At 72.2% G+C, this 54,486-nt stretch carries 57 protein-coding genes, 1 tRNA gene and 1 riboswitch (2 of these 59 running past the window's edge); of the genes, 26 read left to right on the top strand and 32 right to left on the bottom strand.

The window, feature by feature from the left end; genetic code table 11:
- The 3 genes from lanKC to ABZY33_RS07640 form a co-directional block, all read right to left on the bottom strand.
- Positions 1–205, bottom strand: partial view of a class III lanthionine synthetase LanKC gene (lanKC, locus tag ABZY33_RS07650; protein ID WP_356490572.1) — the 5' end (the start) only. The gene continues 2,420 nt to the left of window position 1, outside the view; 205 of the gene's 2,625 nt are visible here — the first part of the coding sequence; the start codon lies at positions 203–205; its stop codon lies beyond the left edge, outside the window.
- 179 nt (positions 206–384) lie between these two features.
- Complete coding sequence (locus ABZY33_RS07645; RefSeq protein WP_356490571.1) at positions 385–618, bottom strand: ferredoxin; 234 nt, start codon at positions 616–618, stop codon at positions 385–387.
- A gap of 2 nt (positions 619–620) precedes the next feature.
- Positions 621–2,093, bottom strand: a complete 1,473-nt coding sequence (locus tag ABZY33_RS07640) for an aldehyde dehydrogenase (protein ID WP_356490570.1) — start codon at positions 2,091–2,093, stop codon at positions 621–623.
- Between the two features lie 210 nt (positions 2,094–2,303).
- On the opposite strand from ABZY33_RS07640, the gene ABZY33_RS07635 reads away from it, so the two are divergent.
- The 8 genes from ABZY33_RS07635 to ABZY33_RS07600 all read left to right on the top strand — a co-directional run bounded on the left by ABZY33_RS07635 (position 2,304) and on the right by ABZY33_RS07600 (position 10,937).
- Positions 2,304–3,401, top strand: a complete 1,098-nt coding sequence (locus ABZY33_RS07635) for an MBL fold metallo-hydrolase (RefSeq protein ID WP_356490569.1) — start codon at positions 2,304–2,306, stop codon at positions 3,399–3,401.
- 106 nt (positions 3,402–3,507) lie between these two features.
- Positions 3,508–3,756, top strand: coding sequence for a hypothetical protein (locus ABZY33_RS07630; RefSeq protein WP_356490568.1), 249 nt, complete (start codon positions 3,508–3,510; stop codon positions 3,754–3,756).
- 13 nt (positions 3,757–3,769) lie between these two features.
- Positions 3,770–4,936, top strand: coding sequence for an SPFH domain-containing protein (locus ABZY33_RS07625; RefSeq protein WP_356490567.1), 1,167 nt, complete (start codon positions 3,770–3,772; stop codon positions 4,934–4,936).
- Between the two features lie 303 nt (positions 4,937–5,239).
- Positions 5,240–5,349: riboswitch (cobalamin riboswitch) on the top strand.
- Between the two features lie 91 nt (positions 5,350–5,440).
- The gene (locus ABZY33_RS07620) at positions 5,441–6,679 is read left to right on the top strand and encodes a prenyltransferase/squalene oxidase repeat-containing protein (RefSeq protein WP_356490566.1); all 1,239 of its coding nucleotides are present in this window, start codon (positions 5,441–5,443) and stop codon (positions 6,677–6,679) included.
- Positions 6,676–7,347, top strand: coding sequence for an SCO2322 family protein (locus ABZY33_RS07615; protein WP_356490565.1), 672 nt, complete (start codon positions 6,676–6,678; stop codon positions 7,345–7,347). Before ABZY33_RS07620 ends, ABZY33_RS07615 begins: the two co-directional genes overlap by 4 nt.
- A 4-nt stretch (positions 7,348–7,351) precedes the next feature.
- Positions 7,352–8,479 carry an energy-coupling factor transporter transmembrane component T gene (locus ABZY33_RS07610; RefSeq protein WP_356490564.1) on the top strand — a complete coding sequence of 376 codons (1,128 nt, stop codon included), beginning with the start codon at positions 7,352–7,354 and terminating at the stop codon, positions 8,477–8,479.
- Positions 8,476–10,089 (top strand): ATP-binding cassette domain-containing protein, encoded by a 1,614-nt coding sequence (locus ABZY33_RS07605; protein WP_356490563.1) that lies wholly within the window; start codon positions 8,476–8,478, stop codon positions 10,087–10,089. The genes ABZY33_RS07610 and ABZY33_RS07605 overlap by 4 nt, the downstream gene beginning before the upstream one ends.
- The gene (locus ABZY33_RS07600) at positions 10,086–10,937 is read left to right on the top strand and encodes an ECF transporter S component (RefSeq protein WP_356490562.1); all 852 of its coding nucleotides are present in this window, start codon (positions 10,086–10,088) and stop codon (positions 10,935–10,937) included. The genes ABZY33_RS07605 and ABZY33_RS07600 overlap by 4 nt, the downstream gene beginning before the upstream one ends.
- 12 nt (positions 10,938–10,949) lie before the next feature.
- On the opposite strand, the gene ABZY33_RS07595 is transcribed toward ABZY33_RS07600, so the two are convergent.
- Positions 10,950–12,119, bottom strand: coding sequence for a steroid 3-ketoacyl-CoA thiolase (locus ABZY33_RS07595; protein WP_356490561.1), 1,170 nt, complete (start codon positions 12,117–12,119; stop codon positions 10,950–10,952).
- Between the two features lie 238 nt (positions 12,120–12,357).
- On the opposite strand from ABZY33_RS07595, the gene ABZY33_RS07590 reads away from it, so the two are divergent.
- Complete coding sequence (locus ABZY33_RS07590; protein ID WP_356490560.1) at positions 12,358–13,623, top strand: cytochrome P450; 1,266 nt, start codon at positions 12,358–12,360, stop codon at positions 13,621–13,623.
- 31 nt (positions 13,624–13,654) lie between these two features.
- Here ABZY33_RS07590 and ABZY33_RS07585 read toward each other — a convergent pair whose 3' ends face one another.
- From ABZY33_RS07585 to ABZY33_RS07515, 15 genes are all read right to left on the bottom strand, one after another.
- Positions 13,655–14,866, bottom strand: coding sequence for a lytic transglycosylase domain-containing protein (locus tag ABZY33_RS07585; protein WP_356490559.1), 1,212 nt, complete (start codon positions 14,864–14,866; stop codon positions 13,655–13,657).
- A gap of 45 nt (positions 14,867–14,911) precedes the next feature.
- Positions 14,912–15,526 carry a hypothetical protein gene (locus ABZY33_RS07580; RefSeq protein ID WP_356490621.1) on the bottom strand — a complete coding sequence of 205 codons (615 nt, stop codon included), beginning with the start codon at positions 15,524–15,526 and terminating at the stop codon, positions 14,912–14,914.
- A gap of 347 nt (positions 15,527–15,873) precedes the next feature.
- Complete coding sequence (locus tag ABZY33_RS07575) at positions 15,874–16,401, bottom strand: nuclear transport factor 2 family protein (protein WP_356490558.1); 528 nt, start codon at positions 16,399–16,401, stop codon at positions 15,874–15,876.
- A gap of 11 nt (positions 16,402–16,412) precedes the next feature.
- Positions 16,413–17,300, bottom strand: a complete 888-nt coding sequence (locus ABZY33_RS07570) for a hypothetical protein (protein WP_356490557.1) — start codon at positions 17,298–17,300, stop codon at positions 16,413–16,415.
- A complete protein-coding gene (locus tag ABZY33_RS07565; protein WP_356490620.1) occupies positions 17,297–17,794 on the bottom strand; it encodes a hypothetical protein in 498 nt (165 codons plus the stop codon). Before ABZY33_RS07565 ends, ABZY33_RS07570 begins: the two co-directional genes overlap by 4 nt.
- A complete protein-coding gene (locus tag ABZY33_RS07560) occupies positions 17,794–19,032 on the bottom strand; it encodes an MlaD family protein (protein ID WP_356490556.1) in 1,239 nt (412 codons plus the stop codon). The genes ABZY33_RS07565 and ABZY33_RS07560 overlap by 1 nt, the downstream gene beginning before the upstream one ends.
- Positions 19,029–20,210 carry an MCE family protein gene (locus tag ABZY33_RS07555; RefSeq protein WP_356490555.1) on the bottom strand — a complete coding sequence of 394 codons (1,182 nt, stop codon included), beginning with the start codon at positions 20,208–20,210 and terminating at the stop codon, positions 19,029–19,031. Before ABZY33_RS07555 ends, ABZY33_RS07560 begins: the two co-directional genes overlap by 4 nt.
- Positions 20,210–21,211 (bottom strand): MCE family protein, encoded by a 1,002-nt coding sequence (locus tag ABZY33_RS07550; protein WP_356490554.1) that lies wholly within the window; start codon positions 21,209–21,211, stop codon positions 20,210–20,212. The genes ABZY33_RS07555 and ABZY33_RS07550 overlap by 1 nt, the downstream gene beginning before the upstream one ends.
- Positions 21,212–21,221: 10 nt before the next feature.
- Positions 21,222–22,286 carry an MCE family protein gene (locus ABZY33_RS07545; protein WP_356490553.1) on the bottom strand — a complete coding sequence of 355 codons (1,065 nt, stop codon included), beginning with the start codon at positions 22,284–22,286 and terminating at the stop codon, positions 21,222–21,224.
- Entirely contained in the window at positions 22,286–23,347 is a 1,062-nt protein-coding gene (locus ABZY33_RS07540; RefSeq protein ID WP_356490552.1) for an MCE family protein, read from the bottom strand. The genes ABZY33_RS07545 and ABZY33_RS07540 overlap by 1 nt, the downstream gene beginning before the upstream one ends.
- Positions 23,344–24,600 carry an MCE family protein gene (locus ABZY33_RS07535; RefSeq protein WP_356490551.1) on the bottom strand — a complete coding sequence of 419 codons (1,257 nt, stop codon included), beginning with the start codon at positions 24,598–24,600 and terminating at the stop codon, positions 23,344–23,346. Before ABZY33_RS07535 ends, ABZY33_RS07540 begins: the two co-directional genes overlap by 4 nt.
- Positions 24,597–25,403: an ABC transporter permease gene (locus ABZY33_RS07530; RefSeq protein WP_356490550.1), complete on the bottom strand. Its 807-nt coding sequence runs from the start codon at positions 25,401–25,403 to the stop codon at positions 24,597–24,599. The genes ABZY33_RS07535 and ABZY33_RS07530 overlap by 4 nt, the downstream gene beginning before the upstream one ends.
- Positions 25,404–25,410: 7 nt before the next feature.
- Positions 25,411–26,142: an ABC transporter permease gene (locus tag ABZY33_RS07525; RefSeq protein WP_356490619.1), complete on the bottom strand. Its 732-nt coding sequence runs from the start codon at positions 26,140–26,142 to the stop codon at positions 25,411–25,413.
- A gap of 232 nt (positions 26,143–26,374) precedes the next feature.
- Complete coding sequence (locus ABZY33_RS07520) at positions 26,375–27,382, bottom strand: ATP-binding cassette domain-containing protein (protein ID WP_356490549.1); 1,008 nt, start codon at positions 27,380–27,382, stop codon at positions 26,375–26,377.
- A gap of 431 nt (positions 27,383–27,813) precedes the next feature.
- Complete coding sequence (locus tag ABZY33_RS07515) at positions 27,814–28,749, bottom strand: hypothetical protein (RefSeq protein WP_356490548.1); 936 nt, start codon at positions 28,747–28,749, stop codon at positions 27,814–27,816.
- Positions 28,750–29,180: 431 nt separating this feature from the next.
- Here ABZY33_RS07515 and ABZY33_RS07510 point away from each other — a divergent pair, with 431 nt between their 5' ends.
- From ABZY33_RS07510 to ABZY33_RS07500, 3 genes are all read left to right on the top strand, one after another.
- Complete coding sequence (locus ABZY33_RS07510) at positions 29,181–29,783, top strand: hypothetical protein (RefSeq protein WP_356490547.1); 603 nt, start codon at positions 29,181–29,183, stop codon at positions 29,781–29,783.
- Positions 29,784–29,898: 115 nt separating this feature from the next.
- Positions 29,899–31,422, top strand: coding sequence for a DUF6801 domain-containing protein (locus ABZY33_RS07505; protein ID WP_356490546.1), 1,524 nt, complete (start codon positions 29,899–29,901; stop codon positions 31,420–31,422).
- A 199-nt stretch (positions 31,423–31,621) separates the two neighbouring features.
- Positions 31,622–32,830, top strand: a complete 1,209-nt coding sequence (locus ABZY33_RS07500) for a helix-turn-helix domain-containing protein (RefSeq protein ID WP_356490545.1) — start codon at positions 31,622–31,624, stop codon at positions 32,828–32,830.
- Here the strand turns inward: ABZY33_RS07500 and ABZY33_RS07495 are convergent.
- Genes ABZY33_RS07495 through ABZY33_RS07485 form a run of 3 tightly spaced genes read right to left on the bottom strand, consistent with a single transcriptional unit; the run spans position 32,818 to position 35,936 of the window.
- Positions 32,818–33,078, bottom strand: a complete 261-nt coding sequence (locus tag ABZY33_RS07495) for a DUF397 domain-containing protein (RefSeq protein ID WP_356490544.1) — start codon at positions 33,076–33,078, stop codon at positions 32,818–32,820. The genes ABZY33_RS07500 and ABZY33_RS07495 overlap by 13 nt on opposite strands.
- The gene (locus ABZY33_RS07490; protein ID WP_356490543.1) at positions 33,047–33,892 is read right to left on the bottom strand and encodes a helix-turn-helix transcriptional regulator; all 846 of its coding nucleotides are present in this window, start codon (positions 33,890–33,892) and stop codon (positions 33,047–33,049) included. Before ABZY33_RS07490 ends, ABZY33_RS07495 begins: the two co-directional genes overlap by 32 nt.
- 31 nt (positions 33,893–33,923) lie before the next feature.
- Positions 33,924–35,936: a bifunctional glycosyltransferase 87/phosphatase PAP2 family protein gene (locus ABZY33_RS07485; RefSeq protein WP_356490542.1), complete on the bottom strand. Its 2,013-nt coding sequence runs from the start codon at positions 35,934–35,936 to the stop codon at positions 33,924–33,926.
- Positions 35,937–36,380: 444 nt separating this feature from the next.
- On the opposite strand from ABZY33_RS07485, the gene ABZY33_RS07480 reads away from it, so the two are divergent.
- Positions 36,381–37,748 carry an MFS transporter gene (locus tag ABZY33_RS07480; protein ID WP_356490618.1) on the top strand — a complete coding sequence of 456 codons (1,368 nt, stop codon included), beginning with the start codon at positions 36,381–36,383 and terminating at the stop codon, positions 37,746–37,748.
- Between the two features lie 47 nt (positions 37,749–37,795).
- On the opposite strand, the gene ABZY33_RS07475 is transcribed toward ABZY33_RS07480, so the two are convergent.
- A complete protein-coding gene (locus ABZY33_RS07475) occupies positions 37,796–38,197 on the bottom strand; it encodes a hypothetical protein (protein ID WP_356490541.1) in 402 nt (133 codons plus the stop codon).
- Between the two features lie 94 nt (positions 38,198–38,291).
- Here ABZY33_RS07475 and ABZY33_RS07470 point away from each other — a divergent pair, with 94 nt between their 5' ends.
- The 4 genes from ABZY33_RS07470 to ABZY33_RS07455 all read left to right on the top strand — a co-directional run bounded on the left by ABZY33_RS07470 (position 38,292) and on the right by ABZY33_RS07455 (position 40,397).
- Positions 38,292–38,717: a DUF1992 domain-containing protein gene (locus ABZY33_RS07470; protein WP_356490540.1), complete on the top strand. Its 426-nt coding sequence runs from the start codon at positions 38,292–38,294 to the stop codon at positions 38,715–38,717.
- 4 nt (positions 38,718–38,721) lie between these two features.
- On the top strand, positions 38,722–39,039 hold the full coding sequence (locus ABZY33_RS07465) for an antibiotic biosynthesis monooxygenase (protein ID WP_356490539.1): 318 nt from the start codon (positions 38,722–38,724) through the stop codon (positions 39,037–39,039).
- A 204-nt stretch (positions 39,040–39,243) separates the two neighbouring features.
- A complete protein-coding gene (locus ABZY33_RS07460; protein WP_356490538.1) occupies positions 39,244–39,660 on the top strand; it encodes a hypothetical protein in 417 nt (138 codons plus the stop codon).
- 107 nt (positions 39,661–39,767) lie between these two features.
- Positions 39,768–40,397 (top strand): glyoxalase, encoded by a 630-nt coding sequence (locus tag ABZY33_RS07455; RefSeq protein ID WP_356490537.1) that lies wholly within the window; start codon positions 39,768–39,770, stop codon positions 40,395–40,397.
- Between the two features lie 9 nt (positions 40,398–40,406).
- Here ABZY33_RS07455 and ABZY33_RS07450 read toward each other — a convergent pair whose 3' ends face one another.
- Together ABZY33_RS07450 and ABZY33_RS07445 are read right to left on the bottom strand one after the other, a co-directional pair.
- Positions 40,407–41,072: a hypothetical protein gene (locus ABZY33_RS07450; RefSeq protein WP_356490617.1), complete on the bottom strand. Its 666-nt coding sequence runs from the start codon at positions 41,070–41,072 to the stop codon at positions 40,407–40,409.
- 171 nt (positions 41,073–41,243) lie between these two features.
- Positions 41,244–41,915 (bottom strand): hypothetical protein, encoded by a 672-nt coding sequence (locus ABZY33_RS07445; protein ID WP_356490536.1) that lies wholly within the window; start codon positions 41,913–41,915, stop codon positions 41,244–41,246.
- A 171-nt stretch (positions 41,916–42,086) separates the two neighbouring features.
- Here ABZY33_RS07445 and ABZY33_RS07440 point away from each other — a divergent pair, with 171 nt between their 5' ends.
- Positions 42,087–42,587 carry a GNAT family N-acetyltransferase gene (locus ABZY33_RS07440; RefSeq protein ID WP_356490535.1) on the top strand — a complete coding sequence of 167 codons (501 nt, stop codon included), beginning with the start codon at positions 42,087–42,089 and terminating at the stop codon, positions 42,585–42,587.
- A 22-nt stretch (positions 42,588–42,609) separates the two neighbouring features.
- Here ABZY33_RS07440 and ABZY33_RS07435 read toward each other — a convergent pair whose 3' ends face one another.
- On the bottom strand, positions 42,610–44,613 hold the full coding sequence (locus ABZY33_RS07435) for an MFS transporter (RefSeq protein ID WP_356490616.1): 2,004 nt from the start codon (positions 44,611–44,613) through the stop codon (positions 42,610–42,612).
- 314 nt (positions 44,614–44,927) lie between these two features.
- On the opposite strand from ABZY33_RS07435, the gene ABZY33_RS07430 reads away from it, so the two are divergent.
- Positions 44,928–45,677 carry a peptidoglycan-binding domain-containing protein gene (locus ABZY33_RS07430; RefSeq protein WP_356490534.1) on the top strand — a complete coding sequence of 250 codons (750 nt, stop codon included), beginning with the start codon at positions 44,928–44,930 and terminating at the stop codon, positions 45,675–45,677.
- Between the two features lie 49 nt (positions 45,678–45,726).
- On the opposite strand, the gene ABZY33_RS07425 is transcribed toward ABZY33_RS07430, so the two are convergent.
- On the bottom strand, positions 45,727–46,395 hold the full coding sequence (locus tag ABZY33_RS07425; protein WP_356490533.1) for an HAD-IA family hydrolase: 669 nt from the start codon (positions 46,393–46,395) through the stop codon (positions 45,727–45,729).
- A gap of 453 nt (positions 46,396–46,848) precedes the next feature.
- Between ABZY33_RS07425 and ABZY33_RS07420 the strand changes: the two genes are divergently transcribed.
- Entirely contained in the window at positions 46,849–47,502 is a 654-nt protein-coding gene (locus tag ABZY33_RS07420) for an HNH endonuclease family protein (protein WP_356490532.1), read from the top strand.
- 133 nt (positions 47,503–47,635) lie between these two features.
- Entirely contained in the window at positions 47,636–49,321 is a 1,686-nt protein-coding gene (locus tag ABZY33_RS07415) for an alkaline phosphatase D family protein (RefSeq protein ID WP_356490531.1), read from the top strand.
- A gap of 20 nt (positions 49,322–49,341) precedes the next feature.
- On the opposite strand, the gene ABZY33_RS07410 is transcribed toward ABZY33_RS07415, so the two are convergent.
- On the bottom strand, positions 49,342–49,947 hold the full coding sequence (locus ABZY33_RS07410) for a superoxide dismutase family protein (protein ID WP_356490530.1): 606 nt from the start codon (positions 49,945–49,947) through the stop codon (positions 49,342–49,344).
- Between the two features lie 231 nt (positions 49,948–50,178).
- Here ABZY33_RS07410 and ABZY33_RS07405 point away from each other — a divergent pair, with 231 nt between their 5' ends.
- Positions 50,179–50,808 (top strand): VTT domain-containing protein, encoded by a 630-nt coding sequence (locus tag ABZY33_RS07405; protein WP_356490529.1) that lies wholly within the window; start codon positions 50,179–50,181, stop codon positions 50,806–50,808.
- Here ABZY33_RS07405 and ABZY33_RS07400 read toward each other — a convergent pair.
- Complete coding sequence (locus ABZY33_RS07400) at positions 50,796–51,029, bottom strand: DUF2277 domain-containing protein (protein WP_356490528.1); 234 nt, start codon at positions 51,027–51,029, stop codon at positions 50,796–50,798. The genes ABZY33_RS07405 and ABZY33_RS07400 overlap by 13 nt on opposite strands.
- A 98-nt stretch (positions 51,030–51,127) precedes the next feature.
- Here ABZY33_RS07400 and ABZY33_RS07395 point away from each other — a divergent pair, with 98 nt between their 5' ends.
- A complete protein-coding gene (locus tag ABZY33_RS07395; protein WP_356490527.1) occupies positions 51,128–51,490 on the top strand; it encodes a hypothetical protein in 363 nt (120 codons plus the stop codon).
- 18 nt (positions 51,491–51,508) lie between these two features.
- On the opposite strand, the gene ABZY33_RS07390 is transcribed toward ABZY33_RS07395, so the two are convergent.
- Both ABZY33_RS07390 and ABZY33_RS07385 read right to left on the bottom strand, forming a co-directional pair.
- A complete protein-coding gene (locus tag ABZY33_RS07390; RefSeq protein WP_356490526.1) occupies positions 51,509–52,372 on the bottom strand; it encodes a helix-turn-helix transcriptional regulator in 864 nt (287 codons plus the stop codon).
- Between the two features lie 19 nt (positions 52,373–52,391).
- Positions 52,392–52,925: a DUF6879 family protein gene (locus tag ABZY33_RS07385; RefSeq protein WP_356490525.1), complete on the bottom strand. Its 534-nt coding sequence runs from the start codon at positions 52,923–52,925 to the stop codon at positions 52,392–52,394.
- A gap of 444 nt (positions 52,926–53,369) precedes the next feature.
- On the opposite strand from ABZY33_RS07385, the gene ABZY33_RS07380 reads away from it, so the two are divergent.
- Positions 53,370–53,714, top strand: coding sequence for a DUF6415 family natural product biosynthesis protein (locus ABZY33_RS07380; RefSeq protein WP_356490524.1), 345 nt, complete (start codon positions 53,370–53,372; stop codon positions 53,712–53,714).
- Complete coding sequence (locus ABZY33_RS07375) at positions 53,711–53,911, top strand: hypothetical protein (RefSeq protein WP_356490523.1); 201 nt, start codon at positions 53,711–53,713, stop codon at positions 53,909–53,911. Before ABZY33_RS07380 ends, ABZY33_RS07375 begins: the two co-directional genes overlap by 4 nt.
- 216 nt (positions 53,912–54,127) lie before the next feature.
- On the opposite strand, the gene ABZY33_RS07370 is transcribed toward ABZY33_RS07375, so the two are convergent.
- A tRNA-Val gene (locus ABZY33_RS07370) sits at positions 54,128–54,199 on the bottom strand.
- Positions 54,200–54,426: 227 nt separating this feature from the next.
- On the opposite strand from ABZY33_RS07370, the gene ABZY33_RS07365 reads away from it, so the two are divergent.
- Positions 54,427–54,486, top strand: the 5' end (the start) of a protein-coding gene (locus ABZY33_RS07365; RefSeq protein ID WP_356490522.1) for a DUF4097 family beta strand repeat-containing protein. The gene runs 738 nt beyond the window's last position; the window shows 60 of its 798 coding nt (coding positions 1–60); it begins with the start codon at positions 54,427–54,429; the stop codon falls past the right edge of the window.

Here is a 54,486-nt window from a genome sequence, read left to right as displayed (position 1 = left end):
GGCCCTGGCGGGGGGTGCCGTCGGACTCCAGCGGGGTCAGGCTGAGCCACTCCCCGTTGTTGTCGGCGCGCCAGCCGTCGGGTATCTCCCTGCGGGCCGTCTCGAACTCGGGCAGGGGCCGTGCTTTTCCGTCGGCGGAGAGCCGCTCCGGGGTCTCGTAGAAATGGGGATCCGCAAGGGCGTAGACCTCGTACCGTTTGTCCATGACGTAGGTCGCCCTCCTTGGCATCCCGTGGTCGGCCGGAATGAGATTCGCATGGCGCCGAGGAGGGCGGACAGTCACATCTGTCATCAGTAAGCAGTGCGGAACTCACGAGGAAAGTAATGTTCGGCTTGTTCGAGTTTGCGCTTTCTACGGCTGAGCACCCGGTTTTTCGCGCGGGGTCATTCCCCGGGCGGGAAGACGGGCTCGCCGCTGCCGGCCAGGGTGATCACGACGGCCTCGACGGGACAGCCCTCGGCCGCGGCCAGGACTCGCTCGTCGGCGTCCGTCTCGGCCTGCTCGGGGTGGGACTGCCGGGCCGCGTCCAGGCGGAACGCCCCGGGCGCGTGGTGCAGGCACGTCGCCGAGCCGATGCACACGCCCCGGTCCACCTCCACATGCCACCGGTCGGCCATGCTCAGCCCTCCTCGGGTGCGTAGCCGGCGGGCAGGTGGATCATCTTGTGCTCCAGGTAGGCGCTGTAGCCCTCGGGCCCGAACTCCCGTCCGAGGCCGCTGTTCTTGTAGCCGCCGAAGGGGCCGAGCATGTCGAGGCTGAAGGTGTTGACGTTGTAGGTGCCGGTGCGCACCTGCCGGGCGAGGTCGACGCCGTGCGCCACGTCGGCGGTCCAGACGCTGCCGCTGAGCCCGTAGTCGGAGTCGTTGGCGATCTCGACGGCCTCGCGCTCGTCGTCGTAGGGCAGCAGGCAGACGACCGGGCCGAAGATCTCCTCGCGGGCGACGCGCATGCCGTTGTGGACGTCGCCGAAGAGGGTCGGCTGGACGTACCAGCCGTGTTCGAGCCCGGCCGTGGCGGGGGCGCCGCCGCCGGTGAGGACCTTCGCGCCCTCCTCCTGGCCGAGGCGGATGTAGTCGAGGCTGCGCTGCTGCTGGCGGCGGGCGACGAGCGGGCCGACCTGGGTGGCGGGGTCGAGCGGGTCGCCGACGACCAGGGCGGCGGCGGCCTGCGTGAAGGCCTCGGCGAACTCGTCGTAGCGGGAGCGGGGCAGCAGGATGCGGGTCTGGGCGACGCAGGCCTGCCCGTTGTTCATCCAGGCGGCGGGGACGACGCCCGCGACCGTCGACCCCACGTCGGCGTCGGGCAGTACGACGGCCGCCGACTTGCCGCCCAACTCCAGTGTCACGCGGGTCAGGTGACGGGCCGCCACCTCCATCACGCGCTTGCCGGCCGCGACGGAGCCGGTGAAGGAGATCTTGTCGATGCCCGGGTGCCCGACCAGGTACTCGCTCACCTCGCGGTCGGCGGGCAGGATCGAGAGCACGCCCTCGGGCAGCCCGGCCTCCTGGGCGATCTCCCCCAGGATGTACGCGTCGAGCGGCGACTCCGGCGACGGCTTGAGGACGACGGAGCAGCCGGCGAGCAGGGCGGGCGCGAGCTTGGCGGCGGCCACGAACTGCGGCACGTTCCACGGCACGACGGCCGCGACGACCCCCACCGGCTCCCGGCGCACCAGCAGCCGGCCGAGGGCGCCGTCGCGGGTCTCCTCGTACGTGAAGCCGCGCGCGACGCCGATCGCGCAGTCCCAGACCATCATCGCGCCGAGCGCCTGGGCCAGGACCGACCAGGAGTAGGGGGAGCCGTTCTGCCGCGAGATGATCCGCGCGATCTCCTCGTGGCGCACCGCGAGGGCGTCCTTGATCCGGGTGACGACGGCGATCCGTTCCTCGAGCGCCGACCGCGGCCAGGGCCCGTCGTCGAAGGCGCGGCGCGCGAGGGCGACGGCGCGGTCCACGTCGGCGGGTACGGCGTGCGGCACCCGTCCGAAGACCTCGCCGGTGTGCGGGGAGACCACCTCGATGACGTCCTTGCCGAGGGGGTCGGTCAACTCCCCGCCGATGAACAGCTGTCCGTGTTCCACGAGCTCGGTCATGGCGACTTCCGCTTCCGTGAGGCGTGCCGCGTACGGTTTCTGACGGCGTATCAGAACTGATACCAGTTCTAGTTGTGTTGCGGAAGGGTGGCGGCGGGCGCGGAGAAGGTCGACCCGGGCGACCATCGGAACGGGTTCTACCTGGTCCATTACAGTGACCGGAGTCCGGCGCGTGCGAGTGGCGCCCTTGGCGGCGGAGAGGCGGCCCCGATGACCGGGACGACAGGCACGGCAGGCACGGCAGGCACGGCAGGCACGGCAGGCACGACGCGGGTCACCGACCACGGCGGAGGCGTGCACAGCATCCGCGTGCCGATCCCCGACAACCCCCTCGGCCACACCCTCATCCACCTCCTGGACACCGACGCGGGCCCGGTCCTCATCGACACCGGCTGGGACGACCCGGCCTCCTGGGCCGCCCTCACCGCGGGCCTCACCGCGTGCGGCACGGCGGTCACCGACCTGACCGGTGTCCTCATCACCCACCACCACCCCGACCACCACGGCCTCTCCGCGAAGGTGCGCGAGGCGTCCGGCGCGTGGATCGCGATGCACGAGGCGGACGCCGCGGTGGTCCGCCGCACCCGCGAGAACCCGCCCTCGCGCTGGTACGCGTACATGGCCGCCAAGCTCCGCGCGGCCGGAGCCCCCGACGAGCACGTCGCGCCGCTGCTCGCCGCCGCCGCAGAGGGCCGCCCGCGCCGGCTGCCCGGACTCGACCCGGCCCTGCCCGACCGGGCCATCACCCCCGGCGACCTGCTCGACCTGCCCGGCCGCCGGCTGCGCGCGATCTGGACCCCGGGCCACACCCCGGGCCACGTCTGCCTGCACCTGGAGGAGGCCCACCCGGCGGGCCTGCCCGGCAGCGGCCGCCTCTTCTCCGGCGACCACGTGCTGCCCGGCATCACCCCGCACATCGGGCTCTACGAGGACCCGGCACTCGGCGAGGGCTCCACCGACCCGCTCGGCGACTACCTCGACTCCCTGGAGCGCGTCGGCCGCCTCGCCCCCGCCGAGGTGCTCCCCGCCCACCAGCACCCCTTCACCGACGCCGGCGCCCGCGTCCGGGAGCTGCTCGACCACCACGAGTCCCGCCTCACCGACCTGCGTGCCCTGCTCGCCGCCCCGCTCACCCCCTGGCAGCTCGCCGAGCGCATGGAGTGGAACCGCCCCTGGGCCGACATCCCCTACGGATCACGGAACATCGCCGTCTCCGAGGCGGAGGCCCACCTGCGCCGGCTGGTGAAGCTGGGGCGGGCGGAGGCGGTGCCGGGCGGCGATCCCGTGACGTATGTGGCAACGCCCTGACCAGGACGGAGCTTTGCCCCGCCGAGATGGTCGGGGCGGGCCGGCAGGCGTAGGGTCTGGCTCTCAAGGGCTCAGCTGAGCTGGAATGACAAGGGGGCGGCCGTCAATGGCGCCGGACGAGGCTGTGGTCGGCTGTACGGGGGAGCTCGTCGTCGGCACACGGGGGGCCGCCGGGCCGGGCGAGGTGCTGGTGCGGGTCAGGGGCGGCACGGAGACGTTCATCGCGTACTCCGACCATCCGCTGGCGCGGGGCGCGACCGTGCTGGTCGTGGACTCCCTCGGGCACCGGCAGGTCTCCGTCATGGCCTGGGGCGATCCTCTGCTCGGCGACGACGGTGACGGCGCCGCCCGCTAAGGAGACATCAGGGATGTTCGGATATCGCGTTCCCGCACCCGACGAGGCGATGCTGATCTCGGGCGGCAGGCGGGGACTTGGGGGAGCGCCGTTCCGTGTCGTCACCGGGCACGGGAAGTTCGTGCTGCCGGTGTTCCGCAAGACCCGCTTCCTCTCGCTCGCCATGAGCGAGGCGGAGGTGGTGGAGAAGTGCGTGACCCGCCAGGGCATCGCCCTGACCGTGCGCGCCGTCATCGCGTTCAAGGTCGGCAACGATGACGAGTCGATCGTCAACGCCGGCCAGCGGTTCCTCTCCGACCAGGACCAGATGTCCGTCCTGACCGGGCGGATCTTCGCCGGCCACCTGCGCTCCATCATCGGCTCGATGACCGTCGAGGAGATCGTCACCGAGCGGCAGAAGCTGGCCACCGAGGTGCTGGACACCTCGAAGGCGGAGATGGCCAAGATCGGCCTGCACGTCGACTCGCTGCAGATCCAGTCCATCGACGACGGCAACACCGGGTACATCGAGGCGATGTCCCGGCCGCACAAGGCCAACATCCAGCGGGCCGCGCAGATCGCCCAGGCCCAGGCGACGCAGGCGTCCACGGAGGCGGAGCAGGCGGCCGCCCGCAAGCAGGCCGAGTTCGCGCGCCAGACCGCGATCGTGCAGGCCGAGTACAGCGCGGAGGTGGACCGCGCCAAGGCCCAGGCCGAGCAGGCCGGTCCGCTGGCGCTGGCCCGCGCCCAGCAGGAGGTGCTCGCGGCCCAGACGGAACTGGCGCTCAAGCAGGCCGAGTTGCGTGAGAAGCAGCTCATCGCGGAGATCGTGAAGCCGGCCCAGGCGGACGCGGAGCGTATCCGGGTCCTCGCACTGGCCGAGGCCGAGCGGATGAAGATCCAGGCGGAGGCCGCCGCGTCGTACGACCGGGTCGCGCTGGACCGGATGCTCATCGATCAGTTGCCGCAGATCGTGAAGGAGGCGTCTGCCGGGCTGGCCGGGGCCAACGTGAATGTGCTGAACGGGGCGGACGGGCTCGGGGAGATCGCCGCCGGGCTCGTGGGTCAGGGGCTGACCATTCTCGACTCCGTCCGGAAGAACCTGAGCGGGCAGGAGGGGGTGGCTGCGCCGGGGGCGGTCATCGAGCGGTATCTGGGGGCGCCCCGGGGGGACGATGACGGGCCCGTCGATGTGCGGTAGGTCTCGGTTCCACGGGGTCTGAGGGCCGGGCGGCTGACCGGCTGGGGCTGCGCCACTCGCCGTGGGTGGGTGTGCGTTCTTCGGCGGGTGCGGGCGCGTCGTGGTTGCTCGCGCCGTTCCCCGCGCCCCTGAAGGGCGCCGCTGTGGCAGACGCCTCATCGCGGCGTGCGGTCCGTCGTGGTCGCTCGCGCCGTTCCCCGCGCCCCTGAAGGGCGCCGCTGTGGCAGACGCCTCATCGCGGCGTGCGGTCCGTCGTCGTTGCTCGCGCCGTTCCCCGCGCCCCTGGGGAGCGCGTGGGGGCCGGTACAGTGGGGCGGTCGTCATATGCGCGTGTGAGGGGAAGCCGGTGGGAGTCCGGCGCTGATCCCGCAGCCGTGAAAGCCGGAATGCCTCGGACGCGTCGTGATCGGCTCAGGACCGTCGAGGCATACGGAACCGGAGCCGCCCGGTGCCCGTGTGTGCCGTGCCGCCCGGCTCCCCGCAGGGAGAGGCACCCGCCCCACCATGAACATTCGCCGCACCGCCGCGCTCGTCGCCGCGACCGTCGTGATCGGCGCCGTGAGCGCGCAGGCCGCGTTCGCAGACGGCGCGGACAGTGCCTCCCCCTCGCCGAAGACCGCCGTGCCCTCGGGCCTGTACGGAAAGACGGACCCCACCTACGACGGCGTGTGGCGCCAGTCCCTCGCCTTCGTCGCGCAGGACACGGCCGGGGTGCGCCCCGCCGCCAAGGCCGTCGACTGGCTCGCCGGGCAGCAGTGCGCCGACGGCGGCTTCGCGGCCTTCCGCGCCGACCCCGGCAAGGCCTGCGACGCCAAGACGCCCGTCGACAGCAACAGCACCGCCGCCGCCGTGCAGGCCCTGGCCGCCGTCGGCGGCCGGGACGAGGCCGTCACCAAGGGCGTCGGCTGGCTGAAGAAGAACCAGAACGACGACGGCGGCTGGGGCTACAACCCGGGCGGCGCCAGCGACGCGAACTCCACCTCCGTGGTGCTGGGCGCGCTCGCCGCCGCCGGTCAGCAGGGCGCCGACGTGACGTCGGGCCGCGGCAAGTCCGGCCTCGACGCCCTCGCCGCGCTCGCCCTGCCCTGCTCGGACGGCAAGAACGGCGGCGCCCTCGCCTACCAGCCGGACAAGAAGGGCAAGCTCGCGCCCAACGCCGACGCCACCGCCGCTGGTGTGCTCGGCGCGCTCGGCTCCGGCTTCGCCCCCGGCAAGGGCAAGGCCCCGGGCGCGTACACGTGTGACGGCGGCAAGAGCGCCGACGACCTCGCGCACAACGGCGCCGTCTACCTCCAGAACCAGCTCTCCACCCACCTGTACCTGAAGTCGCAGCTGGCCGGCGCCGAGGACCAGCCCGACTACGGCAACACCGCCGACGCGGTCGCCGCGGTCGCCGCCGCCGAGGGGATCAAGTACACGAAGGACCCCTACGCCTGGCTGGAGAAGAACGCGAAGGGCTGGGCCGCGCAGTCCGGGCCCGCCGCCTACGCCCAGCTGATCTTCGCGGCGCACGCCACCGGCAACGACCCGCACGACTTCGGCGGCACCGACCTGGTCGGCGCCCTGAACAAGACCGGCCCGGCGCCCGCCTCGGCGGACTCCGCCGACGACGGCGCGAAGAAGAAGGACGACAAGAGCGACGACGGCGGCGGCCTCGGCACCTGGTGGATCGTCGGCGTCATGTTCGTCGCCGCCGTCGGCGCCGGTTTCCTGCTCAGCGGCCGCAAGAAGCAGCAGCTGTGACCCGCGCAGGCAGCGCCGGGCTCGCCCTCGGCCTGCTCGTCGCGGTGCTCGGCCTGACCGCGGCCCCGGCGCAGGCCGCGGGGTACCGCTACTGGTCGTTCTGGGAGCGCGCCGGGCAGGCGTGGACGTACGCCTCGACGGGCCCGTCCGGGACCACGCCGGACGACGGCGACGTCCAGGGCTTCCGGTTCTCGGTGAGCGCGGACTCCAAGGACGCCGCGCAGCCGCGCGGCGCCGCCGACTTCGCCGAGATCTGCGCGCACACCCCGGCGCGCGACGGCGCCAAGCGCGTCGCCCTCGTCCTCGACTTCGGCACGGCGCGCGACGCCCCCGGCGCCGAGACGCCGCCGAAGCCGCGCACGGCCTGCGCGCGGGTCGGCGAGGACGCCACGTCGGCCGACGCGCTGGCCTCCGTCGCACGGCCGCTGCGCTACAACAGCAACGCGCTGCTCTGCGCCATCGCCGGCTACCCGCGGGCGGGCTGCGGCGAGCAGGTGGCGAAGGAGGGCGCGGAGTCCTCGGCCCCGGACGCCCCGGACGCCACGGACACCGCCGCCCCCGCCGGGTCCGCCCGCTCCGGTCCGTCCGTCGGTCTCGTCGCCGGTGTCGTCGTCGTCGCCGCGCTCGGTGCCGGTGCGATCTGGCAGGCCAAGCGCCGCCGCGGCTGACGCGATGACCCGCCGTACCCTGCGGGCCCCACGGGCCCACCGTTCCAACGCCGTGCACCCGGGTGCCTGGTGGATCTGGGCGCTCGGCCTCGCCGCCGCCGCGTCCCGCACGACGAACCCGCTGCTGCTCGCCCTGCTCATCGGCGTCGCCGGATACGTGGTGGCGGCGCGCCGCACCGAGGCGCCCTGGGCGCGTTCCTACGGGGCGTTCGTGAAGCTGGGCCTGGCCGTCATCGGCATCCGGCTCGTCTTCGCGACCGTCCTCGGCTCCCCCATCCCCGGTACACACCTGCTGTTCACGCTGCCCGAGGTGCCGCTGCCGCACTGGGCGCAGGGGGTGCGGATCGGCGGGAAGGTCACCCTGGAGGGCCTCGTCTTCGCGCTCTACGACGGCCTGAAGCTGGCGACGCTGCTGATCTGCGTCGGCGCCGCGAACGCGCTCGCCTCCCCCTCCCGGTTGCTGAAGTCCCTGCCGGGCGCCCTGTACGAGGCGGGGGTCGCGGTGGTCGTGGCGATGACGTTCGCGCCGAACCTGGTCGCGGACGTGCGCCGGCTGCGCGCGGCCCGGCGGCTGCGCGGCCGCCCGGACAGCGGGCTGCGCGGGCTGCTCCAGGTCGGACTGCCGGTCCTGGAGGGCGCGCTGGAACGCTCGGTGGCCCTGGCGGCGGCGATGGACGCGCGCGGCTACGGCCGCACGGCCGAGGTCGCCCCGGCCGTCCGCCGTACCACCGCGACGCTCACCCTGGCCGGTCTGATCGGCGTCTGCGCGGGCACGTACGGCCTGCTCGCCGCGGACGGCGCGGGCTACGGCCTGCCGGTCCTGCTGCTCGGTCTGGCCTCGGCGCTCGGCGGGCTGTGGCTGGGCGGGCGCCGCTCGGTGCGCACCCGCTACCGCCCCGACGTGTGGGGCGTGCGCGCCTGGCTGATCGCCGGGTCGGGGGCGGTGGCCGCCGCGGTCATGATCTGGAGCGGCGCCCGGGACCCGGCGGCGCTCCAGCCCCAGGTCGTCCCGCTCGCCACCCCGGCCCTGCCGCTCTGGCCGGCGGCCGGTGTCCTGCTCGCCCTGCTCCCGGCGTTCGTCGCCCCCGCCCCGCACCCCACGCCGAAGCAGCCGACGGAGGCCGCACAGTGATCCGCTTCGAGAACGTCTCCGTACGCTACGACGGCGCCGACCGCCCCACCCTCACCGGCATCGACCTCACGGTCCCCGAGGGGGAGCTGATGCTGCTCGCCGGGCCGTCGGGCGTCGGCAAGTCGACGCTGCTGGGAGCGGTCAGCGGGCTCGTGCCGCACTTCACCGGGGGCACGCTCGGCGGCCGGGTCACGGTAGCGGGCCGCGACACCCGTACGCACAAGCCGCGGGAGCTGGCCGACGTCGTGGGCACGGTGGGCCAGGACCCGCTCGCCCACTTCGTCACGGACACGGTCGAGGACGAACTGGCGTACGGCATGGAGTCACTGGGCCTGGCCCCTCCCGTGATGCGGCGCCGCGTCGAGGAGACCCTGGACCTGCTGGGCCTGGCCACGCTGCGCGAGCGCCCCATCGCGACGCTCTCCGGCGGGCAGCAGCAGCGGGTCGCCATCGGTTCGGTCCTCACCACGCACCCTCGGGTCCTGGTCCTGGACGAGCCGACGTCCGCGCTGGACCCGGCGGCGGCCGAGGAGGTGCTCGCGGTCCTCCAGCGCCTCGTCCACGACCTCGGGACCACCGTCCTGATGGCCGAGCACCGCCTGGAGCGGGTCGTGCAGTACGCCGACCAGGTCGCGCTGCTGCCGGCGCCGGGGAGCCCGCTGCGGGTCGGGGACCCGGCCACGGTGCTGGCGGACTCCCCCGTCTATCCGCCGGTGGTCGGGCTCGGCCTGCTGGCGGGCTGGGACCCGCTGCCGCTCACGATCCGCGACGCCCGGCGCGCGGCGACCGCCCTGCGCTCCCGTCTCGACGGACTGTCCCCGGCGGTGCGGCCCGGCGGCTCCGCCCCGCCCGGCGGCGCCCCCCTCGCCGCCGTCCGCGGCCTCGGGGTCCGCCGCGGCCGGGTGGAGGCGCTGCGGCGGGTGGACCTCGCGGTGGCGCCGGGGGAGATCGTGGCGCTGATGGGCCGCAACGGCGCGGGCAAGTCCACGCTGCTGTCCACGCTCGTCGGCATGGTCGGGGCGACGGCCGGCACGGTCACCGTCTGCGGCGCGGCCCCGCACCGCCTCTCCCCCCGCGACCTGGTCCGCAAGGTGGGTCTTGTCCCGCAGGAGCCCCGGGACCTGCTCTGCGCGGACACGGTGGCGGCGGAGTGCGCGGCGGCGGACAAGGACGCGGCCGCGGCGGCCGGCACCTGCCGGGAACTGCTGGACGGTCTGCTTCCCGGCATCGCGCCGGACACCCACCCCCGGGACCTCTCCGAGGGCCAGCGGCTCACCCTCGCGCTGGCGATCGTCCTGACGGCGGCCCCGCCGCTGCTCCTGCTCGACGAGCCGACGCGGGGCCTGGACTACGCGGCCAAGGCCCGGCTGACCGGCATCCTGCGCGACCTGGCCGCCGAGGGACACGCCATCGTCATGGCGACGCACGACGTCGAGCTGGCGGCGGAGCTGACCCACCGGGTGGCGATCCTCGCGGACGGCGAGATCGTGACGGACGGCCCGACCGCGGAGGTCGTGACGTCCTCCCCGTCCTTCGCCCCCCAGGTGGCCAAGGTCCTGGCCCCGCAACCATGGCTGACGGTCGGCCAGGTGGAGCGGGCCCTGTCATGACGCACGAGACCTCCCGCCCCCTGCCCGCGCGCGCGGGCCGCGCGGACCCCGTCCGCCTGGGCCCGCGCTCCGTCGCGGCCCTGCTCCTGGTGAGCGCCGTCGGCGTGGTCGCGATCGGCTGGCCGCTGATCACCGGCCCCGGCTCTCAGGTGAACGCGCACGCCCAGGACGCGCCCTGGCTCTTCGCGGGCCTGCTGGCCCTGCTGGTCGCGGTGGTCGCCGCCACGCTCTCCGAGTCCGGCCTCGGCCCCAAGGCGGTGGCGATGCTGGGCGTCCTGGCCGCCGCCGGGGCCGCCCTGCGCCCGATCGGCGCGGGCACCGCCGGGATCGAGCCGATGTTCTTCCTCATGGTGCTCAGCGGCCGGGTGCTGGGGCCGGGGTTCGGCTTCGTCCTGGGGTCGCTCAGCATGTTCGCCTCCGCCCTGCTCACCGGCGGGGTCGGCCCGTGGATGCCGTTCCAGATGCTCGCCATGGGCTGGTTCACGATGGGCGCCGGCCTGCTCCCGGCGCCGTACCGGCTGCGCGGCCTCGCCGAGCGGGCGATGCTCGCCGTCTACGGCTTCCTCGCCGCCTTCGCGTACGGCACGCTGATGAACCTGGCCGGCTGGCCCTTCATGAACGCCCTCGCTTCCTCGGTCGCCTACCGGCCGGACGCGGCGCTCCACGAGAACCTCACCCGGTTCCTCGCGTACTGCCTGGCCACGTCGCTCGGCTGGGACCTGGGCCGGGCGGCTCTCACCGTCGTGCTCACGCTGACGGTCGGCGGTGCGGTCCTGAAGGCGCTGCGACGCGCTACCCGGCGGGCCGCCTTCGCGGCGCAGGTCGTTTTCGACGAGGACGCGGGGTGAGGGGCTCCGCCGCTACAGCCGCTGGATGATCGTCCCCGTGGCGAGCGCGCCGCCCGCGCACATGGTGATGAGCGCGAACTCCTTGTCCCGGCGCTCCAGTTCGTGCAGGGCGGTGGTGATGAGCCGCGCTCCCGTGGCGCCGACCGGGTGGCCGAGGGCGATGGCGCCGCCGTTCACGTTGACCTTCTCCAGGTCCTGTTCGAAGACGCGGGTCCAGCTCAGCACGACCGACGCGAACGCCTCGTTGATCTCGACGAGGTCGATGTCCTTGAGGGTCATGCCGGCCTTGCCGAGCACGGCCCGGGTGGCGTCGACGGGGCCGTCCAGGTGGAAGTGCGGGTCCGAGCCGACCAGCGCCTGCGCCACGATCCGGGCCCGCGGTTTGAGTTTCAGGGCGCGGGCCATCCGCTTGGACGCCCACAGGAGGGCGGCGGCGCCGTCGGAGATCTGCGAGGAGTTGCCCGCCGTGTGCACGGCGGTCGGCATGACCGGCTTCAGTCCGGCGAGCCCCTCCGGGGTCGTGTCGCGCAGCCCCTCGTCCCGGTCGACCAGGCGCCACATGCCCTGCCCGGCGCCCTGTTCCTCCTCGGTGGTGGGGACCTGCACGGCGAACGTCTCGCGCTTGAAGCGCTCCTCGGCCCAGGCGACGGCGGCCCGCTCCTGCGAGGCGAGCCCGAGCGCGTCGACGTCCGCGCGGGTCAGCCCCCGGTGCTGCGCGATGCGCTCGGCGGCCTGGAACTGGTTGGGCAGGTCCACGTTCCACTCGTCGGGGAACGGCTTGCCAGGACCGTGCTTGGACCCCGACCCGAGCGGGACCCGTGACATGGCCTCGACGCCGCACGAGATGCCGACGTCGATGACGCCCGCCGCGATCATGTTGGCGGTCAGGTGGGCGGCCTGCTGCGAGGAGCCGCACTGGCAGTCGACGGTGGTGGCGGCGGTCTCGTAGGGCAGGCCCATCGCGAGCCAGGCCGTGCGCGCGGGGTTCATGGACTGCTCGCCCGCGTGCGTGACCGTGCCGCCGACGATCTGCTCGACGCAGTCGGCGTGGATGCCGGTGCGCCCGAGCAGCTCCCGGTACGTCTCGCCCAGCAGGTACGCGGGGTGGAGGTTGGCCAGCGCGCCCCCGCGCTTGCCGATCGGCGTACGTACGGCTTCGACGATGACGGGCTCGGCTGCCATGGCGGTCGTCCTCTCACGCTTCCCGGACCAGCAGGACCAGAACCGGCACGGGCGCCGCGCGCGAAACTAGAACGCGTACCAGTTCTCCGTGCAGTCTCGATGTGATTACCCCGGGTACGCAAGGGGCGTGCAGCACCGCGCACGGAACCGGCACCGCCGCGCCTCTTGCCACTTCTAGAACGCGTTACTACCTTTCCAGCCAGAACTGACGCCCTGTCAGAACACCCGGGAGTGACCCATGCCGTGCCCCGCGCTGCCCGACGGGTTCGACTTCACCGACCCCGATCTGCTGCAAGAACGCGTGCCCCACCCGGAGTTCGCGCGGCTGCGGCAGAGCGAACCGGTCCGCTGGATCGCCCAGGAGCCGGGGATCTCCGGCTTCGACGACGCGGGGTACTGGGCGGTGACCCGGCACGCCGACGTCAAGTACGTCTCCACCCACCCGGAGCTGTACTCCTCGAACCTCAACACGGCCGTGATCCGCTTCAACTCCTCGATCCAGCGCGACCAGATCGAGGTCCAGAAGATGATCATGCTGAACATGGACCCGCCGGAGCACACCCGGGTCCGCCAGATCGTGCAGCGCGGCTTCACCCCGCGCGCCATCCGCTCCCTGGAGGAGACGCTGCGCGCCCGCGCCCGGTCCATCGTCGCCGCCGCGCTGCGGCGGGCGGGGCCGGACGGCTCCTTCGACTTCGTGACGGACGTGGCGGCCGAACTGCCCCTTCAGGCCATCGCCGAGCTGATCGGCATCGCGCAGGAGGACCGCGCCCGGGTCTTCGACTGGTCCAACAAGATGGTGGCGTACGACGATCCGGAGTACGCCATCACCGAGGAGATCGGCGCCGAGGCGGCGATGGAGATCGTCGGCTACGCGATGAACCTCGCCGCCGCGCGCAAGGAGTGCCCGGCCAAGGACATCGTCAGCCAACTGGTGGCGGCCGAGGACGAGGGGAACCTCTCCTCCGACGAGTTCGGCTTCTTCGTGATCCTGCTCGCGGTCGCCGGGAACGAGACGACCCGCAACGCGATCACCCACGGCATGCACGCGTTCCTGACCCACCCCGGCCAGTGGGAGCTGTACCGGCGCGAGCGCCCGTCCACCACCGCCGAGGAGATCGTGCGCTGGGCGACGCCCGTCGTCTCCTTCCAGCGCACCGCGGTCCAGGACACCGAGCTGGGCGGCCGGAAGATCCGCGCGGGCGAGCGCGTCGGCCTCTTCTACTCCTCGGCCAACCACGACCCGGAGGTCTTCGAGCGCCCGGACGCCTTCGACATCACCCGGGACCCCAATCCGCATCTCGGCTTCGGCGGCGGCGGACCGCACTTCTGTCTCGGCAAGTCCCTCGCCGTCCTGGAGATCGACCTGATCTTCGGCGCCCTCGCCGACGCGGTGCCGGACCTGCGCCTGGCGGGCGACCCGCGCCGGCTCCGCGCGGCCTGGCTCAACGGCGTCAAGGAGCTCAGGGTCCGCACCGGCCGCGCGGCGGGTCCGCGCGGCTGACGGCGCCGCGCCCGGCGGAGTGCCGGGCAGATCAGGCGGTGGGCGTGGGGCAGGGGGACGGCGTGTCCGAGGGGCCGGGGGACGGCGAGCCGGTCGGGCCGGGCGCGTCCGTCGGGGACGCGGTGTCGCTCGGACAGCCGGTGGGTGTGCCCGGGTCGGTCGGCTCCTCGGTGGTGGGCTCGTCCGTCGTCGGCGGATCGGTGGGGGGCGTCGTCGGCGGCGGGTCGGTGGGCGGGACGCCGGTGTCCGAGGGACCCGGGGTCGGGGACGGGCTCGGGCTCGGCCGGCCGGGCGGTTTCGGGGTGGTGCTCGGACGCGGGCTCTGCGTCGGGTCGGGCCCGATGACGATCCCGCCCCCGCCCTTCCCGCCGCCGGGGTGGTGGCCCACCGGCGCGGTCGCCGGGGTCCTGGACCCGGCTCCGGGGGTGTCCGGGACCACGCCGCGGCCGTCGGGCACGGTGTGCACGCCCTCGCGGTAGAACTCCAGCCAGTACAGGACGAGGTGGAGGTAGTCCTGGGAGTAGTTGTAGCTGAGGACGGCCCGGTCGCGGCCGGCCGTGGTGCTCACGTCGCGGTCGCCCGCGCACAGGTAGTGCCCGGCGCCGAGAGCGGCGTCGAAGATGTTGTTGGGGTCGGCGCGCCCGTCGCCGTTGCCGTCGGCGCCCCAGCGGCGCCAGGTCCCGGGCAGGAACTGCATCGGCCCGACGGCCCGGTCGTAGACGCTGTCGCCGTCCCAGGCGCCGCCCTCGCTGTCCCGGATCAGGGCGAAGCCGTCGCCGTTCAGGGCGGGTCCGGTGATCCGGTGGCGGGTGGTGCCCGCCGCGTCGACGTCGCCGCCGCGGGCCTGTCCCGACTCGACCTTGCCGATCGCCGCGAGCAGCTGCCACGGCAGGCGGCAGCCCGGATCGGTGCGGGCGACGGCGGTCTCGGCGCGGCGGTAGGCGGCGAGGACCGTAGCCGGGATGCCGGACTGGGTGCGCAACTGCCGCACCGCGTACGTCATGTTCGGCACCTGCGGGGTGTCCAGGGGCGGCAGTTCGGTGTGGTACGAGTCGTCTCCCTGTGCGGGGACGGACGGCAACTGCTCGGTGGCGGCGGCGGGTTCGCCGCTGTCCGGGACCGGCTGCCGCGCAAGCTCCGCGACGACGTCGGGTGCCTGGGACGCGGTCAGCAGCGCGGTCGCGGCGACGGCCACGGCGGTGCCGCACAGGCGGCGGCGCAGTCGGGTTCGCGGGGTTCGCATGAGGCCCTTTCTGTCCGTTCGGTCCGGGTACGGCTCGGGCGCGGCTCAGCCGCCGAAGGTGTCGAGCGCGGAGACCAGCCAGCGGCCGTCCCGGTGGACGAGGTCGACGGCGAGCATCGCGCCCGCGTAGTTGGCGGCGTCCTTCGCCTTCGCCGCCGTGCTGGTGCTGCTCTGGTCGGCGTAGACGAGGACCCGGGCGCGGTCGCCGTCGATGCGTTCCACGGCGCTGTCGGTGACGGTCGTGGTGACGACCGTCTTCTGTTCCTGCGCCTGCGCCAGTACCGGGGCGAGGAGGGTCCGGTGCTGGGCGACGGCCTTGCCGGTGAGGTAGGTGGCGGCGGCCTTCTTCTCGGCGGCGGGGTCGGCGTGGTCGTAGGAGAACAGGGCGTTGACGGCCTTGCCCGCCGCGCCCTTGACCTCGCTGGTGCGGGCGGCGTCGGTGAGCGCGGTGTTGCCGGTTGCCGCGTCGTCCTCCAGGGCGCGGGTCTGCGCGTACGCCCAGCCGGCGAAGGCGCCCAGGAGGAGGGTGAGGAGGCAGAGCGCGGCGAGGAGCCGCCGGCGGGCAGGCCGCCCCGTCTCCTCCGCGGATGCGCTGCGCGGCCTGCGCCGGGAGGCCCTGCCGGCTGGGGGCGCGGTGTCCGTGCCGGTGCCGGTGCCGATGCTGGCGCTGGTGCTGGCGCTGGTGCTGGTGCTGGTGTCAGTGCCAGTGCCGGTGTCAGTGCCGGTGCTGGTGTCAGTGCCGGTGCTGGTGTCAGTGCCGGTGCTGGTGTCAGGTCCGGTGCTGGTGTCAGGTCCGGTGCTGGTGCTGGTGTCCGTGCCAGTGCCGGTGTCCGTGCTGGTGCTGGTGCCAGCACCTGTGCCAGTGCCGGTGTCGGTGCCAGCGGCAGCGCCGGTGCCTGGGGGTGGAGCCGTGCCCGTTGCCGTGGCGGTGGTGGGGCGTTGGGCCAGTCGGCGGCGGCGGTTGATGGTGTGGCGGGTCGTGGTCGGCATCCCTCGGTCCTTTCCGGTCAGTCGGTGGTCGCGGTGGAGCCGACCTGTGCCTGGCCGAGGGCGCTGAGCTTCCAGTGGCCGTCGGTGCGGGTCAGTTCGCCGAGCATGCGGCTGTCCTTGTCGGTGGCCTGCTGTCCCGAGGCCCGTACGGTGACGCGCAGGGCGACCATGACGCGGGCGCGGCCCGCCCGTTCGTCGAGTTCCGTCACGGCGCCGGAGAGCACCTTGGCCGTACTGATCGTCTTGGCGCTCTGCACCTGCTGGGTGAACTCGCCGCGGCCCTTGACCAGTTGGCTGTGCAGGTCGCCCGTGGTCGAGCTCTCCCAGAGGTCGAGGCCGGCCCCGAGTCTGCGGTGGTCGAGGGTGCTGAGGTTCTGCACCGCCTGCTCCCCCGCCTCCAGGGCGTCGTCGCGGGCGGCGGCGTACCCGGCGGAGTCGTCGTGCGCGGCCGCGTACCAGGACCAGCCGGCCCATGCGGCGACGCCGCCCGCGAGGAGGGTGAGTGCCAGCGCGGCGGCGAGCAGCGGCTGCGTGAACCGGTCCATGCGCGCCCCTTTCATCGGGCCTTGATGTCGACGATCTGCCAGACGTCGTCGTGGAGTCGGGCGGTGACGGACAGCTGGGCGGCGGAGGTCGTGGGCTTCTTCGTGCCGCGCCGCGCGGTCTGGTCGAGGAAGACGAGCAGGTGGGCGGTGGAGCCGCGGAGGCTGACCGTGCCGACGCGCACGCTCTGCGTGGTGAGGGTGACGTGCTCGCTGCGCACGTTCTTCTCGACCTGCGCGAAGAGGCGGGTGTACTGCTGGGCGGCCCGGCCCGACAGCGCGGTGCGGGCCGAGCGTGCGGTGGCCTCGGTGCCGCCCGGGGTGTAGGAGAACACCTTGGCGAGGGCGCTGCTCACGTCGCCGTTGACGCGGGTGGTGGCCTCGACGTCGGTCAGCGCGTGGTTCCCGGCGGCGGGGTCGGTGCGCAGCTCATGGGCCCGGTACAGCAGCGTGCCGCCCGCACCGGCGAGCAGCACGGCCCCGGCGACGACCCCGACGAGCCCGCGCCGCGCCCGCACGGACCGGCTCACGCCGGCGAACCACCCACCGTGCTCCGCGTCCGCGGCGGAGCCGGGGGTCTCGGCGGGGCCCGGGTCCGCCTCCGCTGCCGGGTCCTGGTCCGGGCCGGTGTTCCCGGCGCCCGGGACGTGGTCCGGCTCCCCGCCCGGGGTCAGCACCCGCACGTCCGGGTCCTGGTCCTGGTCCTGGCCGGTGTTCCCGGCGCCCGGGACGTGGTCCGGCTCCCCGCCCGGGGTCAGCACCCGCACGTCCGGGCCCTGGTCCTGGTCCGGGCCGGTGTTCCCGGCGCCCTGGACCTGGTCAGGCTCCTCCCCGTCCGGGGTCGGCACCCGCGCGTCCGGGTCCTGGTCCCTGCTGAGGCCGAGGGCCGTTTTCTCCGTCATCCGGACACCTCCGTCACCGGCACCGCGTTGAGCGTCTTCACCTTCCACGTGCCGGCGGCGTCCCGGGTGAGGACCGCTTCCAGCCGTTTGCGGTCGGCCGCGGCGGTGCCGCCGCCCTTCGGGGTCGTCTCCACGCGAACCGTCGCGATGAGCTTCGCCGTGCCGGCCCGGTCGTCGAGCGCGGTGAGCGCCGCGTCCGTGACGACGCCGCGCGAGGACGCCCCGGAGTCCGGGGCGAGCCGGCCGAGCCGGGTGCGCAGCGGGCCCGAGGTGACGCCCTTCCAGGTGGTGACCCCGGCCCGGGCGTGCGCGGCCGTCGACGCGTCCAGCGTGGTCAGCGTCGCGACCGCCGCGCGCCCGTCGGTGAGCGCCGCGTCCCGGGCCCGGCCGTACGCGAGGTCGTCGTCCCCCCGCGCCTGCGCGTACGACCAGGCCCCGGTCCCGCACAGCGCGAGCGACACGGCGAGCCCCACCCCCGCGAGGGCCCGGCGCATCATGAGCCGCTCCCGGTGCGGGAGTCCAGGCCGAGCAGGCCCTGCATGCCGGGGGGCGACGCGGCCGCGCCGGGCTCCGCGACCGAGGGCAGCGACAGCGCCCCGGGCCGGGCCGGCTCGGGCACCTTGCCGCTGCCCGGCGCGTGGGCCGAGCCGCGGACGCCGGTGCCGCCGGCGGCCGGGGCCGTGCAGCGGGCCCCGGTGTTGAGGGCGGGCGCCGCGCTCAGATCCGTACCCAGGCGGTACTGCGTGCCGCCGTACCCGGCGGTGCAGGGCAGGGGTTTGAAGAAGGTGACCGCCATGCCGAGGTTGACCTGCTTTCCGTCGACGGCCGTGGCCCCCGCGGCGACGGCCTGCGGGAGCTTCACGAGGAGTTCCTCGGTGCCGCGCTGGCGGGTGACGGCGACCTCGGAGGTGGTGAGGAGGTTGGCGAGGACGACGCCGAGCTCGGGGTTCATGTCCCGCAGCACGCCGCTGAGCTGGGTGGCGGCCTCCGGCGCCGCCATGACCAGGCGGCGCAGGTCCGCGTCGGAGCCCTTCAGGGTCGCCGCCAGCTCCTTCGCCCCGCCGGCGAAGTCCTTGATGGCCGCGCTCTCTTCGGCCTGGGTGCGCAGCACGACCTCGCCGTCGTCGATGAGCCGGGTGGTCTGCGGCAGGGCCCGGTCGGCGGCCTGGACGAAGTCGGAGCCGTTGTCCAGCAGGAGCTGGAGGTCCTCGCCGCGCCCCTCGAATGCCTTGCCGAACTCGTCGACCACCGTGCGCAGCGAGTCCAGCGGCACCGACGTGGTCAGGTCGTCGACGCTGGCGAGGACGTCCGTGACGGGCCGCGGCACGCTGGCCGCGGTCCGGTCGATGTGCGCGCCGTCGGCGAGGTAGGGCCCGTCGGCGCGGTCGGGGCGCAGGTCGATGTACTGCTCGCCGACCGCCGACAGGCTCGCGACGACGGCCTTGGCGTCGTCGGGGATGTGCGGCGCGGACTTCTTGATGCGCAAGGAGGCCTCGACGCCGTCCGGGGTGAGGTCGATGGCGCCGACGCGGCCCACCGAGACCCCCCGGTAGGTGACGTCGGAGTGGGTGAACAGGCCGCCGGTGCGCGGGAGTTCGACCTTGACGGTGTAGTAGTCGGCGGCCCCGACGTAGCGGCCGAGGTCGGCGTAGCGGATGCCGAGGAAGGCGAGGACGAGGACGGCGATGACGAGGAAGGCGAGGTTCTTGAGCCGGACCGCGAGAGTGATCACCGGGCGCCTCCGCTCGACGGCAGGGGCAGCGGCGACGGCTTCTCCGCAGACCCCGTATTCGTGGCCCCCTTCTTCGTCGTCCCCTTCTGAACGGTCGCCGTGGGGGTCGGCGACGGGGAGGCGGGCGCCTCGGTGAGCGGCGGGACGAGGGTGGTGCCCGGCTCGGCGGTGAGGTCGAGGTAGGCGTTCAGGTAGTCGCCCTTGATGCCGCGCAGCACCTCGTCGGTGAACGGGTAGGTGAGCAGCACCTGGAGCGAGTCGGGCAGGTCCTTGCCGGAGTCGGCGAGCGCCTTGAGGGTGGGGGCGATCGCCTTGAGGTCGGCGACCATGTCGGCCTTCCCGGTGTCGATGGTGTCCACGGCGACCCCGTGGAGCCGGTCCAGGGAGCGCAGCATCGTCATCAGCGAGCCGCGCTGCTTCTCCAGGGTCTTGACGCCGGGCGAGAGGTCGGTGAGCACGGTCCCGACGTCCTCCTTGCGGTGCGCGAGGGTGGCCGACAGCCGGTTGACGCCGTCGAGGGCGGCGGTGATGGAGCCGCGGTGGTCGTCGAGGTCGGTGACGAGGGTGTTCACGCGGCGCAGGGTGGAGCGGACGTCGCTCTCGCGGCCGCCGATGGCGGAGTTGAGTTCGGTGGTGATGGTCTTGAGCTGGTTGACGCCGCCGCCGTTGAGGAGCAGGGACAGGGCGCCGAAGACCTCTTCGACCTCGGTGTTGCGCCCGGTGCGCGAGAGCGGGATGCGGGCTCCCGCGCCGAGCGAGCCGGTGCCGTCCCTGGGCGCGACGAGCTGGACGTACTTCTCGCCGAGCAGGCTGGACTGTTCGAGCCGGGCGCCGGTGCCGGCCGGCAGGCGGACGTCGCCGTTGACCCGCATCGTCACGCGCGCGGACCAGGTGTCGCCGTCGCTGAGCGCGATGCCGGTGACGCGGCCCACCGCGACGTCGTTGACCTTGACCGCGGACTGCGGGACGAGGCTCAGGACGTCCCGCATGTCGGCGGTGATCGTATACGGGTGGGAGCCGAGGTCGGCGCCGCCGGGCAGCGGCAGGTCGGCGACGCCGCCGAAGGTGGGTGTCGGCACGGAGATGACGCCGAGGGTGAGCAGGAACGCCGTGGTGACGGAGAGCGCGCCGACGGCCACCACCCCGGTGCGGACCCTCGTCCGCCGGGAGGCCGCCATCACTGGTCACCGCCGACCGCGGGCAGCGGGAGGAGCGGGCCGCCCATGCTGATCTCGTTGAGGTTCGCCCGGCCGGCCAGGGTGCGGGTCTTGGGGTCGTACGCGCCCAGGACGTTGCCGGCGGCCAGCGGTGCGACGTCCAGCGCCTCGGCGAGGGAGGCCCGCTGGTCGACGAGGGTCTGGGTGAGGGGCACGAGCCGCTCCACGTTCTTCTTCAGTTCGCCCCGGTTGTCCCTGATGAAGGTCTTGACCTGGCCGAGGGCCGCGCCGAGTTCCTTCAGGGCGCCCGCGAGGTCGTCCTTGTTGTCGGCGAAGTAGCCCGTGACGTCGTCGAGGTTCTCCTGCGCGGTGCGCACCCCGCCGTCCTTCTCCTTGAGCATCGTGGTGAACGTCTGGAGCTGGGCGAGGGTGGTGAACAGGTCGTCACTGCTGCCGTTGAGGGTCTTGGCGGCCTTGCCGAACTGCTCGATGGTGTCGCCCATCGCGGCCCCGTTGCCCTTGAGGTTCTTCGCCCCGGTGTCGAGCAGCCCGGACAGGGCGCCCTCGGCGTTGGCGCCGCCGGGTCCGAGCGCCTTGCTCAGCTCGGTGACGCTGTCGTAGAGCTGGTCGACCTCGACGGGGGTGCGGTTGCGGGACGCGGGCAGCGTCGCCCCGTCGCGCAGGGCGGGCCCGTCGGTGTAGGCGGGGGTGAGTTGCACGTACCGGTCGGCGACGACGCTCGGCGCGACGGCGACGGCGCGGGCGCCGGCCGGCACCTTCACCCCGTCGTCGATGCCGAGGACGACCTTGACCCGGGTGCCTTCGGGCCGCACGGACTCCACCTTGCCGACCCGGACCCCGAGGACGCGCAGGTCGGATCCGGCGTAGATGCCGACGGCGCGGTCGAAGTAGGCGGTGACGCGGGTGCCGGAGGAGCCGGCGGCGCGGACCCCGACGATCCCGGCGGCGATCAGCAGGGCGAGCGCGACCCCGCCGACCAGCAGTTTCCCGCGTGCGGTCATCGTCCCCATGTCAGCCACCGGCCTTCACGTCGTACGTCCCGTTCTTCGGCGGCATGCAGGAGGTCTTGGGCAGCGAGGAGGCGGGCAGGTAGCCGCGGGGCACGACACCGCACAGGTAGCTGTCGAACCAGCGGCCGTTGCCGAGGGTGTTGCCGATCAGCCGGTAGTACGGGCCGACGAGGGCGAGGGTCTTGTCGAGCTTGCCCTGGTTCTTCTCCAGCACGTCGGTGACCCGGCCGAGCGCCTTCAGGGTCGGGTCCAGCTGCTTCTCGTTGTCGTCGACGAGCCCGCCCAGCTCCCGGCCGAGCGCCTCGCTGCCGCTGAGCAGCGCCTTGATGGCGGTGCGCCGCTTCTTCAGCTCGCCGAGGAGCGAGCCGCCGTCGTCGATGAGCGTCTCGAAGCTCGACTTCTTGGTCTGGAGCGTCTTGGTCAGCTTCTTGCTGCCCGCGAGGAGCTGAGCGAGTTGCGTGTCGCGCGACGACACGGTCTTCGACAGCGCGGACAGGCCCTTGACGGCCGCCTTCACGTCGGGCGGGGAGTCCTTGAAGGTCTCGGAGATCGTCTCGAAGCTCGTGGCGAGCTGCTTGGTGTCGATCTCGTCGATGGTGCCGCTGAGGTCCTCGAACGCCTCGGTGACGTCGTAGGGGGAGGTGGTGCGCGACAGCGGGATGCGGTTGTCCGGGTTCTGCCGCTCGCCGCCGACCGGGTCGAGGGCGACGTACTTCTCGCCGAGCAGGGTCTTGATGGCGATGGCGGCGGTGGTGCGGTCGCCGATCCAGGTGTTGTCGTCCTCGATCTCGAAGGAGACCTTCACCTTGTTCCCGTCGAGCGCGACGCCGGTGACGGTGCCGACCTTGACGCCGGCGATGCGCACCTCGTCGTCGTCGCCGAGCCCGGCGGCCTCGCTGAAGTCGGCGGTGTAGGTGGTGCCACCGCCGATGACGGGCAGGCTGTGCGCGTTCATCGCGGCGAACCCGATGAGCGCGAGCACCACCAGGCCGACGACGGCGACGGCGACGGGGTTGCGCTCCTTGACGGGCTTGAGCCGGGGCCGCCTCAGGTCCGGGGTCCGCATCACTGGCACCTCGCTTCGGTGACGGCGATGCCGGTCGGCGGCTTCGACCCGTCGGACATTTTCAGGCCGCCGACCTTCGCCTCGCAGAGGTAGAGGTTGAACCAGGACCCGTACGAGGACAGCCGGGACAGGGCGGTGAGCTTGGCGGGGGTCTTGTCGAGGAAGTTCTCGATCTGCGGGATGCCGTCACCGAGCGAGGTGGACAGCCGGCCCAGCTGGTGGATGTCGTCCTTCAGCGGGGCGCGCGTGTCCTGGAGGAACCCGGCGGTGACCGTGGTCAGCTCCCCCATGGCCTCGACGGCGTCGCCGAGCGGTTTGCGGTCCTCGTTGAAGCCGGTGACCAGCTGCTGGAGGGTGGTGACGAGGTCGTCGAACTGCGCCTCGCGGTCGTTGATGGTCGTCAGGACGTCGGTCAGGTTCCCGACGACCTCGCCGATCACCTTGTCCTTGGCGGCGACGGTCGTCGACAGCGAACCGACGTGCTCGATGAGGCTGTCGACGGTGCCGCCCTCGCCCTGGAGGACCTTCACGATGGAGCCGGCGAGGTCGTTGACGTCGTGCGGGGACAGCCCTTCGAAGAGCGGCTTGAACCCGTTGAAGAGCAGGGTCAGGTCGAGGGCGGGGGTGGTGCGGCCGAGCGGGATGGTGTCGCCGTCCGCGAGCCGCGACGTGCCGCCGCCGGTGCCGCGCTCCAGGGAGACGTACCGCTGGCCGACCATGTTGAGGTACTTCACGGCGGCCGTGGTCGTGCCGGGCAGCGCCCGGTCGTCGGTGACGGTGAAGGTGACCTGGGCGGTGCGCCGGTCGACGACGCGCACGTCCGTCACCTCCCCGACCTTGACGCCGGAGATCCGGACGCCGTCGCCGTCGACGAGCCCGGTGACGTCGGTGAACAGCGCCTTGTACGTGGTCGCGTCGGTACCCACCCCGGTGTTGGCGATGCTCAGGCCGAGCACGGTGGTGGCCAGCGCGGTGACCACGACGAAGACGAGGGACTTCACGAGCGGCCCGGTCAGGGACCGCCGTCGCACGTGCCGGAACTCGGCGTCCTCGGAGCTCACTTGAGCTTCACCTCCGTCCCCCGGTAGACGGGCCCCGCGAGCAGGCTCGACCAGTCGGGCAGGTCGTCCGGCGCGGCCTTGGCGCCGGGCGCGATCAACTCGTTCACCAGGTCGTTCTCCTGCGGCGAGTTGGCGGGGCCGAGGTCCTGCCCGGCGGAGGCGGTGGCGGTGACGGGCGCCTTGGCGGTGGCCGCGCCGAGGTAGGGCACCGGGTAGCAGTGCGGGCCGCCGCCCGCGGTGTACGCGGGAGTGTCGGTCCCCGGGGTGTAGCTCCCCCGCGACGGCACGGTGGTGACGTCGACGTGCAGTCCCGGCTGGTCCGTACCCTTGCCGAGCGCCTTGTCCATGCGCGGCACGAAGTCGGCGAGGGTGCGCAGGGTGCACGGGAAGGACGAGGAGTACTTCGCGAGCAACTGGAGGGTGGGCCGGGAGGTGGCGGAGAGCCGGATGATGTTGTCCTTGTTGGCTCGCAGGAAGGCGTCCAGGTCCTCGGCGGCCCGGGTCGTGCCCCCGTAGGCCGCGGCGAGATCGCTCTCCTTCTCGGCGAGCGTGCCGCTGGTGGTGGTGAAGTCGGTGAGCGCGTCGATGATGCCGGGCGCGGCGTCGGCGTAGACGTGGCTGACCTCGACGAGCTGCTTCAAGTCCTCGTTCAGGGTCGGCAGGTTCGGGTTGAACTTGCGCAGGTGGGCGTCGAGTTGGGTGAGCGTGTCACCGAGCTGGCTGCCCCGTCCCTCCAGCGCCTGGGAGACGGCGGAGAGGGTGGACGACAGCTTCTGCGGCTGGACGGCGGTCAGCATCGGCAGCACGTCGTCGAGGACCTGCTGGAGTTCGACGGCGTTGGCGGAACGGTCCTGCGGGATGGTGTCCCCCGCCGCGAGCGTCCGCGTGCTGGGCTCGCTCGGCGGCACCAGGGCGACGTAACGCTCCCCGAAGAGGGTCGTCGGCAGCATCTGGGCGCGGACGTCGTCGGGGATCGAGTCGAGGGCGCCCGGTTCGAGGGCGAGGGTCAGGCGGGCGCCGGTGGGCGTGGCGTCGATGTCGCGCACCTCGCCGAGGACGACGCCGCGCAGCTTCACCTCGGCGCCGAGGTGCATCTCGTTGCCGACGCTGCCGGTCTCCACGACGACGCGGTCGGAGGCGACGAAGTCCTTGTTGTAGACGGCGACGGCGAGCCAGATGAGCAGCGCGGGCACGACGAGGAAGACGATGCCGGCGAGCCTGCGGCGGAGGGTGTCCGTGCTGGTCTTCGTCACCCCGCCACCTTCACGGTCGTGGTCGCGCCCCACAGGGCCAGCGACAGGAAGAAGTCCGTGACGGAGATCAGCACGATGGCGTTGCGCACGGACCGGCCCACGGCGATGCCCACACCGGCGGGGCCGCCGCTGGCGCGGTACCCGTAGTAGCAGTGGGCGACGATCACCATGACGCTGAAGATGAGCACCTTCAGCACGGACAGCAGGACGTCCGTCGGTGACAGGAAGAGGTTGAAGTAGTGGTCGTACGTTCCTTGCGACTGGCCGTTGAAGACGACGGTCACCAGGCGCGAGGCGACGTAGGAGGAGAGCAGCCCGATCGCGTAGAGCGGGATGATGGCGACGACGCCGGCGATGATGCGGGTGGTGACGAGGTAGGGCAGGGAGCGCACGCCCATGCCCTCCAGCGCGTCCACCTCTTCGTTGATCCGCATGGCGCCGAGCTGCGCGGTGAAACCGGCGCCGACGGTGGCGGAGAGGGCGAGGCCCGCGACCAGCGGGGCGATCTCGCGGGTGTTGAAGTAGGCGGAGACGAAGCCGGTGAAGGCGGCGGTGCCGATCTGGTCGAGGGCCGCGTACCCCTGGAGGCCGACGACCGTGCCGGTCGCCGCGGTCATCGCGATCATCACGCCGATGGTGCCGCCGATGACACCGAGGCCGCCGGAGCCGAAGGCGACCTCGGCGAGGAGGCGCTGCACCTCTTTCGTGTACCGGACCAGGGTGCGCGGGATCCACAGCAACGCACGTATATAGAAGAGGAGTTGGTCGCCGCTGCGGTCGAGACGTTCGAGGGGGGAGGTCATGACGGATTCAGCCTCCCTTCGGGGGGACGATCTGGAGGTAGATGCCGGTCATCACCATGTTCACGAAGAACAGCAGGATGAAGGTGATGACGACGGACTGGTTGACGGCGTCGCCCACGCCTTTGGGGCCGCCGCGCGGATTGAGCCCGCGGTAGGCGGCGACGATCCCGGCGATGAACCCGAAGATGAGCGCCTTCAGCTCGCTGATGTAGAGGTCGGGGAGCTGGGCGAGGGCGGAGAAGCTCTGCAAGTAGGCGCCGGGGGTGCCGTGTTGCAGGATGACGTTGAAGAAGTAGCCGCCGAGGGTGCCGACGACGGAGACCATGCCGTTGAGCAGGAGCGCGACCGTCATCGTGGCGAGCACGCGGGGCACGACGAGGCGCTGGACCGGTGAGACGCCCATGACGGTCATCGCGTCCAGCTCTTCGCGGATCTTGCGCGAGCCGAGGTCGGCGCAGATGGCGGAGCCGCCGGCGCCCGCGATGAGCAGGGCGACGATGAGGGGGCTGGCCTGCTGGATGACGGCCAGGACGCTGGCGCCGCCGGTGAAGGACTGGGCGCCGAGCTGCTGGGTCAGTGACCCGACCTGGAGCGCGATGACGGCGCCGAACGGGATCGACACGAGCGCGGCCGGCAGGATGGTGACACTCGCGATGAACCAGAACTGCTCGACGAACTCCCGGAACTGGAACGGCCGCCGGAAGGTCGCCCGCGCGACTTCGAGCCCGAGCGCGAACAGGTTGCCGGTCTGCCGGAGGGGCCCGAGGAGCGGATTGGGGGTACGGGGCGCGCCGCGTCGTCCCTTGACGTCGGTGACGGGGGGCGCCTGGGGCGCGGGGCCCGGAACTTTGTTGTCGACGCTCACTGGGTCACCGCCATGAACAAGCCTCTCCGGCGATTGCGGAGCGGGGTCCGGGGCAGAGCCCCGTGACCTGTGCGCCCTTGCGGGGTGCGGAGACGCCGGCAGCCGGTCAAGACGCGCCCCCCACCCGCGGCATCACCACAGTCGGCTCAGCCCCGCTGGACCCGTACGTGGCCCGGATCGCCGCAGCCGCGGACGGCGGCAACGTGTCCAGCATGCCCAGCACCCGCGCCCGCCGCCGGGCGACAGCGGCCCGCTCCCCCAGCCCCGGCGAGGGCTGGAGCTGCGGCACGAGGGCCCGCGGCTCCACCACCGCCCCGCCCCCGGAAGCCTCAGCGGCAAGCGTCGCCGCGTCCTTCTCCTCCGACATCCCGATGGGCCCCGCCTTGCTGGCGGTGAGGAACTGCGCCACGACCGGTTCCCGGCTGGTCAGCAGCACCTCCCGCGGCCCGAACGTCACGAGCTGCCGCCGGAAGAGCATCCCCATGTTGTCCGGCACGGTCGCCGCGATGTCGAGGTTGTGGGTGACGATGAGCATCGTCGCGTCGATCTTGGTGTTCAGGTCGATGAGCAGCTGGGAGATGAACGCGGTGCGGACCGGGTCGAGCCCGGAGTCGGGCTCGTCGCAGAGGATGATCTGCGGGTCCAGGACGAGGGCCCGCGCGAGCCCGGCCCGCTTGCGCATGCCGCCGCTGATCTCGCCGGGCAACTTCCCCTCGGCGCCCAGGAGTCCGACGACCTCGATCCGCTCCATGACGATGCGGCGGATCTCCGATTCCTTCTTCTTGGTGTGCTCGCGCAGCGGGAAGGCGATGTTGTCGAAGAGGTTCATCGACCCGAACATGGCGCCGTCCTGGAACATCAGCCCGAACAGCTTGCGGGCCTCCATGATGTCCCGCTCGGGGCTGCGCGCCATGTCGACGCCGTTGACGAGGACGCGCCCGCGCTCGGGCTTGAGCAGACCGATCAGCGACTTCAGGAAGACGGTCTTGCCGGTGCCGGAGGGGCCGAGCATGACGCTCACCTCGCCGGCGGGCAGCGTGAGACTGACGTCCTGCCAGATCTGCTGCTTGCCGAAGGACTTGGTGAGCCCTTCGACCTTCACTTCGATTCCCATCGCTTCTCACCTTCAGCGAGCGAGCTCGGCAGCGCACGGTAATTCGCTTCATACGCGCCGGACAAGATCCCGGAGCGGCCGCCCCGAATCTTCCTGAAAACTTGTCATCCGGTGACAAGAGAGTGGCTCTCCCTTGTCGGAGGATGAGTGAAAGTCCGAGGCGGGACCCCGTCCCACCGGGGGTACGGCGAAGGCGGGGCCCCGCCACGGGGACACCGGCCGGAAGGAGGGCGCCGACCGGATCTCCGGCAACTCCGGGCCGACGGATGCATCGACCTGGAGAGAAGAAACTTTTTCCGACGTTACGGCCGAGTAACCTTGCCTAGCAATACCGGTAGGCCACATTTCCGGCCCCGATTCCGGGACCCCGTGGTTTGTCACCGGGCGACAAGATCCGGCGCATCCCGCGGGTTCCCGGGCGGGGCCGGCGCTCACTTGACCGCCGAGTGCCAGTACTGGGAGAAGACCTTGCCCTGGTTCGGGGCGGCGGCGCCCGGGTCGTTCAGGGTGCCCAGGTAGGTCTGGGTGTTGTTGAGCTTGAGGCTGTTGACGCCCGAGGCGGCCGGGAGGCCGGACTTGAGGTTGACGGCCCAGTTGAAGGCGCCGAGCCCCAGGGGACCGCAGCCGCTCGCGCCCGGCGCGGCGAAGGTGACGTCCTGCTGGGTCGAGCCGGTCAGCGCGAGCCGGCCGAAGGGGCCGTCCGCCGCGGGCGTGCCGTTGGACGTGGCGCTGTCCGCGGCGATGTCCGGCGCCGCGACGTTCTGCGGGCGCAGCACGATGGGGGCGGACTTGGTGCCGATGTAGCAGTTGCCGCCGATGAGCGGGTTGCTGAGGTGGATGCGGACCGGTATCGAGATGATCGGCTGGCCCTCTGAGGCTCCGGCGAGCAACTGGAAGTCCGAGGGCGTGCCCACGGATTCGACGGTCGCCACGATCCGGTTGAGCGTGCTGTTGGTGATCTGCCCGCAGAGAGCGCTGACCACCGGCACCGAGCTGGGGCACATCAGCCCGAGCAGGCCGCCGGGGAGGTCGGCGGGGGCGGCGACGAGCGCGCCGTCCGACGGGGCGACCACCGAGTTGGTGCCGTCGGCGTGGGTGATGATGCCCGCCTGGAGGTCGGTCTTCCCGGTCGGGACGACCGAGCTGCCGATCTTGATGACCCCGCTGGCCGAGCTGGAGGAGATGCACGTCGCCTGGTCGTCGATGCCGTCGGCGCCCAGCATGGCCGCGTTGTCGACCGGGCAGCGGTTGAACGGCGCCCAGTTCCCGTTCAACTGAGTGCCGGCCGCGCTGGAGGTGCCGATGGAGGCGATCGTCGCCAGGGCGGCCGTCGCGCCGAGGACGGACATACGTCTGAGAGTGGCCATGCCGGTTTTCCCTTCTCGTAGGGGAATGCGAGCCCGGACGTTACTCACGGGAAACCTTTCGCACAATGGGCCTTGCTGACACTTCTTCCACTACTCGCGGGTTTAGCGTCGAGTGAGCATCCGCCACCGCTGTTTGCGCACTGGGTGAGTGTTTCCCGGAGCGCGGCGCAAACTCCTCACTCGCGGACAAGGAAAGTTGCACGATCTATGTCCGGGGAGACAAGAAAAACTGCGCGTTCTGATCCTTCCGAGGAACCTCGGACTTTCTTATTGCGGCTTTCGGTTACTGGCTCGTAACGTCCGTCCTGAAGGCGCCGCAGGTTGGCCTGTGGCCGATTGCCCGCGGTTGCCTGACGTTGCGACACGGTCGCGTCACCGCGAAGCGGTCACGCTCCCCCTCAATTCACCCTCGTTCACGCGGAGGAACCACTGTGCGCAGATTCGCCCGTAACACCGCCCTCGCCGCTGCCGCGCTCGGCTCGGCCGTCGGACTCTCCATCTCGTCGGCCTCGGCGACGGCTCTGGCCACGTACACGGTCACGCCTGGTGGGGCGTACACGGCCAACGCCAGCGGCCCGACGCTGAAGGTCGGCACCACCACGCTGAACTGCACCTCGTCACAGGCCAAGGGCACCCTGAAGTCCGGTTCCGGCCTGGCCGGCGCGCAGATCGGCAAGATCACCACGCTGTCGTTCAGCGGCTGCACCGTCGCCGGTATCCCGTTCACGGTCTCCAGCACCGCGTCGACCACCACGCCCTTCTACATCAACGCCACGGGCACGACGGCGAACCACATCGACGGCAACATCAGCGGCATCAACGCCAGCATCAGCGGCACGGGCTGCCACGCGACCTTCGTGGGCACCACGAACGGCTACTACGAGAACACCTCGAACTCGCTGAACATCACCGGCGGCGGCTCCCTCGCCGCGCAGTCGGGCGCCAGCTGCCTGGGCCTGATCACCGCCGGCGCGCACGCGGACTTCAAGGCGAAGTACGTGCTGACCAGCACGCAGACGATCACCTCCCCGTGATCGCGTAGCAGTGCGAAGCCCGTCGCCGGGTCACCACTCGGCGGCGGGCGTGCACGCGTTTGCGGGGCAGGTCCGGCGCGGGCGAGGGAACACGACTTCAGGAGGCAAGGACCAGATGAATGCGAACGGGAAGCGGACAGGGACCGACTCACGACGCCTGGTGCGGGTGGCGTCGGTGGCCTCGGCCGCACTGGTCGCCGGGCTGCTGTCGGGTTCTGGTTCGCAGGCCGATGAAAAGCCCCTCCCCTCCGTCGAGTTGGCATACGAGTGCACCCTCCCGCCGGCTTCGGGGAGCGATGCCACGGCGCCGGCGGTGAAGCTGGACGCCACGGTGAAGGTGTCCACCCAGGCGCCGGCGACCGCCGTCACGGGTCAACCGATCCAGATCGGTCCCGTGCAGGTCGACACGCGGTTGCCCCGCGCGGTACTGGCCGCATCGCTGCCTGCCGGAGCCGAGTTGACGAGTGAGGCGGCCCTCGGCGTTCAGGTGCGGCAGAACAAGGACACGGCGGATGCGACCTGGTCCGGTCTCGGTGCCCGGACCACCGTCCCGGCGGAGGGCCCGGACATCACCCTGGCCCACACCGGAGACGTCGCCTCCGTCACCGTGAACGCGTCGGGCACCGTCGAACTCCTCGCACGGCAACTGGTGCTGACGGTGTCCCCCGCGAACGCGAGTCCCGTCACCGCCACCTGCTCACCGGCCGAGGGCGCCGATCCGCTACTGGCCCGGATCGCCGTCCCTGGTGACCCCGAGACGGACCCGGGCGGTTCCTCGCCATCGAGTTCACCGACGGACGACAGCGGTGAGGACACGAGCGACGGCGTCACCGTCACTCCGAAGGACGAGCCGAAGGCGGAAGCCACCACGTGCGGTCCGCGGCCGAAGGGCGAGCCCGACCTCAGTCAGGTGCCACTTCCGCCCGGTCAGAACCCCACCCCATTTCCCATCGACGGCATCCAGAGCTGCGCCTACGCCGTGGGACTCGCCACGGTGCGCAAGCAGAACGGCTCGATGATCATCAATGATCCGTCCGCGTCACCTGCGCTGATGGACGTCGACGGCGCCATGCAGGTCGCCAACTACTACAACGAAGAGACCCAGGAGAACTATCTCCGGCTCGACTCCGTCGGACTGCTCACCCTTCCGGACGCCACGTCGACCTTCCTCGGCTTCGGCTTCGTTCCCGTGTCCGCGAAAGTGGCGTTCGAGAACAGCCCGATCAGCATCTCCACCGGCAACATGACCGGCCCACTTGACCCGTTCGCCGTGGTGACGTTCGTCCAGACCCTCCGCATCCGCTCCGTGAAGGTGAACGGAACCACCCTCCCGGTCGGCTCCAGCTGCCGCACCGAGAAGCCCTTCCGGGTGACCCTGCGCGGAAAGTTCGGCGCGGACGGCAGCGGAAGCTACGTCAACGTCTTCGCGGGTGGTCTCCTCTCCGGCAAGGTCACGATCCCCGCCTTCACCGGCTGCGGGGTCGGCGGCGAGAACCTCAACCCGCTCTTCACCGCGTCCATCAGCGGTCCGGACAACCTGATTTCCATGAATCAGGCCCCTGTCTGCGGTCTCGACCCCGCCGGCGCGTTCGGCTGCCCGCCGGTAGTGCCCTCCCTGCCCCCGTTCAAGCTGCCGTGACCATCCCCACCGTCCCATCACTTCTCAGCCACATTCCCCACGCCGCACTCGTTCTCTGTGCAACAGATGTACAACGCACAGTAGTTGATCTAATTTCATAGGTCCTATTGGTATGCATCTGGCGAGCGGGACAGCTGCGCACCCGTGCGTCGTCCCGCCCGGCTCCCACCCGGCGCTCGGACAAGCGAGGAAAGTGGCCATGCCCCTGCCCGCGCACACGAAGGATGTCGACGACCCCCTGGGTCCACTGCCCCGTGAGTTCGCCCGCATCATGCGCCCCGAACTCCCCGGTCTGATCAAGGAGATCGGGGTCGAGGTCACGCGCGCGTTCCCGGAGTACGCCGCGTTGCTGAGCGGACCGAACGAGACGGCGATCCGGCAGGGCGTCGAGCAGAGCCTGAAGGCCTTCGTGGACCGGGTCGCCGACCCCGACGCCTCGACCGCGACCCGCGACGAACTGCTGCGCACGTTCGGCCGCGTCGAGGCGTACGAGGGCCGGGACCTCAACACGCTCCAGGGCGCCTACCGCCTCGGCGCCCGGGTCGCGTTACGCCGCGCGAAGGATCTGGGCCGCCGCTTCGACCTCTCCCCCGGCCTCCTGCTGACCTTCGCCGAGGCCCTCTTCGCCTACGTCGGAGAGCTGGAGGAGCTGTCCCACGAGGGGTACATGGAGGTGCAGTCGCGCACGGGCGCGGCGGGCGAGGTCCTGCGAAGACGGCTGCTGCACCTGCTGCTGGCGGGCACACCGCTGACGCACGCCACCATCAACAGCCTGTGCGAACAGTCGGGCTGGCAGCTTCCCGCCGAAGTGACCATGATCGCCTTACGGATCCCCGCCGAGTACGTCCAGGCGGGCCTGCCCACCGACGTCCTCGCGGACCTCGGCGCCCCCCAACCGCACCTGCTGATCCCCGGCCCGCTCACCGCGGAGCGCCGCGCCATGCTCGCGGGCGCCGCCCCCGGCAGCTCGTACGCCATCGGCCTGACCGTGCCCACCGAGCAGGCCGCCGACTCGCTGCGCTGGGCCCGGCAGGTGCTGCAACTCGTGGACGACGGGATCGTGCCCGACGCCCAGGTCATCGAGGCCGGCGACCACTTGACGACCCTGTGGCTGCTCTCCGACCCGGCCCTGGTCACCCAGCTCGCCGCGCGCGAACTCGCCCCGCTCGACAAGGCGTCCGGCGCGCGCCGGGCCCGCCTGGTGGAGACGCTGCACGCCTGGCTGACGACGCGCGGCACCGCGCACGAGGTCGGCAGCATGCTCAACGTGCACGCCCAGACCGTCCGCTACCGGCTGCGCAATCTCGACTCGCACTACGGCGACTGGCTGGAGGACCCCGATCACCGCTTCGCCCTGGAGGCGGCGCTGCGCGCGCTGCACCTCCAGGGCAAGGACTACGCGGAGTAGACCCGCACGAACGCGCCGAACGCCTCCGGCGAGAACGCGATGCTCGGGCCCGCAGGGTCCTTCGAGTCCCGCACGGCGACAGCGGCACAGGGGGTCCCGGCGACCTCCACGCACTCACCGCCCTGGGCACCGCTGTACGTGGACTTCTGCCAGGCGAGCGCGCCGACGGGAGCGCACTCGACACAGTCACCACCCTGGTCGCCGCTGTAACTGGACCTACGCCACTGGATGTTCGTCGACTTCGGCATAGTGCTCCTCCATCACGTACCGGATCAGCTCCGCCGAGTCCCGCACGGACAGAGCAGCGGCTTGCAGGTGATCGTAACGGAGCGAGCAGTCCTTGACGGTGGCCGGATCGGCAGTCGGGTGCCCTTGCCCGTACCCCTCGGTGTAGACGATGGGCGGGTCGGACGGGAAGCGGTAGAGGTTGTACGAGCCCTGCGCCCCCGCGTGCGGGCCCGCCGAGAACGGCAGTACCTGCACATTGACCCGCGGATCGTTCTCGTACGACAGCAGCCGCTCGAACTGGCGCCGCATCGCCGCCTGTTGACCGACCCCCATGTCCTGGTAGAGCACGCCCTCGCCGAGGATCAGCCAGACCAGCGGCGGTTGCTCCTTGTCCAGGATGCGCTGGCGGGCGAGCCGGACCTCCGTGCGGTCGTCGAGGTGCTCCTGGTCGAGCGCGCCGAGCACGGCCCGCGCGTACTCCCGGGTCTGGAGCAGCCCGTGCACCAGGTGGGTGTGGAAGGCGCGGATCTCGACCGCGCGCGCCTCCAACTCGGCGACCTGCTGGAACCAGACCGGCAATCGGGAGCGCAGGACGAGGCCGACCAGCCGCGAGAAGAAGCCGTCCGTGCCGAGCCCGGCGTCGAGGCGCTCGCTGAACTCCGGGGTCGGCAGCTTGCGGGCACTCTCGATCTGGCCCACCAGGGACCCCGTGTAGTTGAGGATCGCGCCCAGCTTGTCCTGGGTCAGACCGGCGGCCTCCCGGTGCCGTCGCAGCTCGAAGCCGTAGTAGTCGAGCGGTGAGGCGCTCGGGTCGAGGACGTTCACGTTGGCCATGCAGCCCCCTCAGGTCGGCTGCACAGCGTAGTCAACTCGCTACGGGTGCACCCGGATCGGGGAGGGAATCCACCTGTGCGGGTGGTTCTTCCCGGGTTCGTGCCCGGGGGCCCTGGAGCGCGTAGGTGAGGAGGAAGCCGAGGCCGACGACGGTCGCGCCGCCCACCGCGTCGAGGACCCAGTGGTTGCCGGTGCCGACGATCGCGGAGACCGTGCACAGGGGGTGGATGACCCCGAGGGCCTTCACCCACTTCCGGCGCGCCAGGACCACGATGACGATGCCGCACCACAGGGACCAGCCGAAGTGCAGCGAGGGCATCGCCGCGTACTGGTTCGTGAGCTGGGTGAGCGTGCCGTAGTCGGGCTTGGAGAAGTCCTGGGCGCCGTGCACGGTGTCGATGAAGCCGAGCCCGGGCATCAGCCGCGGCGGGGCGAGCGGGTAGGCCCAGAAGCCGACGAGGGCGAGCAGCGTGGCGAAGCCGAGGGCCGAGCGGGCCCAGCGGTACTCGGCGGGGCGGCGCACGTACATGAGCGCGAGGAGGCTGAGCGGGACCACGAAGTGGAACGACGTGTAGTAGAAGTTGAAGAAGTCCTTCAGCCAGGTGGCGTGCAGGGCGACCGAGTGGTTGACCCAGTGCTCGATGTCGAGGTGCAGGAACTTCTCGACGGAGTGGATCTGCTGCCCGTGGTGCTCGGCGGTGGCCCGGCCGCCGGAGATGGTGCCGCCGGTCGCGGCGAGCCGCACCTGCTGGTAGGCGGAGTAGCCGACGCGGATGAGGAGCAGTTCGAGGATGAGGTTCGGGCGGGTGGTGACCCGGCGCCAGACCGGCACGAGCGGCACCCGGGCCCAGCGGGCGGGGACGGGCGCCGCGTAGGCGGTCGGGACCGGGTCCTCGTACCGGGGTGAGGTCCGGGAGAGGAAGGGGACGGCGCAGGCGGCGGCAAGGGCCGCGATCAGCACGACGTTGTCCCGCACCGGTTCGAGCGACGCCATCTCCGGCAGCAGCATCTTCGGCGGCAGCGTCAGCGCGAGGACGACGAGGACCGGCCACATGGGGCGGTCGGAGGCGCGCTTGCCGACCCGGCCGACGACGGCGAGGAGCACCCACAGCAGCTGGTGCTGCCAGGTCGTCGGGGAGACGGCGACGGCGACACAGCCCGTGACGGCGACGGCGAGCAGTAGCTGTCCGTCGCGCGCGTACGTGACGGCGCGGCGCAGCCCGAGTACGGCGACCACCGCGCCGAGGGCGAGGAAGAGCACCTTCTCCGCCGGGCCCGCCAGGCCGAACCGGAGCAGCATGCCGTGCAGCGACTGGTTGGCGCCGGCGGCCGGGTCGGTGGCCAGGCCGGCGCCCGCCAGGTGATGTATCCAGTACGTCCACGAGTCGTGCGGCATCGCCGCCCAGGCGACGGCCGTGGCGGCGGCGAAGGTTCCGGCGGTGGTCAGGGCGGCGCGTCTGCGGCCGGTGCACCAGAGCAGTGGCGCGAAGAGCAGCACCGTCGGCTGGAGGGCGGCGGCGACGCCGATGAACACGCCGGACGCGCGCTGCCCGCGAACGGTGAAGCAGCCGAGCAGGACGAGCAGGACCGGCAGGATGCTGGTCTGGCCGAGCGTGAAGGCGTTGCGCACCGGCAGGGAGAGCATCAGCAGGCTGATCGCGATCGGCGTCGCGAACAGGGACGTCCGGCGCGAGACGGGCGCCGGCAGGGCGCGGGCGGCGACCACGCCGAGCGCGACGACGAGGACGAGCGAGCCGAAGGTCCAGCCCCAGCCGAGCGCCTGCTCGGCGGCGCGGGAGAGCGGTTTGAGGACGAGCCCGGCGAAGGGGGTGCCGGTGAACCGGTCGGGCGCGTCGTACAGGGAGCCCTTGACGTGCAGCACGCCCTGGGGCCCGATCCAGGTCTCCAGGTCGGTGAGGCGTTCGCCGCGCGGGGTGCTGAGGACGGCGACGAGCTGACGTGCGGCGAGTACCGCGGCGAGCAGCCACAAGCCGGCGCGCACGGCGCTCATCCGTCCCGTCGCCGCGTCCGCCGGTCCCGTCATCGGCCTTCCGTGCTCCACGTTCGCCACGCGCTCCCGGCCCTCCCGTCCGTCGGCTTCCGGACGGAAGCCCCATGTCGTCCTGGTTCGTCCTGGTCGTCCCCTAGAGGGTCGCACCGCCCCACTTGTGGGACGCACGCAACCCCCGCTTCACCTGTCCGTCGACCCGTATTTGACCGGAAGACGCCCTTCCGCGGCCGCTCCGTCGCGCCGCCCACGGGCTTGGTTCCGCGACAAAGATCACAGATTCGCTTGTTTGCGATGCGTAAAGCTATCGGAGTTTTAGCAGGTCAGAGCTGATTTATGGACGTAACGCACTGGAATCCTCACGATCCGTCACGTTCCCGGACGCCCCTATGGTCGTTTTGAGGCCGTTCCCCGGGGACGGCCTCTGCCCTTGTCCCCCACGAAAGGCAGGCGAGCGGACCCTTGGCCAGCGCCACGACCATCGCAGTCAGTACCGGCAAGGTCGCCACCCCGGTGCGCGGCCGTACCGCCACCGATGTCACCGTCACCGATCCCTCGCTGGTCAAGCGCGCGGTCAAGGCCGCGGCGCTCGGCAACGCGATGGAGTGGTTCGACTTCGGCGTCTACGGCTACCTGACCGCGACGCTCGGCCACGTCTTCTTCCCGACGGCGTCGAGCACGGCGCAGGTCCTCTCCACGCTCGGCACGTTCGCCGCCGCCTTCCTGGTGCGCCCGATCGGCGGCGCCTTCTTCGGCCCGCTCGGCGACCGCATCGGCCGGCAGCGCGTGCTCGCCATCACCATGATCATGATGGCGGCGGGCACCTTCGCGATCGGCCTGATCCCGTCGTACGGCACCATCGGCGTGTGGGCGCCGGTGCTACTGATCGTGGCACGCATGCTCCAGGGCTTCTCGACGGGGGGCGAGTACGGCGGCGCGTGCACCTTCATCGCCGAGTACGCCCCGGACAAGCGGCGCGGCTTCTTCGGCTCGTTCCTGGAGTTCGGCACGCTCGTCGGCTACGTCGTGGGCGCGGGCCTGGCGACGGCGCTGACCACGCTGCTCTCCGACGGCGACCTGTACAGCTGGGGCTGGCGCCTGCCGTTCCTGATCGCCGGTCCGATCGGCCTGGTCGGGCTCTACGTGCGGATGAAGCTGGAGGAGACCCCGGCGTTCCAGAAGCTGGCGGAGGAGGCCGAGACCAAGCAGAAGGCCCTGCCCAAGCCGAAGCTGAAGGACATGTTCGTCGGCAACGGCAACGCGATGGCCATCTGTATCGCCCTCGTCCTCGTCTTCAACGTCACCGACTACATGCTGCTCTCCTACATGCCCACCTTCCTCAGCGAGGAGCTCGGCTACGACGCCACGCACGGCACGCTCATCCTCATCGGCGTGATGGTGCTGATGATGTGCGTGCAGATCCCGATGGGCCGGGCCAACGACCGCTTCGGCCACCGCGTCGTCATCGGCGCGGCCTGCGCCGGCTTCGTCCTGCTCTCCGTCCCCGCGGTGCTGCTGATCCGCGCGGGCTCCACCTGGGGCATCGCCGCCGGCCTCGCCGCCCTCGGCCTGCTCCTGGTCGGCTTCACGTCGTCGATGCCCTCGACGCTGCCCGCCCTGTTCCCGACGAAGGTCCGCTACGGCTCGCTGTCCGTCGGCTTCAACCTCTCGGTGTCCCTGTTCGGCGGCACCACCCCGCTCGTCGCGGCGGCGCTCATCGCGGCCACCGGTGACCTGATGATCCCGGCCTACTACATGATGGCCGCGGCGCTCGTCGGCGGGATCGCGGTCTGGCGCATGCGGGAGTCGGCGGGCCGCCCGCTCCCGGGCTCCCCGCCCGCGATCTGACCCGGCCGCGCCGCCGGACCGACCCCGGACGGCGCCTGCCCGGCCCCTCAACTCTCGTGGTAGAAACCCACGTTCACGCTGCGCGGGCCGCTCCGGTCGAGGACGACGACCTCACCGGAGCCGCCGCGCGGCAACCGCAACTCCCCGCCGTACGCGAGAGGTTGTCCCGGCCCCGGCGCGTCCCCGAGCCGCACCCGTACCTCCGCGGCGGGATCGCCCTGGGACCCGCGCAGCCAGCACAGGCTCCACTCCGCCCCGGGCCCGTACCGGAACTCCAGGTGCACCCGCGACACGAACAGCCAGTCCTCCGGCGTCACGAGCCGGCACGCACCGGCGTCCCGCCCCACCCGAAGCACGGCTCCGGGTTCGCTGTCCACCTCGGCCATCACCATCCCGGCCGTGGCCCCCGCGTCACCGCCGGCCATCGTGGCCATGGTCAGTTCGAGCACCGCACCCCCCGTGTCCGTGTCCCTGACAGCGGCATCCTAGGGCCTGCCGCGGGCGTCCTGGGCTGAGAACAGCGGCCTGGGCGACAATGGGGCCATGACCGAACGCAAACCTCCTGGCGTCAGTTTCGAGTCATTCGTCGACAAGCAGATCCGCGACGCCGAGCGCCGCGGCGACTTCGACGCGCTGCCCGGCGCCGGCCGCCCGCTGGGCGCGGTGAGCGACGCCCCGTACGACGAGAACTGGTGGATCAAGCAGAAGCTGGCCCGCGAGGGCCTGTCGGTCCTGCCGCCCAGCCTGGCCCTGCGCAAGGAGGCCGAGGATGCCCTGGAGGCGGCCGCGAAGGCCCCGTCGGAGACGGCGGTGCGGCGGATCATGACCGACATCAACGCCAAGATCAGCGAGATGATGTTCAAACCGCCACCGGGCCCGCCGCTGGGCCTGAAGCCGTACGACGTGGACGAGATCGTCCGCGACTGGCGGGCGTCCCGTCCGGCGCCGGATGGTGGTACGGCAGGATGACCCCATGAGCATCGTCAAGATCAACGTCCTGGCCGTCCCGGCCGAACAGCGCGAGATCCTGGAGAAGCGGTTCGCCTCCCGCGCCGGCTCCGTGGAGAACTCCGACGGCTTCGAGTGGTTCGAGCTGCTGCGCCCCGTCGAGGGCACCGACGACTACCTGGTCTACACGCGCTGGCGTGACGAGGCGGCGTTCCAGGCGTGGATGGAGGGCCCGATGAAGGCGGCCCACCAGGGCGGCGCCGACCGCCCGAAGCCGGCGTCGAGCAGCTCCTCGCTCTGGTCCTTCGAGGTCGTCCAGCAGACGGCGCCGAAGGGCGCGTAGCGCTGCGGCGGACAGGGCGTGTGCTGCACCACGGGACACGTCGGTCGACCAGGACGAGAAGCTCCTCGACACCGCGTTCGGTGACCGCTCCAACTGCGTGATGCGGCTGCCCCACCAGCGAACAGCCAGCCGTCCTGAGATCGCTTTCGGTCAAGATCTGCTTGGTCGGCATGGCAACGCGCCTGCGCCGCCACGATGTTCTGTATGGCGACTACGGGGGCAAGCAAGACACAGTTCGGTGGGCTGGGCAAATGGTGGGGAGTCCTGGCGGGTGCGCTGCTGATCGCAGCGTGGATCAACTCCGCCGCGGGACCGGCGGTGGTGGCCGGCCTGTCCGCCGCGGTACTCCTCTGGTGCTTTTTCCAGGCGCCTGTCACCTGTGGCGCACCCGTCCGCGGGCGGACAGACGGCTGCCGCAACAACGCCGCCGGCTTGTTGCTGGGGTGCCACATCCGCCAGCACCGCTGGCAGAAGCTGAAAATGCTGATCCTCCGTCGACAGTTGAGAGCCTTCTGCGCCGGGCTGTTCTCCGACGGCAAGGCGGCCATCGTCACCTTGGCCGGGCTGGGCAGCTTCGTTTCAGGTCTCGTCGCGTTGGTCCCTGGCGTTGTCGTGCATTGAAAACCTGCACCGCTGGCCCGCCGGGTGTAGGGACGCGCGGGGGCGGTGGTCGTACCGGTCAGGAATGGAGAAGCCTCGGGGGGCCCGGCGGCCCTAGCGTTGCGGACATGACCTCCCTCGCATCCGTGACCCTCGAGGTGGCCGACATCGCGGCCGCCGAACGTTTCTACGCCGCGGCCTTCGGGCTCGGCCCCGAACTGGCCCTGCGGGCCTCCCAGGAGGCGACGAGCGGTTTCCGCGGTTTCACGTTGTCGCTCACGGTCGCCCAGCCCGCCGATGTCGACGCCCTCGTCACCGCAGCCGTCGAGGCCGGCGCCACCACGGTGAAGCCGGCCTCGAAGTCGCTGTGGGGTTATGGCGGCGTCGTCCGGGCCCCGGACGGCACGCTCTGGAAGCTCGCCTCCTCCGCGAAGAAGAACACCGGCGCCGCCACCCGGAACATCGACTCGTTCGTCCTGCTGCTCGGCGTCGAGGACGTCAAGGCGAGCAAGCAGTTCTACGTCGGGCAGGGCCTGGCCGTGGACAAGAGCTTCGGCAGCAAGTACGTGCAGTTCGCCGCCGGGACCGGGGCGGTCACACTGGGCCTGTACAAGCGCGCCGCCCTGGCCAAGGACGCCGGTGTTCCCGCCGAGGGCGCGGGTTCGCACCGGATCGTGCTGGGCGGCACCGCCGGGTCGTTCACCGACCCCGACGGTTTCGCCTGGGAAGCGGCGTCCCTGGCCAGGACGGGCGAGTAGCGGCCGGAGTCACAGGCTCAGCAGGCGCTCCGCCGTCTCGCGGTAGTCCCGCAGCGCCAGCCGGAGCCGCTCCGTGTCCTCCTCGGACTCCTCCCAGGACGTGCGCAGGGTACGGCGGCGGCCCGCGAGGGTCTCGGTGAGCTTGGCCGTCAGGTCCTCCAGGACGTGGTCGGCCTCCTCCACGGCGGCCCGGGGCTGGTCCACGAACCCGGCGACGGCGTGCTTGAGCCGTCCCTCCAGGTCCTCCCGGGTGTCCGGGGCGACCAGCGCGGAGTTCGGACCGTGGGCCTCCCGGGTGCCGCCCGGACCATGCGGCCCGGAGCCATCATGGTGGCCGGTCTCGCCGTGGCGGCCGCCGGTTCCGTGCAGCCCGGTGGCGTCGGTCCGGTCGGGGTCGCGGTGGAGCCCCGCGCCGCCGGTGTCACCGGCGAACCCGGCGTCACCGTGACCGGGCTGTACGCCGGTGTCGCGGTGGTGGCCGGTGCCCTCGGGTACCGGCGCGGCGAGCGGATCGGTACCGGCCGGGACGCCCGTCCCCGGGGCCGGGGGCTGTTCCCGGGTCTCGTGCCGGGGAGCAGCCCCCGGCCGGCCCGCGCCGGGAGCGAGCGGGTCCTGCGACGGGTCGCGCCCCGCCACCGAACCGTCCTGCCGTCCCGGCACCGCGCCCTCGTGCATCCCCGGCACCGCACCCTGCTGCTGCCCGCTCACCGCTTCCTCCTGCCGTCCCGGCACCACACCGTCATGCCGCCCAGGCACCGCGTCCGCGTGGCGCCCGGGGACGGACCCCTCCTGCGGGTCCGTCGGGTAACCGTCCTGCCGTCCTCGGTCGATCTCCGTCATCGTCTCTCAACTCCCCTTCGCAAGGCGCCCCTTGAGGGGGCTCGTCGGCTCGTTCCGCGTCGTCGTGCCGTCCGGGGTCCGCCCCGCCGTGTCGTCCCTGTGGTCCCGGTGGGCGACGCGTCCGCCCGTTCCGACCAGGTCGTCGAAGAGGGCCCGTGCCTCGACCATCGCGGCCCGCAGCTCCTCCGTGCCGGACCCGTTCTCCCCGGCGCCGCCCCGGTGGGCGTGGGCCGCCAGGTGGATGCGCCGGTAGCCGTGCACATGGGGGCCGTGGTGGACGGAGAGGGCCTCGAACTGGTCGTCGTAGCGGCTGCCGTCGGGAAAGCCGCGCTCCTTCGCCAGGTCGCCGATGAGCTGGTCCGCCTCGGCGACCGCCTCCACGGGCGACTCGACGAAGCGCTCCTGGGCTGCGGCCCAGCGCGCCCGGTACCGCTCGCGGGCGGCGGGCTCCAGCTCGTGTGCGCGCAGCGAACCGTGCCGCCGCACCCGCTCGGTCAGCTCGTGCTCAGCGGCTTTCTTGTCGCCGTTGTGGTGCGCGACGACCCGCTCGTACTCGGGCCCGAAGCGGCTCTTGAGGCTCCGTCCGCCGCGGGGCTTGGTCCGCGCGGCGAAGACGCCCGCCGCGACGACGACCACGATCCCCACCACGATCAGAGCGATGATCACGCCTGTGGACATGGGTGTCTTCCCGACCTTCCCGGTATCCGTCGAATAGGGGTCAGCTGTCAACCGTGCTTACCGACAACCGGGTTGCCCGCCCCGGCGGGCTCAAACAGGCGGCGCCGTCCCCGGCGGCCGCGGGGCGCAATCCGGTTGCGCCACCGCGCCCCACCGCCCCCACAATGCGCCATGCACACCCGCTGGACCATCGCGCCCGAACCCTACGACTCCCCTGTCGCCGCCGCCCTGTGGCGGGCGTACTACACGGAGGTCAGCGACCGCTGGTATCTGCTGCACGAGGGGCACACCACCGCCCCGGCGGAGCTGGAGCGGGAGATCGCCGCCGTCTCCGGCGTCGAACTCGCCCCGCCCTGCGGCGTGTTGCTGGTCGGCCGGCACGACGGGGAGCCGGCCGGGTGCGCGGGCGTGCGGCTGGTCGACGCGGAGACCGCCGAGCTGACCCGCGTCTACGTCCGCGGGGAGCTGCGCGGCCGGGGCGGGGCGCCGCTGCTCGTGGCGGCGGCCGAGGAGGCTGCCCGCGCCCTGGGCGCGAGCCGTGTCCGCCTCGACACCCGCAGCGACCTCACGGAGGCCCGCGCCCTGTACGCCCGGCTCGGCTACGAGGAGACCGGCCGGCACAACGACGACATCTACGCCGAGCACTGGTTCCGCAAGACCCTGGTCGGTTAGGGCCTCGCGGGCGGCACCGGCGTCAGGCCGCTAGTCCCGCCCGCCCGCCACCGTCGGCATGCGGTCGCTCCGCGTCCGACCCGCACATCTCGGCGTTCAGTTCGTGGACCAGCTGGTGCAGGTCCGTGGGGCGGTCGGGCGTCCACCAGTCGCCGAGCAGCTCCGCGAGCGACTCCTCGCGAGCCGCGCCGAGCCGGGCGGCGACCGTCCTCCCCTCGTCGGTGAGGGCCAGATCGAGGCCCTCGCGCACCGCGAGCCCGCGCTCCTCCACCTGGCGCGCCGCCTCGATGATCACCGGCAGCGGGACGGCGCTGCGCTCGGCGAGGACGGCGGGCTCGGCCCAGCCGTACCGGCTGACGCGCAGGACGAGCCAGCCGGCCGCCGGGAGCAGGTCGTATCCGGCCCGCGCGGTGATCTTCTCGTAGATCTCGCGGCGCCCCTCGCGCGTCCCGAGCGTCGACAGGGCCCGCGCCACCTCGTCGTAGGAGGAGCGCTCCACGGGGTTGGAGGCGAGCGTCTGCGTCTGGTCGGGCGCGGTGACGGAGGCGCGCAGCTTGTCCTCGCGCAGGAACCAGGAGAGGACGAAGGCGGCGAGGGCGACCGGGACCGCGTAGAGGAAGACGTCGGTGATGGCGGTCGCGTACGCGTGCAGGACCGGGCCGCGCAGCGTGGGCGGGAGCGTGCCGATGCCGCGCGGGTCGGCCTTGAGCGAGTCCGGGGTGATGCCGCCGGGCACCTGCTGCCCGCTCAGCGCCGACGTGAGCTTGGTGGCCAGGCGGTTGGCGAAGACGGTGCCGAAGATCGCGACGCCGAAGGAGGCCCCGATGGAGCGGAAGAAGGTGGCGCCCGAGGTGGCGACGCCCAGGTCCTCGTAGGGCACCGCGTTCTGCACGATGAGGACGAGCACCTGCATGACGAGGCCGAGGCCGAGGCCGAAGACGAAGAAGCAGGCGCTCATCTGCCAGGTGGAGCTGGTCTCGTCGAGGTTGTGCAGCAGGAGCAGGCCGATCGTGGTGACGGCGGTGCCGGCGACGGGGAAGACCTTCCAGCGGCCGGTGCGGCTGACGATCTGGCCGGAGATGGTCGAGGAGAGCAGCAGGCCGATCACCATGGGCAGCATGTGCACGCCGGACATGGTCGGGGAGACACCCCGCACGACCTGGAGGAACGTCGGCAGGTAGGTCATCGCGCCGAACATCGCGAAGCCGACGACGAAGCTGATGACGGCGGCGAGGGTGAAGGTGCGGACCCTGAACAGTTTCATCGGCAGCACCGGCTCGGCGGCCCGGAACTCCACGCGCACGAAGAGCGCGCCGAGGACGACGCCGAACACGGCGAGGCCGATGATCTGCGGCGAGCCCCAGCCCCACGTCGTGCCGCCGAGCGAGGCGACGAGGACGAGACAGGTGGCGACGGACGCGATGAGGAAGGTGCCGAGGTAGTCGATGCGGTGCTTCCTGGCGCGGACCGGGATGTGCAGGGCGGTGGCGATGACAAGGAGCGCGACGACGCCGACCGGCAGGTTGACGTAGAAGACCCAGCGCCAGCTGAGGTGCTCGGTGAACAGGCCGCCGAGCAGCGGTCCGAGCACACTGGTCGCGCCGAAGACGGCGCCGAACAGCCCCTGGTACTTGCCGCGTTCGCGCGGGGAGACGAGGTCGCCGACGATCGCCATGGACAGCACCATCAGGCCGCCGCCGCCCAGTCCTTGCAGCGCGCGGAAGCCGATCAGCTGCGGCATGTTCTGCGCCATGCCGCAGAGCGCCGAGCCGGTCAGGAAGATCACGATGGCGAGCTGGAAGAGCCGCTTGCGCCCGTACTGGTCGCCGAGCTTGCCCCACAGCGGCGTCGCGGCGGTCGCGGCGAGCATGTACGCGGTCACCACCCAGGACAGGTGTTCGAGGCCGCCCAGGTCACTGACGATCGTCGGCAGCGCGGTGGAGACGATGGTCTGGTCGAGCGCGGCCAGCAGCATGCCGAGCAGCAGCGCCCCGATGGAGACGAGGACACCCCCGGTCTTGGCCATCTCCGCGGGCGGCGCCCGGTGCCCGCGGGAGCTGCCGCCGCCCCCCGCCGTGCCGATGTCCTGGCTGCTCATGGCCACCTCCACACGCACCCCGGCCCGGTCCGGCCGGTGCGCTCGGTCCTCTCCATCCTGGTCGGTGCGGGCCGGTTTGGCCTGTTGAGTTCCCGCCCGGCGCTGCGGGCGGGGCCCGGGGTCTGCATAATTCGCTGCAGTTCTCGGGGAGGGGGACCACGGTGAGTGGTGCGCGGCGACAGACATGTCCGGAGTGCGGGGCGGGTCCGGGGCCGGACGGGAGCCCGTCCTGCGCCTGCGAGGTGGAGGGCTTCAGTCCGCTCCGCGTCCGCCCCTACGTCACCCTGCCGGAGCCCTCCCAGCCCCCGCCCCCGCGCGTCCCCGACCCGTACGCGCACCCGCCGCTGCCGCCGGAGCGGCCCCCGGCCCGGACCGGCGAACCCGCCGGCCACGCCGACGACCCCGGGGCCCGGCCGCGCCGCGCGCCCGTGCTGCTGCTCGCGGCGGTCGCGGGGGTGCTGAGCGTGGCGGCGCTGGTGACGGTCCTGATCTCGTCGGGCGACGGCGACACCGGCGCCGCCGCGCAGCAGGCGGCCACGCCGCTGGTCACGAGCGCGGCGCCGTCCCGGCCCACGCGGAGCGCGTCGGCCACCCCCTCGCGCGCCACGAAGGCGCCCGCGGCCGCCGCGTCGTCCACGCGTCCGGCCCCGCCGCCGGCCTCCGCCCCCGCGTCGTCGTCGGTCCCGCCCTCCGGTACGCCGTCGTCGTCCCGGACGCACCCGGCGCCGGGCCCGTCCGCCTCCACGGCCTCCGGTCAGCCGCGGCCGGAGCGGGGAACGGTTCTGCGCCGCGGCGACCACGGCCCCGAGGTCTCCGAACTCCAGTACCGGCTGGGGAAGTTGAACTTGTTCGGCGGCGCCCCGGACGGCAGGTTCGACACCCGCACCGAGTACGGCGTACGGGCCTACCAGCTGGCCCGCGGGGTCCAGGGCGACATCCCGGGCACCTACGGCCCGGCGACGCGCGAGGCCCTGGAGGGGGAGACCCGCTGAGGCGGCGCCTCGGGGCGCTGGACCGGCCAGGCCGCAGGTCCGCTTCCGCTCAGCCGACGTGGAGCAGGATCTCCCCGTCCGGGCGGCCCTCGACCCGTACGGCGGTCAGGTCCGGCACCTGCACGGTGGGCCCGTGCGCGCCGGCCCGGGGCCCGACCCCGACGACCCGCATCCCCGCGGCGAGCCCGGCGGCGATACCGGCCCCGGAGTCCTCGAACACGACGCAGTCCGCCGGGTCCACTCCCAGCTCGGCGGCGCCCTTCAGGAACCCCTCGGGGTCCGGCTTGCTGGCGCCCACGCTCTCGGCCGTCACACGCACCGCCGGGTAGCGCAGCCCGGCGGCGGCCATCCGCCCGGTCGACAGCGGCACGTCCGCCGACGTGACCAGCGCGTGCGGCAGTCCGCCGGAGCGCAGCGCGTCGAGGAACGCCGCCGCGCCCGGGACGGGCACGACCCCGTCCATGTCGGCGGTCTCGGCGGCGAGCATGCGCGCGTTGTCGGCGTGGTTCTCGGCCATGGGGCGCTCGGGCAGCAGGACGGCCATGGAGGCGTACCCCTGCCGCCCGTGCACGACGCCCATGACGTGGTCGCCGTCGAGCCCGTGCGTGGCGGCCCAGCGCCGCCAGACCCGCTCGACCACGGCGTCGGAGTTGACGAGCGTGCCGTCCATGTCGAGCAGGAGGGCGCGCGCGGAGAGAACGGTGGGCGTGGCCGGCATCGGCGGGCTCCAGAGAACGCGGACGGGTGCGACAGACAAGACGAACAAGGCAGACAAGGCGGCCCCGCCCGCCGGTCAGGGTACGCGGGCGGGAACCACTTTGTTTCCTCACGGTACAAAACGGCGCCGGTGATCGCCAATCCCGGGGGGCGGGGCCACACCAAGCGCCTCCGCCCACTTCAAGCCCCTCCGGTCACCTCAAGCCCCTCCGGCGATCGAGGAGCGGGGCCCGGGGCGGAGCCCCGCGACCTCAGCACCCACCCCGCCCCACACACCACCGGACCCGGGATCAACCGCCCAATTCCCCACCTCGGACACCCACTTACCCGCCGACCCCTTGCTCCGCACACCCATTTGACGCGACCCTGTCACCACCTCAACACCTCACCGAAACCCCCTCCCCCCACGATGAGGGCCACCAGCCCACCGTCCCCCCACGACAAGGGAGTTCACATGCCCCGCCTCTACGCGCGTAACCCCCGCCGCGCAGCGATAGGCACCGGCGCCGCCACCCTCCTCACCGCCGTCACCCTCCTCACCGCCCCGGCCGCCCAGGCGGCCCCGCCCACCCCGGTCACCGCCGCCACGGCCCGCACCTACCTCGCGGAGCTGACCGTCAAGGCGGAGGGCTCCTCCGACGGCTACAGCCGCGACAAGTTCCCGCACTGGATCACCCAGTCCGGCACCTGCAACACCCGCGAGACCGTCCTCAAGCGCGACGGCACGAACGTGCAGACCGGCTCCGACTGCGCGGCCACGTCCGGGAGTTGGTACTCCGCGTACGACGGCGCCACCTGGACCGCCGCGGGCGACGTCGACATCGACCACGTCGTCCCGCTCTCCGAGGCGTGGAAGTCCGGCGCCTCCTCCTGGACGACGGCGCAGCGCCAGTCGCTCGCCAACGACCTCACCCGCCCCCAGCTCATCGCCGTCACCGACAACGTCAACCAGTCCAAGGGCGACCAGGACCCGGCCGAGTGGATGCCGCCCCGCACCGCGTACGCCTGCACGTACCTGCGGATGTACGTCCAGGTGAAGCACTACTACGACCTCTCGGTGGACTCGGCCGAGAAGTCGGCGATCCAGTCCAAGCTGAGCGGCTGCTGACGCACCCGGCACCCCCCGCACCCCCCACTCCCTCCCGGCGTTCCGTACCGTACGGACGGACCAGGGCACGACAAGCACGACGAGGCCCGACACCGGCCGGCAGGTCAGGACGTCGGAGGAGCGGAGGAGCAACGTGGTGAGCCTGCGCCTGGGACCACTGCTGAGGTACGTGGACGAGGAGGCGGCGACGGTCTGGGTCGAGACGAGCCGCCCCTGCGTCGCCGAGGTGCGCTGCGCGGACGGCGCGTCCGGCAGCACGCGCACCTTCCAGATCGACGGCCACCACTACGCGCTGGTGTCCGTCACCGGCCTCACGCCGGGCACCAGGACGGCGTACGAGGTGGCTCTGGACGGCGTCACGGTCTGGCCGGAGCCCGACTCCCGTTTCCCGGCCAGCACCATCGCCGCGCCGGCGTACGCGGCGGACACCCCCGTCCGCGTCACCTTCGGCTCCTGCCGCTGGGCCGCGCCGCCCGCCTCGGGCTCCTCCTGGCGCGAGCGGGGCCGTGAGCTGGGCGGGGAGCGCGACCCGGTCGGCCCCGACGCCCTCGACACGCTCGCCGCCCGCCTCGCCGCCGACCCGGAGGCCGACCGCCCCGACGTCCTCCTCCTCCTCGGCGACCAGGTGTACGCGGACGAGACGTCACCGGCGACGCAGGAGTGGCTGGCCCGCCGCCGCGACCTCGCGGACCCGCCCGGCACCCAGGTCGCGGACTACGAGGAGTACACGCACCTCTACTACGAGTCCTGGCTCGACCCGGAGATCCGCTGGCTGCTCTCCACGGTCCCCAGCTGCATGCTCTTCGACGACCACGACGTCATAGACGACTGGAACACGAGCGCCGCCTGGCTGCGGGACATGCGCGCCACGCCCTGGTGGCAGGAGCGCATCCTGAGCGGCCTCATGTCGTACTGGGTGCACCAGCACATCGGGAACCTCCCCCCGTCCGAACTCGCCGCCGACCCCGTGTACGCGGCGGTGCGCGAGAGCCCGGACGGCACGGACGTCCTGCGCGAGTTCGCCATGCGGGCCGACGCCGACCCCACCTGCGCCCGCTGGAGCTACCGCCGCGACTTCGGCCGCGTCCGCCTGGTGATGGTGGACACCCGCGCCGCCCGCGTCCTGGACGAACAGCACCGGGCGATGCTCGACCCGGACGAGGAGCGCTGGGTGCGCGAGCAGACCCTCGACGGGCAGGACGCCGCCGGCGGCGCCTACGACCACCTCCTCATCGGCTCGTCGCTGCCGTGGCTGCTCCCGCACCTCATCCACGACGCGGAGAACTGGAACGCGGCGATGAGCCGCGGCGAGCGCGGCCCCCGCTGGGCGCGGCGCGGCGAGAAGCTGCGCAGGCGGGCCGATCTGGAGCACTGGCCGGCGTTCCCCGCGTCGTTCGACAAGCTGACGGAGCTGGTCGCGGAGGCGGGCGGAGGGCAGGCGGCGCCCGCGACCGTCTCGGTCCTCGGCGGCGACGTGCACCACGCCTACATCGCCGAACCGACCTGGCCGGCCGCGGGCCCGGCCCCCACGGCCCGCGTCCTGCAGCTCACCTGCTCCCCCGTGCACAACTCCATCCCGGGCTACATGCAGGGCGCGTTCCGCTTCGGCTGGAGCCGCCCGGGGCGGATCCTGGGCCGCGGCCTGGCCCGGCACGCGCGCGCGGCGCTGCCCCGGATCGGCTGGCGCCGGACGGGCGGTCCCTGGTTCGGCAACCACCTGATGACGCTGACGCTGCGCGGCCGGTCCGCGGAGCTCTCCCTCGACCGGGCGGAGGAGGACCGCGGCCTCGTCGAGACGGACCGCCGCACCCTCACCTAGCCCTGGCGTCGTCGTCCCCCTCAGGACGTGGCAGCCGCGCCGGCACCCAGTGGCGCGGGTGCCGTCGCGGGTGACGACGGCGCCGGGGCCGCCGCGAACGGCACGGTCACGCACGCGACGCGCTTGCCCGCTCCGCCCGGCGCGTCGTGGATCACGACCGACCTGGCCTCGCCGGCCCGCACGCCCCACGTCTTGCGGACCGTGGCCTTGCCGTGGCCCGCGGCGTCCGTGGTGAAGTCGAGCCACACCTCGTTCTCGGCGGTCGCCCGGTCCGGGTCGGCCACGTGCTGGTAGTGCTCGCCCGCGGCGGCCGGGTCCGCGCCGCACGGCTTCTGGTGCACATGGGCCCCGTAGGCGTGGCCCGGGGCCAGTCCCCCGACGTCCAGGCTCACGGTCATGTTCCTGCCCACGCCGCGCTGCTCGACGACGACCGACGCCGCCGCGGGCACCAGTTTCATGTCGTACGTCAGCGCCGGTGACGCCACGAACGCCGTGGGCGGGGAGAACGTCGCCGCGGCCCGCACCCAGTAGCTCTGCGTGAAGCCCTCCGCGGTGCCGCCGGCCCCGCCACCGCCCGCCGCCAGTACGGCCGCCGCGAGCGCGCCGGTCACCATCCCTGCCACCATCGCCAGATCCTCCGTCGTTCTCGCTCAGCTCGGTTCTGGCTCGTTCGTACGCGAAGCGGTGCTCCGGCGCCGCTCGGAGCGCCGCACTCGGGTGAACGTGAGATGGGGAACATCTGTACCCGTTGCGTCAGTCGGGCGACACATCGGGCGTACGCTGTACAGCTGTCATGTAGCCGCTCCTGGTTCTGGAGGGAACGGTCGGGGGATCGTCCGTACAGGAGCTGACCAGCGGTGTTCGAAAGCGTGGGGTCATTGACCGGAAGCCCATGGATCTACGCGATCGTGGCGCTCTCCGTGCTCTTCGACGTCTTCGTGCCGGTGCTGCCCAGCGGCGTCCTCGTGATCACCGCCGCCACCGCGGCCGCGGCCGGATCGGGTGCGGCCACCGGCGCCGTCCCGCACGGCGTCCCCGATCTTCTCGCCCTCACGCTCAGCGCGGCGACGGCCTCGGTCCTCGGCGACCTGGTCGCCTACCGCCTCGCCTGGCGCGGCGGCGCCCGCCTGACCCGCACCATCGCACGCTCCCGCCGCCTGACGACGGCGCAGGAACGTCTCGGCGGGGCGCTCGCCCGCTCCAGCGGCGGCCTGCTCGTGATCATCGCGAGGTTCGCCCCGGCCGGCCGCTCGGTGGTCTCCTTCGCGGCCGGCTCGGCCCACCGCAAGGTCCGCGAGTTCCTGCCGTGGTCCGCCCTGGCGGGCGTGGCCTGGGCCGCGTACAGCGTGGCGCTCGGCTACTTCGGCGCGCAGTGGCTCGGCGCGAGCTGGCTCTCCACGATGGTCTCGCTGCTCGCGCTGGTCGGCGCGGGCCTGGTGGCGGCGTACGTGATGCGCCGCCCGGCCCCGGAGCCTCAGGAAGCCTGAGCCGCCCGGGGGGCGCCCCGCACCTCCAGTCCGGCGAGGAGCGTGGCGGTGGCGCGGGCGATCTCGTCCACGGCCTGCTCGAACACCTCTCGGTTGTGCGCGGCCGGCGCCCGGAACCCGGACACCTTCCGCACGTACTGCAAGGCTGCGGCCCTGATCTCCTCCTCGGTGGCTTCCTCGGGGAGAGCGGGCGGGCGAAGGGTCTTGATGCTGTGGCACATGCCTCCAGTCTGCCGCCGTCCCGCGATCCGCTCACACGTTCGCGTGAACTCACCGGACGCACTCGCACCTTGAATTCGAACAGACGTACCATTGCCGGGTGGCAGCGACCGATGATTCCGACTTCGATTTCCCGAGCGACCTCCGCGCCGGCCAGGAGGAGCTGCACCAGATCCGGGCCGAGCTCCTGGCCCTCCTCAAGCGGCTCCCCTGGTCCGTCGCGCCCCACGAGGCGATCACCGACACCCAGAGCTGGCGCAAGCTGGAGCGGCCGGCCTCCCCCGGCTGGACCGAGGACGAACAGGCCGAGGTCGAAAAACTCCGCCGCCGCGAGCTGGAACTGGCCGTCTTCGTGACCTGCCACCGCTACTGGTCGGACCTGCCGGGCCCGGACACGGTGCGCGGGCGGGCCCGGCTCAAGCATGTGCGGGACGGGGGTGAGGGTGCCGGGGGCCGGCGATAGGGCGCCGGGACCGGTTCGTCACGCCTCGGCGCGGTCCAGCGCTCCGATGGCCCGGGTGATGAGCGCGCGGGCGGCGGCCCCGTACACCGCCATGCTGCGCAGTTGCTCGAAGGCCTTCAGATAGAGGGCGATCTCGGACGGCTGCGCCACGTCGACCTGTGCGGACAGGAGTTCCACGGAGACGAGCGTGTCGTCGTAGACATGGAACAGTTCCTGGGGCCACTGAACGCGCTGACGCGTGTCGGCAGGGATGACACCGAAGGACACTGCGGGCAGCGCGCCCGCGGTCAGGAGGTATCCGAGCTGGGCGGCCATCGCCGCCCGGTCGCCGAGCTGATAGTGCAGGACGGCTTCCTCGACGACGAAGAGGAACTTGTGCCCTGTCCGATGGATGATGCGGGAGCGTTCGATACGTGCTTTGGCCGCCGCGGCCGAGTCGTTGGGGATGTCGAGCAGGCCGGCGTTGGCGTCCAGGAGCGCGGCCGCGTAGCCCTCGGTCTGGAGGAGGCCGGGCACCAGACTCGGCGAGTAGACCCGGAACAGACGCGTCGCGCGGTACAGGTCCAGGTAACTCTCCTGGAGCTGCCGCAGGCCCTGCCGGGTCCGCCGACGCCACTCGCGGTAGAGGGACTCCGCGTTCAGCGACGCGGCGACGAGGTCGTCGATCTGCTCAGGGGTGTCGCACTCCGTGCACCATCGGCGGATGTCGGCCGGGGCCGGTGGGGTCTTCGCGTTCTCGATCCTGGAGGTCTTGGCGTGGTGCCAGCCACATCGGCCGGCCAGCTCGACGACCGTCAGCCCTGCGCCTTTCCTGATGGCGCGAAGCCGGCCGGCGACCGACTCGCGCGCGGCTTGCGCGGAGGACGATGGTGAGTGAGGCATCGAGCGGGCCTGTCCGGTCTCAGCGGAGCTTGTACGCGTCGTGCGGGGTTGCTCGCTCCCACACCTGGGCGAAGGCTTCCGTGCAGCGGGAGGCCAGCGCGTGCTCGGTGCGCAGTTCGAAGCCGGGCTCGGCCCAGTCACCGTCACCGGACATGTGGTTGAACAGCACGCTCGTACCGTCAAAGATCCACAGGTCACAGGCGGGCACGAACAAGTCGGCGGCCTGGCGCCGGCCGAGCCACCGCACCTCCTCGCCGGCCTTGACGTTGACGCTGGTCCCCGCGTGCTCGTAGCGGATGTATTCGGTGACCGGCTCGGACACGATGCGTGCGCGACGCATGCGCACTCCCCGCGCGGCGGCCCGCGATACGAGGTCGACCCACGGCGCCCAGTACGGCGACGCAGGGTCGGTGTCTCGGACGCCGGTCGCCTTCCAGCGCTCGAAGTCCTCGGCCTCGTCGCCTACGCCGTATACGTCACGCATCTCCAGGTGAACAGCGGAGACTGTGCTGGCCTCAAGCAGGTCGATGAAGTTGGGCTCGCTCGGCGGCATCGCAGGCCTCCCTCAGTAGACGGATGAGATGACCAGGGACACGGACGACCCCCTCGTGCGCGGGGATCCCTTTCGCGTGTCCGGGGGCGGTCTTCTCGATGCACTCGGCGCGAGTCGCCTCGTCCACCAGGTAGCTCTGGATGACGACGTCAGCGTTTTGGGTATCGACCCACACGGTCGGTGACCCGGTCTGACCTGAACCGTTGTCGATGCCGATGAACTCTAAGGCCATGGCCGTTCCCTTCTCCTGAGTGGTGCTCAGATGTGCATCACCGTCCGCTGCCGGGGCCCGGCGGTCAAGGCCGCAAACGTGCAGGCGATGCAGGTTGGCGCGATTCGTGCACATCGGCGCACGGCGTTGGAGGGCGCCCGCCCTGTGGCCCTGGCTTCGAGGCACGTGACGACGACCACACCACTCGGTCGGCCCCACCCTGCGGAGGCGCCATGCCCACCGTCCAGACACCCACTGCGGCTGAGCCCGACAGGCTGCACCAGCTGCTCGAAGAAGCGTTCGCGTCCCCCCGGCTTCGGCCCGCTCCGGAACGGCGCAGCCAGCTCGAGATCGCACTCCGTGCGGAGATCCGCCGGCTCATCCCTCTCGTCCAGGCCCAGGCCGACCGCATCAACCGCGGCACCCGTGCCTGGTACTCCCGTGACAGGACTCTTGCTGATGCGCGCGACGAGCTCACCCAGGGACTCAGCCCGAGCTCACTCGCCGCCTGTCTTCGGCTGACCGCGCTGGCATGCATGGTGCGTACCCTCGACGAATTCGCCGGTGGCGAGTCGTGACGCTGGACCATGTTGCGGAGTTCCTGGCGATCCCCCACGTCTGTTTCATCCGCAAGCCCGACAGCGCACTGCGGTGTACACGCCGGCCGATGCATGACGACGACCACCTGAACTTCTACGCGAGCGTCACGAACAGCTCAGGCATCCGCCCGGGTATGAGCCGGCCACACCGCGAGGGCGAGACGCAGGCCGATTGAGAAGGGGCCCCGGAAGGCATCCCGGGGCCGCCTCGCGGGCCTCCCGCACCTCCGAATGCCAGCGACTCTACGTACTGTCGGGACATGATCAATTCCTCGAACAGGTGAGAATCGCGCAAGATCGCATGGGGTTGTGGACTCCAGGTGGACTTCGATCACGACAGAGGCCCTCCGGTGATCACACCGAAGGGCCTCTGACCTGCTGCTCAATACCGGTGGGCGCGGACGGTTTCGAACCGCCGACATCCTGCTTGTAAGGCAGGCGCTCTACCCCTGAGCTACGCACCCGATGCCCCGGAGCGCACGCGACCAGGACGAGCCGACAGCCTACCTTGCCGGTGCCCGTGCACCGCAAACCCCTGACCTGCCGGGCCGCCGCCGGGGTGTCGGGGGTTAACCCCACCTGCGATCCGGTGGCCGGCCGCATCCCGCGGGCCGTTCTCGCCCCGTACGTTCATGGGGTGCCGGCCGCCGGTCCGGCGCCGCAACACCGACCGTCGCAGGGGGAGTTCACCATGACCGTCCACCAGTTCCGCACCGCTCACGGCACCCGGGCCGCCCGGGGCCTGGCCGCC

Origin of the sequence: Streptomyces sp. NPDC006552, assembly GCF_040611655.1 — a bacterium.
GTDB lineage: Bacteria > Actinomycetota > Actinomycetes > Streptomycetales > Streptomycetaceae > Streptomyces.
Note: the sequence above shows the minus strand (reverse complement) of the source record. Positions and strands in the feature narration are given on the sequence as shown.

Bases quoted from the DNA above. Each gene is read 5' to 3' on its own strand.
- ABZY33_RS07400 (WP_356490528.1), bottom strand. From the start codon at position 51,029: ATGTGCCACAGCATCAAGACCCTTCGCCCGCCCGCTCTCCCCGAGGAA.
- ABZY33_RS07500 (WP_356490545.1), top strand. From the start codon at position 31,622: ATGCCCCTGCCCGCGCACACGAAGGATGTCGACGACCCCCTGGGTCCA.
- ABZY33_RS07625 (WP_356490567.1), top strand. From the start codon at position 3,770: ATGTTCGGATATCGCGTTCCCGCACCCGACGAGGCGATGCTGATCTCG.
- ABZY33_RS07420 (WP_356490532.1), top strand. From the start codon at position 46,849: ATGCCCCGCCTCTACGCGCGTAACCCCCGCCGCGCAGCGATAGGCACC.
- ABZY33_RS07570 (WP_356490557.1), bottom strand. From the start codon at position 17,300: ATGACGGAGAAAACGGCCCTCGGCCTCAGCAGGGACCAGGACCCGGAC.
- ABZY33_RS07410 (WP_356490530.1), bottom strand. From the start codon at position 49,947: ATGGTGGCAGGGATGGTGACCGGCGCGCTCGCGGCGGCCGTACTGGCG.
- ABZY33_RS07460 (WP_356490538.1), top strand. From the start codon at position 39,244: ATGGCGACTACGGGGGCAAGCAAGACACAGTTCGGTGGGCTGGGCAAA.
- ABZY33_RS07590 (WP_356490560.1), top strand. From the start codon at position 12,358: ATGCCGTGCCCCGCGCTGCCCGACGGGTTCGACTTCACCGACCCCGAT.
- ABZY33_RS07620 (WP_356490566.1), top strand. From the start codon at position 5,441: ATGAACATTCGCCGCACCGCCGCGCTCGTCGCCGCGACCGTCGTGATC.
- ABZY33_RS07640 (WP_356490570.1), bottom strand. From the start codon at position 2,093: ATGACCGAGCTCGTGGAACACGGACAGCTGTTCATCGGCGGGGAGTTG.
- ABZY33_RS07380 (WP_356490524.1), top strand. From the start codon at position 53,370: ATGCCCACCGTCCAGACACCCACTGCGGCTGAGCCCGACAGGCTGCAC.
- ABZY33_RS07450 (WP_356490617.1), bottom strand. From the start codon at position 41,072: ATGCACGAGGGCGCGGTGCCGGGACGGCAGGACGGTTCGGTGGCGGGG.
- ABZY33_RS07555 (WP_356490555.1), bottom strand. From the start codon at position 20,210: ATGGCGGCCTCCCGGCGGACGAGGGTCCGCACCGGGGTGGTGGCCGTC.
- ABZY33_RS07610 (WP_356490564.1), top strand. From the start codon at position 7,352: ATGACCCGCCGTACCCTGCGGGCCCCACGGGCCCACCGTTCCAACGCC.
- ABZY33_RS07565 (WP_356490620.1), bottom strand. From the start codon at position 17,794: ATGCGCCGGGCCCTCGCGGGGGTGGGGCTCGCCGTGTCGCTCGCGCTG.
- ABZY33_RS07435 (WP_356490616.1), bottom strand. From the start codon at position 44,613: ATGGCCAAGACCGGGGGTGTCCTCGTCTCCATCGGGGCGCTGCTGCTC.
- ABZY33_RS07645 (WP_356490571.1), bottom strand. From the start codon at position 618: ATGGCCGACCGGTGGCATGTGGAGGTGGACCGGGGCGTGTGCATCGGC.
- ABZY33_RS07425 (WP_356490533.1), bottom strand. From the start codon at position 46,395: ATGCCGGCCACGCCCACCGTTCTCTCCGCGCGCGCCCTCCTGCTCGAC.
- ABZY33_RS07485 (WP_356490542.1), bottom strand. From the start codon at position 35,936: ATGACGGGACCGGCGGACGCGGCGACGGGACGGATGAGCGCCGTGCGC.
- ABZY33_RS07550 (WP_356490554.1), bottom strand. From the start codon at position 21,211: ATGACCGCACGCGGGAAACTGCTGGTCGGCGGGGTCGCGCTCGCCCTG.
- ABZY33_RS07515 (WP_356490548.1), bottom strand. From the start codon at position 28,749: ATGGCCACTCTCAGACGTATGTCCGTCCTCGGCGCGACGGCCGCCCTG.
- ABZY33_RS07545 (WP_356490553.1), bottom strand. From the start codon at position 22,286: ATGCGGACCCCGGACCTGAGGCGGCCCCGGCTCAAGCCCGTCAAGGAG.
- ABZY33_RS07585 (WP_356490559.1), bottom strand. From the start codon at position 14,866: ATGCGAACCCCGCGAACCCGACTGCGCCGCCGCCTGTGCGGCACCGCC.
- ABZY33_RS07390 (WP_356490526.1), bottom strand. From the start codon at position 52,372: ATGCCTCACTCACCATCGTCCTCCGCGCAAGCCGCGCGCGAGTCGGTC.
- ABZY33_RS07530 (WP_356490550.1), bottom strand. From the start codon at position 25,403: ATGACCTCCCCCCTCGAACGTCTCGACCGCAGCGGCGACCAACTCCTC.
- ABZY33_RS07440 (WP_356490535.1), top strand. From the start codon at position 42,087: ATGCACACCCGCTGGACCATCGCGCCCGAACCCTACGACTCCCCTGTC.
- ABZY33_RS07445 (WP_356490536.1), bottom strand. From the start codon at position 41,915: ATGTCCACAGGCGTGATCATCGCTCTGATCGTGGTGGGGATCGTGGTC.
- ABZY33_RS07495 (WP_356490544.1), bottom strand. From the start codon at position 33,078: ATGCCGAAGTCGACGAACATCCAGTGGCGTAGGTCCAGTTACAGCGGC.
- ABZY33_RS07595 (WP_356490561.1), bottom strand. From the start codon at position 12,119: ATGGCAGCCGAGCCCGTCATCGTCGAAGCCGTACGTACGCCGATCGGC.
- ABZY33_RS07465 (WP_356490539.1), top strand. From the start codon at position 38,722: ATGAGCATCGTCAAGATCAACGTCCTGGCCGTCCCGGCCGAACAGCGC.
- ABZY33_RS07575 (WP_356490558.1), bottom strand. From the start codon at position 16,401: ATGGACCGGTTCACGCAGCCGCTGCTCGCCGCCGCGCTGGCACTCACC.
- ABZY33_RS07470 (WP_356490540.1), top strand. From the start codon at position 38,292: ATGACCGAACGCAAACCTCCTGGCGTCAGTTTCGAGTCATTCGTCGAC.
- ABZY33_RS07385 (WP_356490525.1), bottom strand. From the start codon at position 52,925: ATGCCGCCGAGCGAGCCCAACTTCATCGACCTGCTTGAGGCCAGCACA.
- ABZY33_RS07635 (WP_356490569.1), top strand. From the start codon at position 2,304: ATGACCGGGACGACAGGCACGGCAGGCACGGCAGGCACGGCAGGCACG.
- ABZY33_RS07455 (WP_356490537.1), top strand. From the start codon at position 39,768: ATGACCTCCCTCGCATCCGTGACCCTCGAGGTGGCCGACATCGCGGCC.
- ABZY33_RS07505 (WP_356490546.1), top strand. From the start codon at position 29,899: ATGAATGCGAACGGGAAGCGGACAGGGACCGACTCACGACGCCTGGTG.
- ABZY33_RS07600 (WP_356490562.1), top strand. From the start codon at position 10,086: ATGACGCACGAGACCTCCCGCCCCCTGCCCGCGCGCGCGGGCCGCGCG.
- ABZY33_RS07630 (WP_356490568.1), top strand. From the start codon at position 3,508: ATGGCGCCGGACGAGGCTGTGGTCGGCTGTACGGGGGAGCTCGTCGTC.
- ABZY33_RS07490 (WP_356490543.1), bottom strand. From the start codon at position 33,892: ATGGCCAACGTGAACGTCCTCGACCCGAGCGCCTCACCGCTCGACTAC.
- ABZY33_RS07520 (WP_356490549.1), bottom strand. From the start codon at position 27,382: ATGGGAATCGAAGTGAAGGTCGAAGGGCTCACCAAGTCCTTCGGCAAG.